Here is a 57671-nt window from a genome sequence, read left to right on the forward strand (position 1 = left end):
CGACGAAGGGGCGGAGCAATCCCCGGCCCGGCGGACGACGCCCCTCCGCAGACGCAAGCCCAACACGCAACAGCAACGGCTAGCCCCGCGCCAGCGCCCGTCGCGCGAACAGCACGCACACCACGCCGAACACCATGTGCGCGATCACACTGGCAATGATCCAGTCCAGGTGCTCGAACGACGGCGACCGCCCGACCCGCGACAGTGGCATCACCACGAAGTTCATCACCACGTACAGCACGACACCGTACATCGCGCCCAGCGCGAACGGCCTGCGCAACAGCGCCGGCACCCGCCGCGCCACCAGCGTGTAGATCACCACGAAGGAGGTGGCCATCAACACGTGCAGCCCTGCCCCGAGAAGCGCCGACTGCATGCCGCCTTCGTAGCTGGCCTTGCCCAGCACCCCGACCGCGATCGTCTGGAAAACCTTTTCGATCCCGGCTGCATCCCATGAGAACCAGACAGTGGTCGCAAAGGCGATGTCGCCGATGGCGACGATCAGGCCGCCGATCACTACCTGCAGCCATTCAACGGGGCGTTGCATATGCAAGGACATCGCAGGACTCCCTGGTGCGTGAAGGTTTCGGCCCCGCAGATCCTAGGCCCAATCCGGGGCGCCATGGCCACACCGGGACGTCCAGCACCATGACTTATGACCTAGATAAAACTGTCTAGACAAACCGGTCTAGTTGGTCTACGTTCTTTTCCAGCCACAACTCCGCGAACACCCAGATGACACGCAAGCCCGTCAAACCGCCCAAGCCCACCGCCGCCGAACTCGACCTGTTGCGCTCGATCTGGCGCCTGGGTCCGTCGACGGTAAAGGATGTCCATCAGGAGCGGATCGCCGAACGCCCCGACCTCACCTACGCGACCGTGCTGCGGCTGATGCAGATCATGCACGGCAAGGGCCTGCTGACCCGCGACGAAAGCCAGCGCTCGCATGTCTACGCCGCCGCCCATGCCCGCGACGCATTGCAGACCAACCTGCTCAGGGACCTGATCCAGAAAGCCTTCGCCGGCTCCGGCAAGGACCTGGTGCTGGCCGCGCTGAGCGACCACGTCACCGACAAGGAACGCGAGGAGATCAAGCGCTTCCTCAAGGAGAACCCCGATGCCTGATCCGTCCGCACTGGTTCCGCTGCTCGGGCGCGCACTGCTGCACTTCGTCTGGCAGGGCGCGTTGATCGGCCTGATCGCTGCGCTGGCGCTGCAGCTGATGCAGGGCGCGCGACCGCAAGCACGTTACGCGCTGGCCTGCGTGGCGTTGCTGGCCTGCGTGCTGGTGCCGGCGATGCACCTGGCAATGATGATTGCAGCCGCAGGCGAACCGGCCACGCCACTCGCGATGGCCGCTGCGTCCATGCATCTGGCGGCGAGCGATGTTGAGTTCGTGCCCGCACTGTCGGCATGGCCGGCGCGCATCGACGCGGCGATGCCCTGGATCGTGGTGATCTGGTCGGCCGGCGCCTGCACGCTGTCGCTGCGGATGGCGACGGGACTGGTCTGGATCGAACGCCTGCGCGGGCAGCCGCAAGGCACCGGGCATGCCGCCTGGCAGGCACGCCTGGATGCCCTCGCCGTCCGCTTTGGCATGCGCCCGCGTGTTGCCTTGCGCCTGGTCGATTCGCTCGACTCTCCTGCCTCCGCCGGCTGGCTGCGCCCGGTGGTGCTGCTGCCCTCGGCCCTGCTGACGCGCATGCCGGTCGACCTGATCGAAGCACTGCTGGCGCACGAGCTGGCCCACATCCGCCGCCACGATTACCTGGTCAACCTGCTGCAGGGCGTGGTCGAGGCGCTGCTGTTCTACCACCCGGTCACCTGGTGGCTGTCGCGCCGGATCCGCATCGAGCGCGAGCACATCGCCGACCAGCTGGCCGCCCAGGTGACCGGCGAGCCGCGCCGCCTTGCCCTGGCCCTGTCCGAACTGTCGGAATTCCACCACCTGCAGCGCCACCTCGACCGTGCGCACCGCGCACATCCCTACCTTGCCCAAGCCGCCCATGGAGGCCACCTGATGTCCCGCATCGAACAACTCGTCCGTCCCGGCCGTCGCGCCGCCAGCGGCCGCGTCGCCTTCCCCTTGATCGGCCTCGCCGCCGCGTGCATGGCGTTCTACGCCCACGCCCAGATCAACAAGAGTGATGCCCCCGCCAAGGCCACCTCATCGCAACCCGCAGCGACGTCCGCGCCGGCATCGAAACCTGCGCCGACACTCTCCGGCGGCGGCCACACCCTGCAACTGCACATCGGCAAGACCCGCGACGCCTATGCCCTGGTCAGCAAGGACCGCGACGGCGTGACCATGTCCGGTTCGACCGACGACCTTCCGCAGATCGAAGCAGCCAGGCATAGCCTGCAGGGCGACTTCGTCTGGTTCCGTCGCGGGGGCAAGTCCTACGTCATCGTCGATGCGGCCACCGTGGCCAAGGCGAACGAGGCGTGGCGCGACAGCGCCAAGCTGGGCAAGCAGATGGAAGTGCTGGGCGACCAGATGGAAGTGCACGGCGACAAGATGAGCGCGCTCGGCGAGCAGATGGAGAAGCTGAGCGAGCAGCACCGTGCGACCCCGGCGATGGACGCGGCGACGCGGAAGATGGAAGCCCTTGGCAAGCAGCAGGCCGACCTGGGCGAGCGCCAGGCCAGGCTCGCCGACGACATGGTCGGTGCCGGCGAGGCGGAAATGGACAAGCTGTCGGCCCAGATGGACGCCCTATCGGACCAGCAGGATGCATTGGCGCAGCAGATGGATGACCAGTCCGAGCTGATCGACGCCGAGGCCCGCCGCCTGGATGCCAACACCGGACCGATGGAGGCCCTGGGCCGGCAGATGGAGGAAGCGGGCAAGCCGATGGAAGCGCTGGGTGCGCAGATGGAAGTGCTCGGCGCGCAGCACGAAAAGGTCGTCGCCAAGGCCGAAGCCGAGACGCGCAAGCTGATCACCGAAGCCATCGACAAGGGCCTGGCCCTGCCGGCACCCGGGTACAGCGCGCAGTAACCGGCAGCACCTCGGGGTCGGGCAACGCCTGCCCGACCCCGCTGCTGCAGGACATGACGTTTCGGCATGAGCGGAACGGCCGCCAGCGCCGCGCGCACTGTCCCCTCCCCGCCCCGCGCTGCGTTGTCTAGCTACAGCAGGCTGGGGGCAAGCGAGTCGTCTTGTGCCCGCGCCAATTCGCACAAGGGGCTCCACTTTGATCTTCGATTACAGGAAGGCTTCGTCGCCCGCCGACGTTGAGGCGGACATCTGCATCGTCGGCGCCGGTGCCGCCGGTCTGGCCATTGCCTGGGCCTTCCTCGGCACCCGTGTGAGCGTGTGCGTGGTCGAAGGCGGCGGGCTCGATGCGGACGAGCGCAACCAGGCGCTGTTCGAAGGCTCGTCGATTGGCGTACCCGAGTTCGACCCCGGCGCGTCGCGCCTGCGCGCGTTTGGCGGCACCTGCAACTTCTGGGGGCGGGGCTGCATTCCGCTGGCCAACCTGGAAGCCCGCGACTGGGTGCCGCACAGCGGCTGGCCGATCGGTTTTTCAGACCTGGAACCGCACTACCTCAAGGCCCGCACCTTCTGCGGCCTGGAGTCCCATGACTTCGGCGAAGACACCTTCCTGACGCCGTCCTCACGGCAAACGCTGGCCTTCGACGCCGATGCACTGGTGCACAAGACCTTCGCCAGCAGTCCGATGATCTTCGGCGAGGCCTATCGCACCGAGTTCGAACGCGCCCGCAACATCACCGTGCTGCTCCACGCCAACCTGCTCGAGCTCGAGGCGCTGCCGTCGGGCGCGGCGGTCCGGCAGGCGCGCATCGGCACGCTCGACGGCCACCGCGGCGTGGTTCGCGCCCGCCACTTCGTGCTGGCCTGCGGCGGCATCGAGAACGCACGCCTGCTGCTGTCGTCCAATTCGGTCAAACCCGATGGCCTGGGCAACGACCACGATCTGGTCGGCCGCTATTTCATGGACCACCCCAGCGGCAAGCTCGGCGCGCTCTTCACCCGCGATCCGGATTCGGTGATCCGCCCCTACGACCGCAACGTCCCCAAGGGCAAACCGCAGGCGCACCCGGAAATCTGTCTCTCCGACGAGGCGCAGCGCCAGCACCGCATCCTCAGCGGCCGGGTTCGGCCGTACGCATTCGAGGAACCGGTGCCCGAGGGGCTGCAGGCATTGCGCGACCTGCGCGCGATCATGCGTGCGCGCCGGCGCCACGAGAACTGGGCGATCAAGGCCCGCGTCTGCGGTCGCAAGAATGGCGAGCCCGACTACATCGCAAAATCGCGGCCCAGCGACGACGACATCGCCTCGCTGACGTTGCGCGCCGGCCTCGGTGTGGCCGACATCGCCAAGGCCTTCGGCCGCAAGCTCACCCGCAAGCCGACGGTGAAAACCGAACGCGTCGACCTGGTCGGCTACTTCGAACAGGTGCCCAACCGCGACAGCCGGATCACCCTGGGCGAGGAACGCGACGCGCTCGGACTGCGCAAGGTCAGCGTCGACTGGCGCCTGACCGAACTGGACCGCCATACCTACCGCACCGCTGCCCGGCTGTTCGGTGCCGAACTGGCGCGGGTGAGCAACGGCGAGTTCCGGCCCGAACCGTGGCTGGACGAAGACAATGGCGTGCCGCAGGTGTTCGGCACCTCGCACCACATGGGCACCACGCGCATGGCCGATGCACCGGAGCTGGGCGTGGTCGATCGCAACTGCCAGGTGCACGGCATCGGCAACCTGCACATCGCCGGAAGCTCGGTGTTCCCGACCGGCAGCTGGGCGTTCCCGACCTTCACCATCATCGCCCTGAGCCTGCGCCTGGCCGAACAGCTGCGACAACGCCTGGAACAGGCTGCGCCCCTGCTGGGCTGAGCCAATCAACGGGTTCTTGTCGGGCTTGCGGCGCGGGTGTCAGCGTCGCGTCGGACGGTGGTCGACCACGCGACGAACGCGGTTCTATTCGTGCAATCTCGCCGACGCCTGACGACACGTCACCCTCGATGCGGGTTCACGCCGCCCTACGCGCGCTCCGACAAAATCGCCGCACTTCCGTGGAGACCACAGCATGAACAACCCCGTCGGCTGGTTTGAAATCTACGTGCAGGACATGCCCCGCGCCCGCGCGTTCTACGAAACGGTTCTGGCGAGAAAGCTGGAACGGCTGGAAAGCCCCGGCATCGAGATGTGGGCATTCGCGATGGCACCCGACCAGCCGGGCGCCGCCGGTTCGCTGGTGCACATGGAGGGCTATCCTTCCGGCGGCAACAGCACGCTGGTGTATTTCATCAGCGAGGACTGCGCGGTCGAAGCCGCGCGCGTGGTCGCCGCCGGCGGCAAGATCTTCAAGGAGAAGTTCTCGATCGGCCAGTACGGCTTCATCGCCCTTGCCATCGACACCGAAGGCAACATGTTCGGACTGCACTCGATGAAGTGACGCGGCGTGGCTCCCAGGCGACTGGCCCTCAGCGCAACTGGCTGTCCTTGCTGCCGCGACGGTTGTAACCGCTGTGCGCGGACTGGTCCTCGTCGTGCGCCTGCTGGCAGTCGATGCACAGGCGCACACCGGGCACGGCCTTGCGCCGTGCTTCCGGGATCTTCTTCCCGCACTCCTCGCAATGCACCAATCCGGGACCTTGCGGGAGCTGGCTGCGGGCGCGCTCGATGGCGTCCTTGATGGTGGCGTCGATCTGGTCCTGAACGGCACCGTCGCCTGCCCAACCAGTGGCCATGGGATCGTCTCCTGTGGATCGAGGAGCGAGCATAGCGCCGGCGACCTGAATTCCCGAAAACGGGTGCGGAGATGCCATGACGATCGACCAAATCGGCGACCTCGACCTGCTGGCGACGCGGCTGCTTGGCGGCGCGCCATGCCTGCCCACGGTGGCGGACGCGGTAGTCGGCACCAGCGCCATCCACGGCCACGGCCTGTTCTCGACCCGCGCGCGTGGCGCCGGCGAAGTGCTGTGTGTGCTCGACGGCCAGGTCGTCGATGTGGCGGCATTCCCTCGCGTCGTGGATGCGCTGGAATGGAACGCACTCGACCCGTCCCGGCTGCTCGTGCGCGGCATCCGCACCAGCTATGGCTACATCAACCATAGCGCCAGACCCAACGTCGCCATCGACGCCGACGGGCGCACGATGCGCACCTGCGAGGCGGTGGCGGCCGGGGGCGAGTTCACGATGGATTACCTGGCGCAGCCGGTGCCGGCGGGGTACCGCGAGAGCGACGAGGGGCGGCGGCTGCGGTGAACGGTGCCCGACCCCGCCAATGTGCCCAAACGGGCATGACGTTGTGCACTCACGCCACCCCACCACGGCAGGTCTAAACTGCCCCCAGCCCATCCTGCGCCGCATGGCGCGAAGGGTCTGGCCATGTTCACCTGGGTCATCGCCGCGACGCTGGCGCTTGCCGCACCGGCGCCCACCGTCGCCGACGCCACGCCGCCGGCGCAGATCATGGCGCTGCCCGCGGAACTGCAATCGCGCTACCAGGCGGAAGTCCTGAGCGGCCATCCCTCGCAGCACGCGCGACTGGAACGCACCGTCGAATTCCTGTTCGGCGAGCAGGGCCTGGGCATGACCTACCGGGAAAGTGCGACCTCGACTGTCGCCGAGGCCTATGCCACGCGAGAGGCGAACTGCCTGACCTTCACCCTGTTGTTCCTCGCCTTGGCCCGCGAAGCCGGCCTCGATGCGACTCCGCAGGAGATGGTGCAGACACTCGCCTGGCGCCAGGCGGAAGGCACGCTCTATAGAAGCAACCACGTGAACGCAGTCGTCCGGATTGCCGGACGCCAATACAGCGTCGACGTAGCCCGCGACGCAGTGATGGCCCGCTTTCCGCCCCAGCCAATAAGCCAGGCCCGCCTGTACGGTCACTTCTACAACAACCTTGGCATCGCCGCGATGGAGCGGATGGACCTGGTCGCCGCCAAGCGCGACATTGACCAGGCCATAGCACTCGACCCCGGCTACGCCAACCACTGGAGCAACGCCGGCGTGATCGCGGTGCGCAATGGTGAAACCGAGGCGGCCGAACGCGACTACGTGAAGGCCCTGTCGCTCGACCCCGACAACACCAACGCGCTGTTCAACATGGCCGGACTGGCGCACCGCCGCGGCGATGCCAAGCGTGAAGCGGAGTATCGCCGACGACTCGCCCGTATCCAGGAGAAGGACCCGTTTCACCACTTCCTGCTGGCGGTGAACCATGAGCGTGCCGGCGAGTACGCGCTGGCGATCCGCCATTACCGCAAGGCGATTCGGCTGTACGGCGACGAGCCCCGCTTCTACTCGGCGTTGGCGCGCGCCTATCTGGGCGCCGGCGATACCCGGCGTGCCGCCAAGGCCCTGGCCCGCGCGCAGGCCCTTGGTGGCGGCGACACCCGTGCCGCCAACCGGAGCAAGCTCGACGACCTGCGGCAGCTCGACAGCCTGCGGCAATAACCGCGCCCACTGCTGGCCGGGCACGCGTCCCCTTCTCCACGTCCTTTGCGTTTGCCTTGTCTAACGGGGACTCAGCGGGGAAGACAATGGTGCACGACCTTGCATGGATGAAGGACAAGCTTCTCCGCATCGCCACGGAGAGCGCGGAGCTACCCGGTCTGCGCACCCTGGCCAAGCCCCTCTACCGGCGCATGTTCAGCCGCCCCTATCGTGACGGCAACGCCTACTTCGGTGTGTTCGACTCCCGCGACCAGGCCCTGGCCGCCGCGCCCGCGCTGCCGACCACCTACGACCAGCCCTCGGCGGGCGGGATGTACCTCGACCGTCACAACACCATCCGCGTCAGCGACTACCCGGTGGTGCACTGGTTGTCGCGGCTGCTGGCCGAAGGTCGGCACCGCATCTTCGACCTGGGTGGCCACATCGGCGTCAGCTACTACGGCTTCCGCCGCTATCTGACCTATCCGCAGACGCTGCAGTGGTGCGTCCACGACGTACCGGCCGTGGTCGACGCCGGCCGCGCCTGGGCAGAACAGTACGATCCCGAACGCCTGCTCCGTTTTGCCGATGAGCCCGACGCCGCCAACGGCCACGACGTGCTGATCAGCAGTGGCGCGCTGCAGTACCTGGACTACACGCTGCCCGAACTGCTCTCGCGACTGGAGAGCCCGCCGCCGCACGTGCTGGTGAACCTGACCCCGATCCACCCCAAGCACGGCTATGTCACCTTGCAGAACATCGGCAAGGCGGTGTTGCCGTACCGGGTGATGGCCAAGGGCGAACTGGTCGACGAGATGGCCAAGCTGGGCTATGTCGTCGCCGACCAGTGGCAATCGCGCGAGCGCCACCTGAAGGTGCCGTTCGAACCCGAATGCACGCTCGATCACTACAGCGGGTTCTATTTCCGGCGGGCGTGAGACGTCGAGCGTCGCTCGCTCGTGCGGTCAGTCGAGGATCCAGGTGAATCCCAGCCGCACACCCCACTCGGGCTCCTCGGTCGGACCGTCGATCCAATAGCGGAAACCTGCATCGAAGGCGAACGCGTTGCCAGCCCGGCGCGCGTACAGCGTCAGTGGCCCTTTGATGCGATCGCGCTGCCAATCGTAGGCCGCATCGACCTGCACCCCTGCGCTCCAGCCGCCTGACAGGTCACGCGTGGCGAAGGGCGAAAGCCGGGTGACGTCATCAAGCGTGTAGTCGTCATCGGAACCGTCATCGGAATTGTCACCGAACGCCTGCAGATGCTGCACCTGGGCACCCCAGCTCCAGCGCCTGCCGACCCAGGTCGCGGCCAATGCCGGCCCCAGCGCCCATGTGTCTTCACCCAAGGCGTTGTCGCTGGCGGTCGGCGCGCGCAGGGTGGCACCCACGCCCCAATGGAAGCCGTCATCCCGGGCCACCGACGCAGGCACGTAGTAAAGCGTCTGCAGCAGATCGCCGATACCGGACTGGATGCGATCCTGCGGGTCGACGCCTTCCAGGCGGACCAGCGGCAGCAAGGTACGCGACACCCAGCGCCCGCCGCCTTCGCCGAAGGAGAACACCGGCTCGATGGCGAGCGTGTGCTGTTTGCCCTCGTCGAATCCGCCAATCTGCGTGTCCCAGTCCAGCCGCAACGGCAGGTGATCGCGCGTGGTCAGCGGATCGATGAGCTGGCGACCCGGCGGCGTGTCGGCATCGTTGGCATGCGCAGGCGTGCCCGGGTACAGCACCGCGCCAGCGAGCAGAAACCCAAGGAGTCGGCACATGGCGATGCCCTCGTCGGATGGCTTGCGCGTGCATAGTGCGCCCACGACGTCGGCACTGTCGATTTGCGCTGTCGAATCCGACCCCGCTCATTCGTCGCACAATCAACACCCTGCCCCAGGAGCCCGTTCGATGCCCCTCCAGCTCTATGCCCACCCGTTCTCGTCGTATTGCCAGAAGGTCCTGACCGCGCTCTACGAAAACGGCACACCCTTCGAGTTCCGCCTGCTCGACGATCCCGAAGGCCCGGCGATGCGCGAGCTCACCCGGATCTGGCCGATGCGCCGCTTCCCCGTGCTGGTCGACGACGACCACACCGTCATCGAAGCCAGCTGCATCATCGAGCACCTGGCCCTCCACCATCCCGGACCGGTGCAACTTGTCCCCGAAGATCCGCGCGAGGCGCTGGAAGTGCGCCTGATGGACCGGTTCTTCGACAACTACGTCTCCACGCCGCAGCAGAAGGTCGTCTTCGACGCGATCCGCCAGCCGCAGGACCGCGATCCCTACGGCGTTGCCGAAGCGCGCGCCATGCTCGAAACCTCCTACGCGTGGCTGGAGAAGAAACTGCAAGGCCGGCAATGGGCCGCGGGCGAGCATTTCAGCCTGGCCGATTGCGGTGCGGCGCCGTTCCTGTTCTATGCCGACTGGACCCATGCGATCGGCGATGGGTTTCCCACCGTGCATGCCTACCGCCGGCGCCTGCTGGCGCGGCCGTCGTTCGCGCGTGCGGTCGACGAAGCCCGTCCCTATCGCCCCTTCTTTCCACTGGGTGCGCCCGATCGCGACTGAAGTCACGCTGATGGCGGCGACGCCATGCTGCAATGGTCGGCGGCATTCACGGAACCGGGAAGGACATGGCAGTCATCGTCATCGCAGTCGCAATCGTTCTCCTGGCCGGCCCGCTGGTGCTTGCACTGACGGGCCTGTTTCGATCGTCGCGTGAGCAGGCTCCATCGGCACCGGTTCGCAACTGGGACCGGTCGCTGACCATCACCTCGACGCTGCTCTACACCCTTGCCTTCAACCTCACCTTCTTCATCCAGGAACTGTTCCTGGTGCTGCCCAAGGCGCTGACACCGGGCCTGCAGCCGACGCTGTTCCACAACAACCACAAGTGGGCGGGCGTGCATCCACTGGCGAGCCTGTTCCAGGGGACCGGCGCGCTGGCGACCGTGCTGGCCGCGCTGGCCTGCATCGCCCTGCTGCGGCAGGCACGCGGCACGACGCTGCGCTTGTTCCTGATCTGGATGGCCTACTGCGGCTTGTTCATGGCGCTGCCGCAGGTCGTCATCGGCGCGCTCAGCTCCGGCAGCGATGTCGGCATGGCGATGGACTATCTGCAGATGGGCCCGTTGGCGAAGACTGCATCCGCGCTGGTTGCGCTGATCGTGATGCCGCTGGCGGCCATGTGGCTCGCGCGTCCGCTGCTCGGCCTTGCGGTTCAACCGGCGCGAATCGCCACTCCGCGGTCACGCACGCGCTTCATGTTCCAGGTGGCCACGCTGCCGGTGATCGTCGGCACGGCACTGGTGATCCCGTTCCGGGTGCCGCGCGAAGCACTCGAGGTCGTGCTGCTGCCGGTGCTGGTGGCGTGGATCGGCGTGGTCTGGATGCAGGCCGGTGCATGGCGTCTGCGCGGGCTCGAGGCTCGCGGCACCGGACCGGGATCGACGGGCTGGCTGCTGCTGGCCGTCGTCGCGCTGCTGCTCGTGTTCCAGCTGTTGCTGCGGCCCGGCATCGAGTTCTTTTGAGGCCTCGGGCAACGACGTGAACCCCCGCCTGACGTCTTAGTCCCTACACTACGCACCCGTCCCGCCTGGCAGTCCCGTGTCCGAACCCGTCCGCCTCTCCCGCCGCGTCGCCGAACTGGCCGGCTGCTCGCGCGCCGACGCCGAAAGCTACATCGAGGGCGGCTGGGTGCTGGTCAACGGCGTGGTGATCGAGGCGCCGCAGCACATGGTGTCGGACGAGCGCGTGGAACTGGACCCCGATGCGGTCCTCGAGCCGCCGCAACCGGCCACGATCCTGTTTCACAAGCCCGTCGGCGTGGACGCGATCAGCGGTCGCACGGAAGCCGCGGGGCTGGTCACGCCGGCCACGCGCTGGGCCGACGACGCGACCGGCATGCGCCTTTTGCAGCGGCACTTCATCCGGCTGACGCCGCTGGTCCCGCTCGACCGCGACTCCAGTGGCCTGATGGTGCTGACCCAGGACGGCCGCGTGTGGCGACGCCTGACCGAGGATGCCGACCAGATCGAACACGAGTACGTCGTCGAGGTATCCGGCGACATGGCGCCGTATGGGCTCAACCGCCTCAACAATGGCGGCCTGCGTTTCCAGGGCCGCGAACTGGCACCGTGCAAGGTCAGCTGGCAGAACGAGATCCGCCTGCGCTTCGCGATCAAGGCCGCGCGTCCCGGGCAGTTGCAGGACATGTGCGCGCAGGTGGGGCTCGACGTAGTGGCGATCCGCCGCATCCGCATCGGCAAGATCCCGCTGGCGAAGATGCCGGTAGGCGCGTGGCGCTACCTGCCGGTCGGCGAGCGGTTCTAAGTGCCCGTCATCCCGGCGAACGCCGGGATCCAGGCCCGTACCCCGTCCAACCCATCACCGTCATCCCGGCGAACGCCGGGATCCAGGCCCTACCCTTTCCAACCCAACACCGTCATCCCGGCGAACGCCGGGATCCATTTTGATGTTGCCGTTAGGCGACAAGTCAAAAGCAACGTCCCTGGGTTCCCGCCTTCGCGGGAATGACGTGATGATGTAGGTTCCCGCCTTCGCGGGAATGACGTGATGATGTAGGTTCCCGCCTTCGCGGGAATGACGTGATGGAGTGTCAGCCGCCGCGCACCCGCAGCGTCAACCCCTTGAGGAAGTTGCGCAGCATCTGGTCGCCGCACAGGCGAAAGTTCTTGTGCGTGCTCTGCCGGAACAGCGCCGTCAGCTCCGGCTTCGACACCGGAAAACCAGCCGCCGCGAACGTCTCATGCATGTCGGTATCCTTCATCTCGAAGGCCACGCGCAGCTTCTTGAGCACCACGTTGTTGGTCACCCGCTTCTCGACCGGGCGCGGCGGAAGGCTCTCGTCACGCCCGCGCAGGTAAATCACCAGGCCGTCGAGGAAATGCGCCAGCACGCGACTGCTGCACTCCACGTACTCCGGATCGTCCTCGCGGCGCAGGAACGCCAGCACGTCGGCCTTCTCGATCGGGAATTCCGGATCGGCCAGCCTGGTGATCTCCACGACCTTGATGTCGCTCAGGTCGAGCATGTAACGGATGCTGCGCAGCACATCGTTGTTGATCATTCTCGTGCCCTCAGTCGGCCAGCGCCGCTGCCTCGCGGCCCTGCTGGCGGATCAGCGCCTCGTCGCGGGCCTCGTTGATCGCGTCGCGGACGCTGTCGAGGTCGACGCGGCGCTCGTCATGCTTGAACTTGCCGGTCAGCTCGCTGTCGGTCTGCAAGTCACCGGCCTCGAACAGAGCCCACATTTCCTCGCCATACCAGGTGTCGAACAGTTCCGGCGCCCAGCGCCCCAGGTAAGCGGTGAGGTTGTTGACGTCGCGCAGCAGCATCTGCCGGGCGGCATTGTTGCCTGCGGCACTGACCACTTGCGGGAAGTCGATCACCACCGGGCCGTCCGGGCCGACCAGCACGTTGTAGGGCGACAGGTCGCCGTGGATCAGGCCGCAGCACAGCATCAGCACGACCTGGCGCACCAGCACCGCGTGGAATTCGCGCGCCTGCTCCGCACTCAGCTCGACCTCGCCCAGGCGTGGTGCCGAAAACCCTTCCGCATCGGTCACCAGTTCCATCACCAGCACGCCATGGAAGTAGCCGTGCGGCTCGGGCACGCGCATGCCGGCCTCACGCAGCTGGTACAGCGCGTCGACCTCGGTGTTCTTCCAGGCGGTTTCCTGCTGCTTGCGGCCGTACTTGCTGGCCTTGCCGATCGCACGCGCCTCACGGCTGCCGCGCACCTTGCGGCCTTCCTGGTACTGCACGCGCTGCTGGAAGCTGCGCTGCGCCATGTCCTTGTAGACCTTCGCGCAGCGCACGTCATCGCCACTGCGGACCACGAACACCGCCGCTTCCTTGCCGCTCTTGAGCGGACGCAGCACCTCGTCGATAACGCCGTCGTCAATCAGCGCCTGCAGCGCGGTGGGGGTCTTCATGGAATCCGTGGAGTGGCCGCAGGTGGGGGCGCGGCGCGGTGGGGCGGCATTCTCGCATGGGCGGGGGTCCGGGGCGCCCTCCGGCCCTCCGTGCAGTGCCCCCGTTCATCCGCCATCACCGTCCCGCTGTCGTTCCGAGCGCAGCGAGGGACCTGCTTGCCCCCGCCGCCCCCTCCCAGCCCCTCCCAAGGCCCGGTCACCTACTCCGGCAGCATCACCCCCGAGCCGCCCAGCTCGGAAGGAAAGTCCTTCAGCTTCGGCAGCCCGTCCTTGATCGGCAGTACGGTCTCGCCGTAGTTCACATGCACCGCCGGCACGAAGGCCAGGGTCGGGATGGTCGCGGCGTAGACGTCGGTCAGGTCGAACGGGGGGTGGTGGGTCATCAGGTGGCCGCCGCAGCGGCTGCAGTACTGGCGATCGCTGACCGGCGTCTTGGCGTAATGGCCGATCAATTCGGCGCCGCGGGTGACTCTGACGCTGGCCGGTTTCCACAGGGTGAAGGCGTTGACCGGGCCGGCCGACCAGCTGCGGCAGGACGCGCAGTGGCAGTACCCCATCGCCTCCGGCGCCCCGCTCACCTCGATGCCAACCGCTCCGCAAAAGCAGGTTCCGCTGTATGTGTCGCCCATGTGCTCCTCCGGCGGGTCCTTGTACTCCCTCGGCCAACGTGCTGCGTTCGCCCGCACGGACAGCCGGGGCCCGGCACCTGTCCGACCGCACAGGCCGGCCGCGTTCAGCCTCATGCGATCGACGGCCTGGCCGGCGGTCACGCCGTGCGGGCGTCCGCACGGCCATGCATCACTGAGGAGGTCTTATGAAGCGTTTCAACCTGTGGCTGGCTTGCCTGCTGATGGCACTGTTCGCGGTGTCGGCGCAAGCACAGCAGCGCCCCTACGCGGACGGACCCGTCACCATCGTCTCGTCGATCAAGGTGGTCGACGGCCAGTTCGAGAACTACATGAGCTACCTCAACGCCACCTGGCGCCGGGCCATGGAGGAAGGCAAGAAGTCGGGCCTGGTCAGCGACTTCCACGTGTACAGCGCCCAGGCCCACAACCCGAGCGAACCGGACCTGTACCTGGTGGTGACGTATCCGAACATGGCCGCGTTCGACGGCATCGACGAGAAGATGGACGCGATCCAGACCAAGGTCACCAAGTTGAACTACAAGGAAGCCGATGAAGCATCCGGCAAGCGCACGGTGATGCGCGAACTGCTCGGCCAGATGATGGTTCGCGAGCTGGTGTTCAAGTGATGGAGTGCGGGGCTGGGTCCACGACCCAGCCCACGCAACGCGACCTCACAGGCCTGGCTTGCTCCCATCGCGCCTCAGAGCATCCGCATCGCGAACGCAAGCCCGTTGTTGAGCGCGTGCAACGCGATTGCCAGGCCCAGTGACCGCGACTTGCGCACCAGCCAACCCGCCAGCAGGCCGAGGGCGAAATAGAACGGCAGGCGCGGCGGGTCGTCATGCATCATGGCGAACATCGCGGCCTGCAGCGTATTGGCCCAGCCGAAGCTGATATGGCGCGAGAGGCCACCCAGGATCAGCCCGCGGAACGTGAGCTCCTCCAGCACCGGCCCGAGCACGGCGACCAGCAGCAACGTGACCGCCGGGCCGTATGCCTCGCGTCCGCCGATGGCCAGCGCGGCCATGGCACGGGTGTGCACGGTGTCACCGGAACTGGCGGTTCCGTTCCAGGCGGCATTGAGCGCGCCCACACCGAACAGGGCGCCCCATGCCACCAGCACCCAACCCGCGGAACGCAGCGCAGCGCGATCGCCCAGGAGCTGCCGCATGCCCATCCCGCGCATCATCGGGATTACGCACACCAGGCCTGCCACCGTTCCCCACAGCATCATGCGGAACAACGCGACCGGCTCCGACACCGGGGTGCCTTCGAGCATCTGCGCCATCGCGCGCGGCTCCAGCACCAGCCCTGCGATCATCGGCACGCAGATCGCGACGAAGCCGCCGAACCAGGCATGGCGCAGGCCGATCGAATCGAACAAGGGCACGGTCGTCTTGCCGCGGGCGCGACGCACCAGGCCGCGGTAATGCGCCGGCACCAGCAGCAGGCCCGGCGTCAGCGCCAGTGCGAGCAGCGCCAGCACCATCACCAGCGAGCCCATCAGCATCGGGCCGGACCACAGCGTGGAAGGCGAGCGCATGGCCAGCGTGCCGTAGCGCTCGATGTTCGCGTACAGGTCGTCGGTGTCCGTCAGGTCGACCAGCGCGGACGCGGCGCTGAAGTCCCTCGCCGCGATGGCCGCCTCGAAGCGAAGCTTCTGCAGCGACGCGGACTTGTGCGCCTTGCCCGCGAGCAGCTTGCGCGCGGCGGCGACGTCGCCCGCGCGCAGGTGGGCACGAGCAGCGACAGCACTGTCGATCTCGAACTGCGCATCGGCATAGCGGCGCAGTTCATGGAGGCCGGCCTTCGGATCGGGCAGCTCCAGTGCCGCCTCGATCCGCGCCTTCGCCAGCCAGGACAGTTCGGCCGGCGGCGTTGACTGCAACAACCGGGCGGCTTCGCCGGCGCGCCCATGCGTCGCGAGGTACGTCACCGCGGCAGCGACGCGCGAGTGCTCGCCAAGATTGACCGCCAACACCGCCAACTCGCCGGCACGCTCGTCGTTGGACTCGTTTTCGTGCGCCTCGGACAACCTGGTCAGCAGTTCCCTGCGCAGCGGCAACGGCCAGCCGTCGATGGCCTTGACCAGCGCTTCGCCCTGCTCGACGGCCTCTTCCCCCCACACTTGCCCGAGCTCGAACATCTGGGCGACAGGTTCGTTGGGCCAACGCGTCTCGATGGTCTTGCGGCACTCTTCAAACTGTGCCGGCGCCGAATCCACCCATTCGCCGTATTCGTCGTCGACGAAGTTGCCGATGAACCGGCAGCGTGCGACCGCTATGGCAGCATCACCCGGCGCGGCACGCATCGACGCGTCGAACTGCGCCAACACGCCCGCATACGCCGCGTCTTTCCGTTCGCGGACCTGTTTGAGCGCAACGTCCGGATCGGGCGTTGCGGCCACGTCGGGCGCGCCTGCCAAAGCGGTCCCTGCCAATAGCGACGCGGCCAGGAAAAACGGCCGCAACCAGAAACGCATCCCCATGCGTGATCCCCTTGCCTGTGTAGGCCAATAGTAGACGCTTGCAGTAGCCGCTCGACGGCCCTTGCCATCGAGCGTCGTCGAACGGTCCGGCCTACTTGCCGCCGCCCTGCCCTGACGCTGCGGCCGCAGGCGCGGCCACGACCGGCGCCGCCTTGGCTTTCGCCTCGGCTTCGGCAATCGCCGGCGTGCTGCCCAGGTGCTGCTGCAGGAAACCGGCGACGCCCGTCCAGGCAAGGTCGGCTTCGGCAGCGTCGGAGAAGCCGTGTCCCATGTCCGGTATCACCAGCAGCACCGGCGGCTGGCCCTGCAGGTTGAGCATGCGTACCAGGCGTCGCGTGTGCTCGAAATCGACGCGAACGTCTTCGCGACCATGCACCAGCATCACCGGCAACTTGAGCGAGTCGACGTGATACAGCGGCGAGGTGGCCTGCATCTCGGCCATGTCGGTACGCGGATTGCCCATGATGCGCTCCATCAGCGGTCGCACCTGCGCCGAGCGCGCAGCGTCGCTGGCGGTAAAGAACAGCGTGCGGTCGCTCAGGCCCGACAGCGACACCGCGCAGCGGAAGCGGCCCGGCCAGCGCACCGCCGACACCAGCGCCGAATAGCCGCCATAACTGGCGCCCAGCGTGCACATGCGCGATTCGTCGAGGGGATAGGCGACCAGCGCGGCCCGCAGTGCGGCATCGATGTCGTCTTCGATCAGGCGTCCATAGTTGCGGTGGCCGGCCTCGCGGAAGGCCTTGCCGTACCCGTCCGAGCCGCGGAAGTTCACCTGCAGCACGGCATAGCCCTGCGCGGCGAGGAACTGCACATCGCGATCGAAGGTGAGCTGGTCGCTCACGCCGATCGGGCCGCCGTGTGGAAACACCACCAAGGGGCGCTTGCCGGTACCCGGCGGCAACGTCAGGAACGCTTCGATCGCCAGGCCATCGCTGCTCTTCACGTTCAGCACGTATGCCGGCGAGAACGTCATGTCGGACAACCACGGCGCAACGGCCTGCAGCAGCGAGGCCCGCTTTTGCACCATGTCCAGGTGATACAGCTCCGGAGGATGATCGCTGGCGCTCACCCACAGGATCAGTTGCTTGTCGTCGCGGCTGCGGTCGAGTACTGCGACCATGCGCCCGGGAAACGCAGCCTGCAGGGTCCGGTCGAGATTGCGGTTGGTTGCGTCGAAGTACTCCGTGACCAGCCGGCCGGACTGGTAGTAACGCGCGGCCACGGGCTCGCGGCGCTCATTGAAGACCACGCCTGCCAGGTCCACGCCGGGCTTGCTGAAAACCGTACGGGCGACCTTGCGGCCGACCGGATCGAACGCAACCAGATCGCGCTGGCCACGGTCGTCATCGGTATAGCCATAGATGGTGCTGCCATCGAAGGACAGTCCAACCGGGTGGAAGCCGCCTTCGCCCTCCCAACGAAGCACTTCCTCGTAGACGCCATCTCGCCCGTACACCATCGTGGCAACCTCGTCGCGGACAACCACCGCAGCGCGCAGCTGCCCGCGGCCGTCGGTGAACCACGACACATCCTTGCTGACGCCGACGTTGAGGCGGTCGCGGCTCTTTGCGCTGCGGAAGCCCGAGATCTCCCTGTTGCCCACCAGTTCGACCCGGTGCACGACCAGGTCACCACGGCTGTCGAAGCCCTCGAACAGGATCTGGTCGGTCACGTCCGGCAGCAGGTCGACAATGCGGCCGGTGCCGGAGATGGGCAGGCGCGTGACGCTGCGCTTGCCGTTGCTCGCAGGGCCGATGCGGAACACCGTATAGGACTTCTCGTCATCGCCAGTTGCGGCGATGAGCGTGCTGCTGTCCTTCCACATCAGCTCGTCGAGCGAATCATCTGCAGTCACCAGCCGCTGGACGTCGCTTGCGACCAGGTCGATCAGGTCGATGCTCCACTTGCCGTTGCCGTCGAGCACGGTCTCGGCCATCAGGTTGCCGGCGCCGTTGATGGCAACGGCCTCGATGCGGTCGGGCCGCCACATCACCTCGGCCGGAAGCGGAACCGCGACGGGTTTGGGCGCCTCGCGACCGTCGTTGAGCTTGGCGGCCGGCGTGGCGTTCGACGCACGCGCCTTGCGATAGAACTCCGGGAAGGGATCCGGGTACCGGCCGGTGTATTCGAAAGGCAGGCTCGCGTACAGCTTCGGATGCTCGGTTTCGAGCCAGTCGATCACCGGCAGCGAACGGTTTGCGGCGTGGAACCGCATCGACGTCCAGCTGGTCGGCCGCAGGATCAGGTCGCCGGGATAGACGATTTTCCCGGCCGTGACCTTGAAGCGGTAATCCTCGGACGTGAGCGTGTAGCGCAGGCGGCCGCGCAGGGAATTCATGTCGACTTCCGACCAGCGGTACTCGCCGGCCTTGGTCGCATACAGGCCGACGTTGCGACCGACGTTGACGTAGTTGATCACCTGCACGGTGCTGTCGGCGTCGGCCACGCGCACGGCGGTGATGATCCTGGCGCTGGCATCGACCGACAGCACCACCATGCCTTCATCGGCCGCCAGCCTGGGATCCTCGCCGGGATCGATCCTTCGCATGGCGGCGCAGTCCAGTGCCAGCAGCAACAGTGCCAGGGCGAGCAACGCCCGCCATTTCCCGATCAGCCCACGGCGGTTCCCGCCGTACATGCTCTGCTGCATGCGACATCCCCTGTTGGTACTGCTCCGGGCCATGGGCCCGTCCCCGGCCCGAGGATAGCGCGGGGCACGGCCTGCCGACAGCGGGTTCGGGCACAGGTCTGCCGGGCGGCGACGTTTACACCGCCGGGTGCGCCAGCGCGTAATCGATCGCCGCACACACCGCTGCCGCCTGCGCGGCATTGCACTGCGCGGGCGTGGCGCGGGGGCTGTCGGGGTAGACCTCGGTGGTGGTCTTGTAGCGCGCGTCGGTGACGCCCGCGCACAGGCCGAGCTTGCGCAGCGGGTATTCGATGACACCGTGCGCGACCACGGTCGAGCCGATGATCTCGCCCTTGTCGTCGGCCGGCGCGATGTGGGTGACCTTCTCCACCGCCGCGATCACCGCCTGCTGGAAGCCCGGCTGCGGGTGCTCGCTGTCGTCGACCAGGTAGAAGCCATCGGGGATCTCGCCCGGCTCGAGCGGCTTGCCGTCGCGCGCGGCCAGCGCCGGACGGAACTCGGATTCATCGCTATCGGTGGTTTCGTGCAGGTCGATATGCACCAGCACGCTGTCGCGCACGGGGGCAACCAGTTGCATCAGCGCGGCCGATTCGTGGGCCGGGCTGTCGTCGCGGAACGAACGGTTCGGGTCGATCGCATGCGCGTTCCAGCGGTGGATGCGCTCATAGGCCCAGGGGCTGACGCAGGGCGCGACCAGCAGATTGACCTTGCCCGCGTAGCCGGCGGCATGGCGGTCGACAAACTCCAGCGCACCGTGCACGCCGCTGGTTTCGTAGCCGTGGACGCCACCGGTGACCAGCGCCGTGGGCAGCTGATCGTTCCAGTCGCGGCTTCTGATCGCGAGCAGCGGGTAGCTGTCGGCGCCGTAGTTCAGCTCGCCGTACTGCACCACGTCGAAGCGCGAGCCCAGGCCTTCGATCTTGCCGCGCACGTCCGCATCGAAGCTGCGATGGCGCACCTGACGCGACAACCATTCGCCCCGCTCCGCCTCGCCCCAGGGTTGCCCGGGAATACCGATGGGATAGAAGGCCTGGACAGTCATGCGCGGCTCGCTGAAGTGATCACAAATGGGCCCACAACTTTAACACCGCTCCGACATTTACCCTTCCGGTAACTCCCTCTCCCCTTGTGGGAGAGGGACAGGCGCCAAAGGCGCCAGGGAGAGGGGAAGCCGCCGGCAAAACCCCTCCCAACGCCTCACACCCCCTTTATCCCCCAAGGGAGTTAATGACGCGCCGCCCCCGAATGCGGCCCTTCCGGGCCCAGGACAATCGGCCGATCGGGCTCCCGACGCGAGCCCTGCGGAACCGGCGGCATACAAGGCAAGGACGGTGGTTTGGCGTCAGACGCAATCCAACTCAAAGGGAATGTCCATGAATACCAGCAAGCCACAAAAACACCTGATGCTCGCCACCGCCCTGGTGACCATCCTTGCCGCCACCTCGGCGTTCGCCGCCGACGGCGACAAGAGCAAGATCAAGGGCCTGATCACCGCCGTCGACGGCAACACCCTCACCGTCAAGGATGAGAACAACGCGGTGCAGACGATCAATGTTTCCGCCGACACCAAGCTGAAGAAGACCAAGGGTTTGACCGGCGTCATCCACTCCAAGGTCGAGCCCGGCGCCCTGATCCCCGGCCTGCCGATCAACGCCGACGTCGTCGCCGCCGGCAGCGGCTTCAACGCCACCGAGATCTCGTTCAAGTCCGAAGACTTCAAGACCGCGCAGCAGGTGCAGGCCGGCCTGGCGCCGACTACCGCGCGCATGGACGACTTCGGCACCTATGAAGCACTGGCCACCGCCGAGGTGCTGTTCGCCTCGGGCAGCACGACGATCTCGGCGCAGGGCAAGTCCGACCTCGACGCCCTGGCCGCCAAGGCCAAGGAGACCAAGAACTACCAGGTCGTCCTGCAGGGCTTCACCGACTCCACCGGCAACGCCGCAGCGAATCAGCGCCTGAGCACGATGCGCGCCGCGGCGGTATCGAACTACCTGCAGCAGCAGGCCGGCCTGATGCCGGGCCGCGTGCGCGCCCCGGACGGAATGGGCGTCGCGGCTGATGCGGGTTCAGGCAGCAATGCCAACGCCCGCAAGGTCGTGGCCAAGCTGGTGGTGGACAAGGGGCAGCAGGAAGGCGCGAAGTAGTCGCGATCCGCGCTTCCAGCGTTACATGAACTGGAGAACCGCCCGCCGCATGGCGGGCGGTTTGCTTTTGGCGGAACGGTGTCGCAGTTCTCGATGGCACGAGCACGCGTTTAGATTTCTGCAACCGAACTTATGCGCCGGGTTTACGGTCTTCGCGGCCTAATGATGCGCGATGCGTGTTCGTGCATCGTCATACCCAGGAGCATGAGAGATGGCAACCAACAACCCCACTCCGCCCGGCTACCACAGCATCACGCCTTCAGTAGTGGTGAACGACGCCGCCAAGGCCCTCGAGTTCTACCACGACGCCTTCGGTGCCAAGGAAACCTATCGTCTTCCCATGAACGGGAAAATCGGCCACGCCGAGTTGCAGATTGGCGACTCGCGCCTGATGCTCTCGGACGAAATGCCTGAATGGGATGCGCTCGGCCCGAAGACGCGCGGCGGCGCGACAGGCAGCTTCATGATCTATGTGCCGGACGCTGACGCCGCCGTCGAGCAGGCCGTCAAGGCCGGCGCCAAGGTGATCCAGCCGGTCGAGAACCAGTTCTGGGGCGACCGCATGGGCACGGTCGAAGACCCGTTCGGCCACAAGTGGATGCTCGGCACCCACATCGAGGACATCAGCGACGACGAGATGAAGCGTCGCGGCGAGGAATGGGTACAGCAGCACACGAAGCAGTAACCCCCCTCAACGCAAAGCCCCTCTCCCGCCAGCGGGAGAGGGGTTGGGGTGAGGGCAATCGAAGCGGACCACCTCAAAGCTCCGGCGTGCTATCTGCAATCACGTTCATCGCTTCTTCCGCCTTGCGCTGCGTTTCCCGATGCTGCGCAGCCGACAGCGGCTCCGGCGTCTTACCACTGAAGCAATGATCGATGTACGTACCGGACGGCTTGTCGACCACCTCCTGACAGGAATCGGCAATGGCCTGTGTCGCCGGGACTTTTGCCTGAGCTGGGCTGCTCGTCTCCAGGGCTGACGCTCGGCTAGCAGCCATCGTCGACGGCAGCGAACGAATGACGCCCTGGATGTACTGAAACATCAATACAACAACTAGCAAAAGCAACCCTGCCGCGACCACCTTCCCCACGATGGCCGTGCCCAGTTCGGACGCGGCCCTGCGCGCAGCCCCTGTCGCTGGCCCACGCAATCGCGCCAGCGAGTCCAGCGCTGAATCCGGCACCGGCCCGAGCATGACCCGAAGCTCATGCCCATCGATCAACTTGAAATTCCGCTGGCGGGATGCAGCCTCGATGGCAGCCTTCGTGAACTCGCCACAGGTGATCAGAATGGCGCCGGTCGCACCCTGATTGACCATGATCCCCAGCAACTCGTGCACCGCGTTATGCGGCACCTTCATCGCAGTCCAGCGTTTGCACTGGACCAGGACGCAGCTGCCATCGCGCCTGAGTTTCAGGTCGACTCCACCATCGGTGTCGCGGCCGGTCTCACCCGTTCCTACGTGCTCAACCTGGTACCCCTGACTGCGGTAGTAACCAGCAACGAGCAATTCGAACTGTTCCCAACCGACGCGCGAAAGTGCGTCGCCATGGCGGCGACTTACAGGCTTGAGTCCTTTCATTCCAACCCCCGGTCGCGGCCGTACCCTACGCGACTGTTCATGTGCGATGTTCCGGAAAGAGAAGAAGGCCCGCTTTCGCGGGCCTTCTGTCAATCACATGTTGCGGCGATACTCGCCACCCACGTCATACAACGCATGACTGATCTGCCCCAAGCTATGCGTCTTGACCGCCTCCATCAGGCTGGCAAACACATTCCGCCGCTCACGGGCCGTAGCCTGTAGCGACTTCAGCCCCTCAGCCGCGTAGCCGTTTCGGTTGCCCTGATACCCGGCCACATTCTCAATCTGCTGCCCCTTCTCCCCCTCCGTGCTCCGGATCAGCTCGATCTCGGTAACGATGTCACCGCCGTGATCCTTCGGCAGGAAGGTGTTCACGCCGATCAGCGGCAGTGAACCGTCGTGCTTCTTGTGCTCGTAGTACAGGCTCTCTTCCTGGATCTTGCCGCGCTGGTACATGGTGTCCATCGCGCCGAGCACGCCGCCGCGCTCGCTGATCGCCTCGAACTCCTTGTAGACGGCTTCCTCGACGATGTCGGTGAGCTTGTCGACGATGAAGCTGCCTTGCCAGGGGTTCTCGTTGAAGTTGAGGCCCAGTTCCTTGTTGATGATCATCTGGATCGCCACCGCACGGCGCACGCTTTCCTCGGTTGGCGTGGTGATTGCTTCGTCGTAGGCGTTGGTGTGCAGGCTGTTGCAGTTGTCGAACAGCGCATACAGCGCCTGCAGCGTGGTGCGGATGTCGTTGAACTGGATCTCCTGCGCGTGCAGGGAGCGGCCGCTGGTCTGGATGTGGTACTTCATCATCTGGCTGCGGGGGCTGGCGCCGTAGCGTTCGCGCATCGCGCGCGCCCAGATGCGACGGGCGACGCGGCCGATGACGGTGTATTCCGGGTCCATGCCGTTGGAGAAGAAGAACGACAGGTTCGGCGCGAAGTCGTCGATCTTCATGCCGCGCGCGAGGTAGTACTCGACGATCGTGAAGCCGTTGCTCAGGGTGAAGGCGAGCTGGCTGATCGGGTTCGCGCCGGCCTCGGCAATGTGATACCCGGAGATCGACACCGAGTAGAAGTTGCGGACGCTGCGGTCGACGAAGAACTGCTGGATGTCGCCCATCATGCGCAGGGCGAACTCGGTGCTGAAGATGCAGGTGTTCTGCGCCTGGTCTTCCTTGAGGATGTCGGCCTGCACGGTGCCGCGCACGGTCGCCAGCGTGTGTGCCTTGATCTTCTCGTAGGTCTCGGCGTCGACGACCTGGTCGCCGGTGACGCCCAGCAGGCCCAGGCCGAGACCGTCATTGGTCTCCGGCAGCATGCCGCTGTAGGTCGGGCGCTGGCGGCCTTCGAACATCGCCTCGATCTTGTCGTGCGCCACGTCCCAGCGGGCCTGGTCGGCGCGCAGGTACTTCTCGACCTGCTGGTCGATGGCGGTGTTCATGAACATCGCCAGGATGATTGGCGCCGGGCCGTTGATCGTCATCGACACCGAGGTGCTGGGCGCGCACAGGTCGAAGCCGGAGTACAGCTTCTTCATGTCGTCGAGCGTGGCGATGTTGACGCCGGAGTTGCCGATCTTGCCGTAGATGTCCGGGCGCACGGCCGGGTCTTCGCCGTACAGCGTGACGCTGTCGAAGGCGGTGGACAGGCGCGCGGCCGGTTGGCCGACCGACAGGTAATGGAAGCGGCGGTTGGTGCGCTCGGGCGTGCCCTCGCCCGCGAACATGCGAATCGGGTCCTCGCCGGTGCGGCGGTACGGGTAGACGCCGCCGGTGTACGGGTAGTAGCCCGGCAGGTTCTCCTTCTGCAGGAAAGTCAGCAGCTCGCCCCAGCTCTTGTAGGTCGGCGCGGCGATCTTCGGGATCTTCTGGTGGCTGAGCGACTCGCGGTAGTTCTCGACGCGGATGGTCTTGTCGCGAACCTGGTATTCGTTGACCTCGTCGGTGATCGACTTCAGGCGCGCCGGCCAGCCGCGCAGCAGCTTGAGCGCGTCGGAGCTGAGCGACTGGATGGCGTCGTTGTAGCGCTGGCGGAGGGTCAACAGGGTGCGATCTACGGCAAGACCGCCCTCATCCGCCCTTCGGGCACCTTCTCCCGCAGGCGGGAGAAGGGATTGTGCAGCGTAGAGGTCCAGTGCCTTCGGTAGCGCCGAATCCCCCAGGTCATGCAGCGACTGCCAATAGCTCTGCGCGCGATCGGCCACTTCTGCCTGCGTTTCGATCTGCGCGTTGATGCCGCGGCCCTGTTCGGCGATCTCGGCCAGATAGCGCACGCGCGCACCCGGGATCAGCACGGTCGCGCGCGGCTCCTTGAGCGAGGTGTCGATCTGCGGCGTCCACTTTTCGGCCGAGAGCGACAGCTTCTCGCGCAGCAGGCGGCACAGGTTGGCGAACATCCAGCTGATGCCGGGGTCGTTGAACTGGCTGGCGATGGTCGGGTAGACCGGGACGTCCTCGTCCTTGGTCTGGAAGGCAACACGATTGCGCTTCCACTGCTTGCGCACGTCGCGCAGCGCATCCTCGGCGCCGCGCTTGTCGAACTTGTTGAGCACGACGAGCTCGGCGAAGTCGAGCATGTCGATCTTCTCCAGCTGGCTCGGCGCGCCGAAGTCGCTGGTCATCACGTACATCGGGAAGTCGACCAGATCGACGATCTCCGAATCCGACTGGCCGATGCCGGCGGTCTCGACGATCACCAGGTCGTAGCCCAGCCCCTTGAGGAAGCCGATGCAGTCCTTGAGCACGGTGTTGGTCGCCGCGTGCTGGCGGCGCGTGGCCATCGAGCGCATGTACACGCGCTTGGAGCGCAGCGAGTTCATGCGGATGCGGTCGCCCAGCAGCGCGCCGCCGGTGCGACGACGGGTCGGGTCGACCGAGATGACGGCGATGCGCATCTCCGGGAAGCTGGCGAGGAAGCGGTTGAGCAGTTCGTCGGTCACCGACGACTTGCCGGCGCCGCCGGTGCCGGTGATGCCGATCACTGGCGTCTTGCCGCCGGCCAGCTGCCACTGCTTGCGCAGGTGCGAGAGCTGCGATTCGTCGAGCAGGCCTTCCTCGATCGCCGAGAGCATGTGGCCGATGCTGATTTCATCGTCCTTGTCGGGCGCGTGCTCGGGCGTCTTTGCGCCCTTGCGGGCATCGTTGGCGCGACGGATCACGTCCTCGATCATCGCCACCAGGCCCATGTGCATGCCGTCGTTGGGGTGGTAGATGCGCTCGACGCCATAGCCCTGCAGTTCGCGGATTTCCTCCGGCGTGATCGTGCCGCCACCGCCGCCGAACACGCGGATGTGCGAGGCGCTGCGCTCGGCGAGCATGTCAACCATGTACTTGAAGTATTCGACGTGGCCGCCCTGGTAGGACGACAGGGCGATGCCGTCGGCGTCTTCCTGCAGTGCGGCGCGGACCACGTCCTCGACGGAGCGGTTATGGCCGAGGTGGATGACCTCGGCGCCCTGCCCCTGGATCAGCCTGCGCATGATGTTGATGGCGGCGTCGTGGCCGTCGAACAGGCTGGCGGCGGTGACGAAACGCAGCGGGCTGGTCTCGACGGCGGTTTCGGGGAGGGGGCTGACAGGAGTGCTCATGACGCGCTCAGTACGGAAACGATCGAATGCGGATTGTAGCGCGTCGGACAATAAGCCCCCCTCACCCCGTCATTCCCGCGAAGCACGCCCCCCGTCATTCCCGCGAAGGCGGGAACCCAGTGACGTTGGCTTTTGCTGCCGTCATTCCCGCGCAGGCGGGAATCCATGGACGTAGCTTCAGGAGGCAACGACGCTGGGTTCCCGCCTTCGCGGGAATGACAGGGTGAGGGACGGGGGATTCCCATCCATGAGAGCGCAACGTCCTTGGGTTCCCGCCTGCGCGGGAATGACAGGGAGCAAGGGGAATGGCGGACTGAGGGAGACGGCGACTGGCCGTCCCTCCACGCATCCCCCGTGATCCCCCAGACCACCCCTGCGTGTCCCCACCGGTTATGGCTACACTCAACCCCCAAGCCATCGCCACCATGTCAGCCGACACCGCCCTCCTGGAACTGCGCCGCCAGGCCCACCACGGTTCGCCGCAGGCGCTGTACCAGCTTGCGACAGCGCTGGTGATCCGGCATGAGCTCGAAGAGGCGTTCGCCCTGCACCGCCGCGCCGCCGAAGCCGGCCTGGCCAATGCCCAGATCGAATGCGCGCGCATGCTGCTGTACGGCGTCGGCTGCGAGGCCGATGCCGAACTGGCCAGCGCCTGGCTGCTTCGCGCCGAACACGCCGGCAGCCCGATCGCGAGTTACTTCCTTGCGCTGGTGGCGCTGGGCGGTTTCGCCCTGCCGCGCGACGGTCGCATCAACGAACGCCTGCTGCGGGCGGTTCGCGCCAACTACCCACCGGCGCTGCGCGCGGTCGCGATCCACTTCGGCCGCAAGCCCGGCGAAGCCGACCAGTCCCGTTGCATACAGATGCTTGAGCTGGCCGCAGGCCATGGCGACGCGGTGTCGGCACGACTGCTGGCCGAACGCCTGGCGCGCGGCGAAGGCTGCACCCGCCAGCCACTGGCGGCGCGCGACATCTGGGCGCAGCTGTCTGCCATCGGCATCGGCGCGTTGCCCGAGATCACCGTGCCCGAGTACGCCGCGGAAAGAACCACAACCGGAACGCTGTCGCTGGAAGAAGTGCTCGCTCCGGTCGCGCCGAAGCGACAGTCGCTGCGGCCGCGGGTGATGACCCTGGACGGCCTGCTCAGCGCCGACGAATGCCGTCTGCTGGTCGCCAACGCCGAATCGCGCCTGCAGCGCTCACAGACGTTGGATCCCGAGACCGGCCTGCCGCTGGCCATGCAGATCCGCACCAGCAGCGACGCGGCCCTCGATCCGATCCTGGAAGACGTGGCGCTGCGCAGCGTGCAACTGCGCATGGCCAGTGCCGCCGGCGTGCCGCTGTCGCACGCCGAGCACCTGACCGTGCTGCGCTACGAACCCGGCCAGGAATATCGTCCGCACCGCGACTATCGTCCGCCCGGCTCGATCGAGCGCGACTGCCCGCAGGCCGGCAATCGCCTGCGCACCATCTGCGTCTACCTCAACGAGGTCGAGGCCGGCGGCGAAACGCACTTCCCGGTGTCCGGCCTCAAGGTGGCCCCGCGCTCGGGTCGCGCGGTCATCTTCGACAACCTGCAGTCCGACGGCACACCCGACGTCGATTCGCTGCACGCCGGCTTGCCGGTGGAGCGCGGCGTGAAGTGGCTGGCCACGCTGTGGCTGCGGCAGGCGCCCTACCGCAATTTCTGAACAGGCATCCGGACGACGCCGCCATTTTGCCGGTCCTGTCGCGTACGTATGCGTATCCGTCGATTGCATTAGACTGTCGCGCCTGTGGCGAGGGGTTGCCCCCTGCTACGGAGGCGAATCCTTTTCGATTCAACTACTTACACATCACAGTTGGCGTATAGCGCGACGCGCGAATCCTGACGCCAGCAGCGGAGCACCCGATGATTTTCGAAACTCTGGACACTTTCGGCCACGAGCAGGTCGTGTTTTGCCACAACAAGGACGCGGGCCTGAAGGCCATCATCGCGATCCACAACACCGTGCTCGGTCCGGCCCTGGGTGGCACCCGCATGTGGCCGTACAAGACCGAGCAGGACGCGCTCAATGACGTGCTGCGCCTGTCGCGCGGCATGACCTACAAGAACGCGGTCGCCGGCCTGAACATCGGCGGCGGCAAGGCCGTGATCATCGGCGACCCGGCTGCCGACAAGTCCGAAGCGCTGTTCCGCGCCTTCGGCCAGTTCGTCGAGGCGCTGGGCGGTCGTTACATCACCGCCGAGGACGTCGGCATCGACGTCAACGACATGGAATACGTCTACCGCGAGACCGAGTACGTCACCGGCGTGCACCAGGTCCACGGCGGTTCGGGCGACCCGTCGCCGTTCACCGCCTACGGCACCCTGCAGGGCCTGATGGCCACGCTGCAAAAGCGCTTCGGCGACGAGGAAGTGGGCAAGTACTCCTACGCCGTGCAGGGCCTGGGCCATGTCGGCATGGAGTTCGTGAAGCTGCTCAAGGAGCGCGGCGCGAAGATCTTCGTCACCGACATCAACAAGGGCCTGGTCGACAAGGCCGTGTCCGAGTACGGCGCCGAAGCCGTCGGCCTGGACGAGATCTACGACGTGCCGGCCGATGTCTACTCGCCGTGCGCGCTGGGTGGCACCGTCAACGAGAACACCCTGCCGCGCCTGAAGATGAAGGTCATCTGCGGCGCCGCCAACAACCAGCTGGCCAACAACGCCATCGGCGACGAAGTGGCCAAGCGCGGCATCCTGTACGCACCGGACTACGCGGTGAACGCGGGCGGCGTGATGAACGTGGCACTGGAACTCGACGGCTACAACCGCGAGCGTGCCATGCGCATGATGCGCACCATCTATCACAACCTCGCGCGCATCTTCGAGATCGCCGAGCGTGACGCGATCCCGACCTACCGCGCCGCCGACCGCCTGGCCGAAGAGCGCATCAACGCCATCGGCAAGCTGAAGCTGCCGCTGGGCCGTAGCGCTCCGCGCTTCCAGGGTCGCATCCGCGGCGGTCACTAAGACGCACACACTTCGACGGGGCCGCTGGCCCCGTCGTCGTATTCGGGTTTCAGACGACTCCTAGAGCATTGGCGGGTGCACCGGCTCAAGCTACCTGCCCTTCTCCCGGAGTCCTCGTCATGCGCGCCACACTTGCTCTCCTCGCCCTCGCCCTCACGTGCGCCATCGCCGCCCACGCCGGTGACGGCAAGATCGACTACGACCACCAGGAACAATGGCAGGCCGCGCACGACATGGCGCAGTCGCCGATCGACATCGTCACTCGCGATGCCGTCCCCGCCGCCGGCAACGAGCCGGGCGCGCTGACGTTCACCCATACCCGCGCACCGGTCGAGGCGGTCGTCGACAACGGCCACGCCGTGGAAGTGGAGGCGCATGCCACGCAGGCAACCATCCGCGGCCGCCACTTCATGCTCGCGCAGTTCCACTTCCACGCGCAGAGCGAACACACCATCGATGGCCGCCACTACCCGCTGGAGGGCCATTTCGTGTTCAAGGCCCAGGACGGCCGCCTGGCCGTGGTCGGCGTGATGTACCAGGCCGGCGCGGCCAATGCGCAGGTGCAGACCCTGCTGGATGACCTTTCGCACAAGACGCCGGCGCCTTCGCAGCATGAAATCGATATCGCCGGGCTGCTGCCCCGCCAGCGCGGCTATTACCACTACCTGGGTTCGCTGACCACGCCGCCGCTGACCGAGAATGTGGAGTGGTATGTGCTGCCGGCTCCGGTGACAATGTCGCAGCAGCAGATCGACGCGTTCCTGGCGCACTACCGCCACAACAACCGCAACATCCAGCCGCTCAATGGGCGGCCGCTGGTCCATTTCCAATGATCCATTCGCCGTAAACCGACAACGAGGCCCGCATGCGCAGTTTTTCACTAGGTGACGATATCGATGCACTGCGCGATGCGGTCCGCCGCTTCGCCGACGCGGAGATCGCACCGCGGGCAGCGAGCATCGACGAGGAGAACTGGTTCCCGCAGGACCTGTGGCCCAAGCTGGGCGAACTGGGCCTGCTGGGCATCACCGTTCCCGGCGAGTACGGCGGCAGCGAGATGGGCTACCTCGCCCATCTGGTGGCGATGGAGGAAATCTCCCGCGCCTCCGGTTCGGTCGGCCTGAGCTACGGCGCGCACTCCAACCTGTGCGTCAGCAACCTGTACGCCAACGGCAACGAAGACCAGCGCAGCAAGTACCTGCCCAGGCTGTGCAGCGGCGAATGGAAGGGCGCGCTGGCGATGAGCGAACCGGGCGCCGGTTCCGACGTGGTCGGCTCGATGAGCTGCCGCGCCGAGCGCAAGGGCGATGTCTGGGTCGCCAACGGCAACAAGATGTGGATCACCAACGGCCCCGAGGCCGACGTGCTGATCGTCTACATGCGCACCGCCGGCAAGGACGCGGGCAGCCAGTGCATGACCGCCTTCCTCGTCGAGAAGGGCATGAAGGGGTTCTCCACCGCGCAGAAGCTCGACAAGCTGGGCATGCGCGGCTCCAACACCTGCGAGCTGGTGTTCGAGGACTGCGAGATCCCGGCCGAGAACGTGCTGGGTGAAGTGCACAAGGGCGTCAAGGTGCTCATGCGCGGCCTCAACACCGAGCGCCTGGTCCTGACCGGCGGCCCGATCGGCCTGATGCAGGCCGCCCTCGACATCGCCCTGCCCTACGTGCGCGAGCGCAAGCAGTTCAACGCCGCCATCGGCACGTTCGGCCTGATGCAGGGCAAGATCGCCGACATGTACACCTCGCTGCAATCGAGCCGCGCCTTCGCCTACCAGGTCGCGCGCGACTTCGACAGCGGCCACAGCAGCCGCGTCGATGCGGCCTCCTGCCTGCTGCACGCCTCCGAAGCGGCGGTGCAGGTCGCGCTGGAAGGCATCCAGGCCCTGGGCGGCAACGGCTACATCAACGAGTTCGCGACCGGCCGGATCCTGCGCGACGCCAAGCTCTATGCGATCGGCGCCGGCACCAACGAGATCCGCCGCATGCTGATCGGGCGCGAACTGTTCAACGACAAGCACTGACCACCCTGCCTCCCCGCGATGCGGGGAGGCAGGTTGCTGCACTCACCAGCCCATCGACCACGTCGCCATGGCGCGTGTCCAGGTCTGGTCCTGCATGTGCTGGGCGTCGATGTCGAAGGACAAACGACCGGCGCGGCGCAACTGCGTACCGAGGCTGAAGCCGACCACGCCGACGTCGCGGTCGAGCGCGTCGCCGACGATCGGCGTCCACACGTCCAGCGCCGTGAAGCGCGCATCGATGTCGCCGCCGGACTGCGACAGCAGTCGCTGCCATTCGGCCCGGCCCTGCAGGCTCCACAGCGACGCCCCGGCAGACCAGTCATAGGCGAAGCGCGCGCCGAGCAATGCCTGGCTCAGGGTCATCGTCGATGCGGCGGTGCTCAGGCCGAAGCCTGCGGCACCAGCCTCGCTGAAGCCGTCGCGGTCGAGCTGCAACGACTGCACGCCGGCATAGGGCGTGATGCGTCCCCTGCCGACGGCGACCGGCAATCCGGCCTGGAGGCCGAGCGTTGCATAGCGATGGGCGTAGTCGGCGTCGACGCGGAACGAGTCGGCGCCCAGCAGGATGCCGCGTTGCGTCCAGCGTTGCATGCGACCCAACGCAAGACTGCCAAGCAGGTAACCGCGGCCGAGGTCGTAGGCGCCATACAGCTGCGCCTCCGCCTGACGGTTGTGCTCGCGATCGGCGCGCAGGTCGTGGTGGGCGTAACCCTCGGTCTCCGACAACGCCATGCCGACGGTCAGGCGATCACCAAAACGGTGGTCCTGGCCCAGCATCCAGCCATCGGCATCGATGTCGAATCGCGACATCGCCCGTTGCGACTTCAGGTCATCGGCCCACGCGCCCGCCACCGGGGCCGTCTGCAACGCATCCACGCGTGATTCCAGGGCGCGCCGATTGCCTTCGATCGCCATCAGCGCGAAGGCGGTATCGGCGCCATGCAGTTCACCCGACAGACTCGACAGCGTCCGCTCGGCGGCCGCTGCGCTGGCCGAGCGTTGGATCGATCCGGCGCCGGAGATGAAATCCGTACCCGACGGATCGTCGCCCATCTGCCCTGTGTCGATCGCGTCGAACGCCCCGTCCACGCGCTGCGCGCTGCCGACGGAAGCGGCGGTGAGACCCATCGACTGCGCGGTCGCAGTGATCGACAAGCGGGTGATGTCCAGCCACGCCGACAAGGCGTCGTAGCCGAGGGTGGCTTCGAGGAATACGCCGGGCCCGGCGCTCAGGCTGGCAAAAGTACCGGTCAATCCGGTCTGGGTCACCAGCACCTTCTCGCGGGCCTGGTTCACATAGCCCGTACGCAGGCCCAGCACCTGCAGGTCGCCGCCTTGCAACGTTGCCGCGTTCGCCCCAAGCGTGTTTCCGACGTACACCGCGAGCCGTCCGCCGGCGCTCTGGACGTAGGTGCCCTGCACGCCGATGTCGCCGTCCGGCGACAGTTTCACCGTCCCGGAGTTCGTCAGGTCACCACCGACCATCAGGCGCGCCCCGACCCCCTTCTCGAGCGTTGCTCCAGCGCCCACTTCGACCGAAGTGCGGAACAGGTCGCGGGCATTCAACGTGCCGCCCAGGACCCGGGTCGGCCCGGTGTAGGAATTGGTCTGGCCGGTAAGCACCAGCGTGCCGGTGCCGAGCTTGGTCAGCCCGCCAGTGCCGCTGATGTCGTTCTGCCAGGTCGAAGTGATGCCGTCGAACGACACCGTCACGTCGCCCCAGTCGAACTTCGCCGGCCCCAGCACGGCCTGGTTCACGCTGAGCCGGCCGTAACCGAAGATGGCATCGACGCCGGTCGGTCCCATGTCGATGGCGTTGCCGAGCAGCGTCTGCCGCACCAGGTCGTTGTTGAAATACGGAAACGCTTGCCATACCAGCGCGGCGGCGCCAGCGACCTGCGGCGCCGCCAGTGAGGTTCCGCTCCACTGCCAGTACGTGGGTGACGTCGGGCCGTCGTTGGTGCCGGTGACCACGACAGTGCCCGGCGCGGTCAGGCAGTAACGCAGCGCCACGCCGCAGGCATTGGAATAGCTGGCCAGGGCCAGGGTATCGGGATCGAACGCCGCCACCGCGAGCCAGCCACGCTCCAGGTCCGCTGCGGGCAGGCTGCCGCCCGGTCCGGGTTGGCTGGGCAGCGCCGCCATGCTCGACGGACTGGGCTTGCTTTCGTTGCCTGTGGCAAACACCACCAGGCCATCGTTGCTCTGGACGAAGGGTCGGTACTCGTCGGCGATCGGCGCGGTCGCAGCCGGATCGGTCCAGTACAGGCCGCCCCAGGAATTGTTCATGATGCGCACGCCGCGGTTGATCAGATCCTGGTGGATCGGTTTCAGTCCCAGCGCGCCGCTGACCTGGTTACCGTTGCCGGTGCCGTCGTCGGTCGGCTCCTCGTCCTCGATGATGCGCGCCGAGACGATCTCCGCCCCCGGCGCGATGCCGCCCGGCCAGGCGCCGAACGGCGTGCCCGCCATGATCTGCGACACGGCGGTGCCGTGCCCGACGACATCGTCGACCTGCAGATTGTTCGGCGGCGAGCCGACGTAGTTGAGATTGGCCACCACGCGCGGCGACAGCGCGGGATGGGCGCGCATCACGCCACTGTCGACCACGCCGATGCGGACGCCCGTGCCGGTGATTCCCTGGTTGTGGGCGAACGATGCGCCCGAGAAAAACAGATGCTTTCCGAATTGCGGGTCCGGCGTGGAGACAACCGGCGGCGGCGGCGGCGGCGGTGCGGGCGGCGGAACCATCGCCGGCGGCGGACTCGGGCGGACGTTGTCGCCACCGCCACCACCACCTCCACCGCAAGCAGCCAGGCCGAACAGCATCGACCACAGCGCAGTGCGCATGGCAACAACAAGTCCCTTTTCGCGGCAGTGCATGGCGTCCTCGATGGATGGCACCTTCGCTCCCCGGCGAACCCAGCGCATCCGGTGACCGTTTTAGTCGAAGCGGCGGCGAACGACAATCAGAACAAATCGCTTCCGCGCCCTGGGACCGCGGTCGTCGGACAGCGCCCCGGCCCGGATCGAGCCGGGCGTTTTCGTTGCCTCGTTGGGACCGAGCGGGCCCCGCCCCGGCATCCGCAGCCGCTGGATCCGAGCCCGCCGCCGCTGAACAGCGCCGCCATCCCGGCAGTTTGCGGCAGTGCAGCACGACGTCGCATAATCCGGGGGTTCCGGCCTCGCGCTGGCCCGATTTTGTCCTGGAGTTCCCCATGAGTGACGTCGTCATCGTCGGTGCCAAGCGCACCGCCATCGGTTCCTTCCTCGGTCAGTTCACCGGCGTACCGACGCCAGTGCTGGGCACGGCCGCCATCACCGGCGCGCTCGAACACGCCAACGTCGCCGCCGACCAGGTCGACGAAGTGATCATGGGCTGCGTCCTGCCGGCCGGCCTGGGCCAGGCACCGGCACGCCAGGCCGCGCTCGGCGCGGGCCTGCCGGCGTCGGCCGGCTGCACCACGATCAACAAGGTCTGCGGTTCGGGCATGAAGGCGATCATGCTGGCCACCGACCTGATCAAGGCCGGCTCGGCCAATGTCGTCGTCGCCGGCGGCATGGAGTCGATGACCAACGCACCGCACCTGCTTAACAACTCGCGCACCGGCATCCGCTACGGCAGCGCCGAGTTCCTCGACCACATGGCGTGGGACGGTTTGACCAATCCGTACGACGGCAAGGCGATGGGCGTGTTCGGCGACATGGCATGCGAGACGTACCAGTTCGACCGCGCGTCGCTCGATGCGTACTCGACCGAGAGCGCGCGTCGCGCACAGGCCGCCGTGACCGGCGGCGCGTTCAAGGGCGAGATCGTCCCGGTGACCGTCAAGGGCCGCAAGGGCGAAGTCGTCGTCGACGGTGACGAGGAGCCGGGCAAGATCGACCTGGCCAAGATCCCGACCCTGCGCGCGGCCTTCGGCAAGGAAGGCGTGCTGACCGCCGCATCGTCGTCGAAGATTTCCGATGGCGCCGCCGCCACCGTGCTGATGAGCGCCGAGGAAGCCGGCAAGCGCGGCCTCAAGCCGCTGGCCCGCATCGTCGCCCACGCCGGCCATGCGCAGGCGCCGGAATGGTTCACCACCGCACCGGTGAAAGCGATTTCAAACGTGCTGGCCAAGGCCGGCTGGCAGGTCGGCGACGTCGACCTGTTCGAGGTCAACGAGGCGTTTGCCTGTGTGGCCATGGCGCCGATGAAGGACCTGGGGATCCCCCACGAAAAGCTGAACGTCAACGGTGGCGCGGTCGCCCTTGGCCACCCGATCGGTGCCAGCGGTGCCCGCCTGGTCGTGACCCTGGTGCATGCCCTGCGTGCACGCGGCGTCAAGCGCGGCGTCGCTTCCCTTTGCATTGGCGGTGGCGAAGCCACGGCGATTGCTGTAGAAGTGCTATAAGACGTTAAAAACGTATTACTTAAAAAAAACCGGACAAGCCGCTTGACACGCGTCACCGGCTTGTCATCATGTTATAGACGCGCAACTGCGCGTTGCCTAACTAAACGACGAGGATATAAACCATGACTTTCAACAAGGCGCTGATCGCCCTGGCTCTGGGCTTCGCCCTGGCTGCCTGCTCGAACCAGAAGCAGGCTGACGAGGCTGCCACGGACGCCGCCGCTGCTTCGACCGAAGCCGCTGCCGCTGCTGACACCGCTGCTGCTACCGGCGACGCCGCTGCTGCTGACGCTGCTCAGGCCGCTGCCGACACCGCTGCCCAGGCTGCTGACGCTGCCGCTGCTTCGGCTGACGCCACCGCCGCCGCTGCTGCTCCGGCCGCTGCCGACGCAGCTGCTGACGCCGCTGGCCAGGCTGCTGACGCCGCCACCCAGGCTGCCGACGCTGCCACCCAGGCTGCTGACGCTGCCAAGGAAGAAGTGAAGAAGTAATCACTTCGGGCAGGCAACTGCCCGGGTGTTGCTCTCACAGGAAAGGCCGCCGGGATTCCCGGCGGCTTTTTCCGTAGTAGGACCACGGACGCCACGCGCGACGTGGTTCGCAGTAAGCTCCACACCCGATCAGTGAACGATCGGACTGGCCCGGCCGGATCGCAGTGAGCGCCGGCGTTGCCTGATCTTGTTGATGGTGATTTTTTTACCTGGCACTTCTCGGACAACCCAACGGAGAGACTCATGAACACCAAGCTTTATGTAGCCCTGGCCGCCGCCGTCCTGGCACTGTCGGCCTGCCAGAAGACCGAAACCGCGCAGACCGAAGCTGCCGAAGCCGCCAACGCCGCTTCGCAGGCTGCCGATGCCGCATCCACTGCCGCGACCGAAAGCGCGGAAGCCGCTGCCGCCGCCACTGACGCCGCCGCCGCCCAGGCCGGTGCCGCCGTGGAGCAGGCTGCCGACACCACCGCCGCCGCTGCATCCGACGCCGCCGCCGGCGCCGCCGCTGCAACCGCCGATGCGGCCCAGGCCACGGCCGACGCTGCGGCGAAGGTTGCCGACAAGGCCGACAAGGCCGCGGAAGAAGTGAAGAAGTAAGCGCAATCTGTTTGCAGCGTCGATTTCGAGAGGCCCGCGCAAGCGGGCCTTTCTTTTTCCTGTGCCCGTCATCCTTCTGCTCGTCATTCCCGCGAAGGCGGGAACCCAGGGACGTTGCTCTGGCCCGTGTTCGCCGGCCGCAAGGCAAGAGCAAGATGGATCCCGGCATCCGCCGGGATGACGGGATGGTGCTGACGCGGTGCGAGCCTGGATCCCGGCGTTCGCCGGGATGACGTGATGACGTGATGACGTGATGGTGCTGATGCGGTGCGGGCCTGGATCCCGGCGTTCGCCGGGATGACGGAATTGCGGCCCGGATGGTGCGGATGCGGCAGCGATTTGGCCGTACGCCGGCCTTTGTGGTCTCATGCCGCATCCTTCGCACCCCTTGCATCGATGCCCGCACTGACTTCCCACATCGATCCGCGCTCCCAGGATTTCCAGGACAACGTCGCCTACCACCGCGCCCTGGTCGATGAGCTCGATGCCCGACTTGCCCGCGCCGCCGAGGGTGGTGGCGACAAGGCACGTGCCCGCCATACCGAGCGCGGCAAACTGCTGGCCCGCGATCGCATCACTGCCCTGCTCGATCCCGGTTCGCCGTTCCTGGAGATCGCCCCGCTCGCGGCCGAAGGCATGTACGACGACGCCGCACCGGCGGCCGGCATGGTCTGCGGCATCGGCCGGGTGATGGGACAGGAAGTGGTGATCGTCGCCAACGACGCCACCGTCAAGGGCGGCACCTACTTCCCGATGACGGTGAAGAAGCATCTGCGCGCGCAGGAAATCGCGCGCGAGAACCACCTGCCCTGCGTCTACCTGGTCGATTCCGGCGGCGCGTTCTTGCCGCTGCAGGACGAGGTGTTCCCGGACAAGGAACACTTCGGCCGCATCTTCTACAACCAGGCACGGCTGAGCGCACAGAACATCCCGCAGGTCGCCGTCGTCATGGGTTCGTGCACCGCCGGCGGCGCCTACGTGCCGGCCATGTGCGACGAGTCGATCATCGTGCGCGAGCAGGGCACGATCTTCCTCGGCGGTCCGCCGCTGGTGAAGGCCGCCACCGGCGAGATCGTCGACGCCGAAACGCTCGGCGGCGCCGACGTGCACACCAGCGTCTCCGGCGTGGCCGATCACTTCGCCGAGGACGACCGCCACGCGCTGCAGATCGCCCGCGACATCGTCGCCACGTTCAACCGCCGCAAGACGCTGCCGGTCGCGGTGCAGGCCGCGCGCGAACCGCTGTATCCGTCCAGCGAGCTTTACGGCATCGTGCCCAAGGACACGCGTCGCCCGTTCGACATCCGCGAGGTCATCGCCCGCGTCGTCGACGGCAGCGACTTCCAGGAGTTCAAGGCGCGCTACGGCAAGACCCTGGTCACCGGTTTCGCCCACTTGCACGGTTATCCGGTCGGCATCGTCGCCAACAACGGCATCCTGTTCGCCGAGAGCGCGCTCAAGGGCGCGCACTTCATCGAGCTGTGCAACCAGCGCGGCATCCCGCTGGTGTTCCTGCAGAACATCACCGGCTTCATGGTCGGCCGCAAGTACGAGAACGCCGGCATCGCCAAGGACGGGGCGAAGATGGTGACGGCGGTGGCGTGCTCGCACGTGCCCAAGTTCACCGTCGTCATCGGCGGCAGCTTCGGCGCCGGCAACTACGCCATGTGCGGCCGTGCCTACGGCGCACGCTTCCTGTGGATGTGGCCCAACGCGCGCATCTCGGTCATGGGCGGCGAGCAGGCGGCGAGCGTGCTGGCGACGGTCAAGCGCGACGGCATCGAGGCCGCCGGCAAGGTCTGGACGGCCGAAGAGGAAGAAGCGTTCAAGTCTCCGATCCGCGACCAGTACGAAAGCCAGGGCAACCCCTACTACGCCACCGCCCGACTCTGGGACGACGGCATCATCGATCCGGCCGACACCCGCCGCGTGCTCGGCCTGGGCCTGTCGGCCAGCCTCAACGCGCCGATCGAGGAACGCACGCGCTTCGGCGTGTTCCGCATGTAGCCGACAAGCCTCCGTCTTCCGCCTCCCCCTTCCGTCCCTCCCGGCCCGGATGCGATAGTTCGACCGCTGCGCGCGGGGGCGCGCAGTGGCAGTCCTGGCCGCGAGCCGGGATGGCGAACAGGGGAACAACGGGGAACTGTCAGACCATGATCCTGGGAATCGACCTGGGGACGACCCACTCGCTGGTGGGTGTCTTCAGCGAGGAAGGCGCGCGCCTCATTCCAAACGCGCTGGGCGAACTGCTGACGCCGTCGGTGGTGAGCGTCGACGACGAAGGCCGCATCATCGTCGGCCGCGCCGCCCAGGAGCGGCTGGTCACGCACCCGGCCCAGACCGTGGCCGCATTCAAGCGCTGGATGGGCACCGAGCGCACCACGCGTCTGGGGCCGCATTCGTTCCGCCCGGAAGAGCTCTCGGCGCTGGTGCTCAAGTCGCTGGTCGCCGATGCCGAAGCGGCGCTGTGCGGCAAGATCAGCGAAGCGGTCATCAGCGTCCCCGCCTATTTCTCCGATTCCCAGCGCAAGGCCACGCGCATCGCCGGAGAACTGGCCGGCCTCAAGGTCGAGCGGCTGATCAACGAACCCACCGCCGCCGCGCTCGCCTACGGCCTGCAGCAGCGCGAAGACAGTGGCCGTTACCTCGTCTTCGACCTGGGCGGCGGCACCTTCGACGTGTCGATCCTGGAGATGTTCGATGGCGTGATGGAAGTCCATGCCAGCGCCGGCGACAACTATCTCGGCGGCGAGGACTTCACCCGCGCGATGCGCGAAGCCTTCGTCCGCGACAACCGCATCAGCGGCAACGTCGATGCCAAGGACGTCGCGCTGCTGACCCGGCGCCTGGAACTGGCCAAGCGCGAACTGGGCCAGTCCGGCTCGGCCGCGTTCGAGATCACGCTGGGCGGCAAACCCTTCTCCTGGCAGATCGACGAGGCGGCGTTTGCCGATCATTGCGACGATCTGCTGCAGCGCATGCGCACGCCGCTAGAGCGCGCCATGCGCGACGCGCGACTCAGCCCGAACCAGCTCGACGAGATCGTGCTGGTCGGCGGCGCATCGCGCATGCCGCTGTGCGCGCGGCTGGTGTCGCGCATGTTCGGCCGTCTGCCGCTGCGCCATGTCAATCCCGACGAGGCCATCGCCATCGGCGCCTGCGTCGCCGCCGGCATGAAAGCCCGCGACGAGAAGCTCGAGGAGATCGTGCTGACCGACATCTGCCCGCACACGCTCGGAGTGGAGGTCGCCGACAACACCGAAGCCGGGCTGTTCTCGCCGATCATCCAGCGCAACAGCACGGTGCCGGTCAGCCGGATCGAGACTTACTACCCGCATCGCGACGGCCAGACGGTCGTCGACCTGCGCATCTACCAGGGCGAGAGTCCGCGCGTGGCCAACAACGTGCGCCTGGGCGAACTGCGCGTCGACCTGCCGGCGAAAAGCCGCGACGAGAACCCGGTCGACGTGCGATTCACCTACGACATCAACGGCCTGCTGCAGGTCGAAGCGACAGTGCGCTCCACCGGCGTACTGCGCGAGGTGGTGCTCGAACGCAATCCGGGCGTGCTCAGTGCGCAGGAGATCCAGGTGCGGCTGAGGACACTGGCGCAGCTGAAGACGCACCCACGCGAACAGCAGGAGAACATCGCCCTGCTCGCCCGGGCCGAGCGCCTGTACGAGGAACTGCTGTGGGCGCGCGCAGACCTGCAGACGGCACTGGGCCAGTTCCGCGGCGTCCTCGACCGCCAGGACCCGCGCGAGATCGCCGAACACCGCAAGCAGTTCGCCGGCTTCCTCGACCGTGTCGAAACCTCGCAGCCGGCCTGACCCATGGGCCCTTTCGAAGTCCTCGGCGTGGCCAGGACCGCCGACGAAGCGACGATCAAGCGCGCGTATGCCAAGGCGCTGAAAGCCAACCGCCCGGAAGACAACCCGGTCGCATTCCAGGCGGTCAACGAGGCCTACCAGGCCGCGCTCCAGGTTGCGCGCCAGCGCCAGGCGCGGTGGCAGGCAGCAGATGACACCGGCGACGAGGTCGCAGTGCTGGAGTGCGAGCCTGCGCCTCGCCTGCAACCCTTCGCGGCACAAGCGCCGCCTCCGGCGCCCGCACAAGACGACCGCCCGGCGCCGGTGACGACCGTCGTTGCGGCCGCCGTCGATGCCGAGCCGGCGTTCGACTACGCCACGTTCGTGCAGCAGTTGCATGATCTGTGCGACAAGGACAGCCCTCGCAAGCTTGAGCAGTGGCTCAACTCGGTAGCGGCGCTGTACCACATCGACCGCAAGGCGGCGGTCGGCGACGCGCTGTTCCGGCAATGGCTGCAGGCAGCGACCTCCAGGCCGCTGTTGGTGGGACACTCGCGCGTGCTTTCAAGCTTCTTCGACCTCGACTTCCAGCGCGTTCTGGCGATCGCCGAACATTCGCGCGCGCAGGAGGAAGTCGAGGACGCCATCGCGCGCGAGCGCATGCACACGATGGGCGAGAACGATTCGGGCAGGAAGGTCCTGCGGCAACTCAAGCGCCGTCCGTTCCGGCGCTGGCGGGCCATGCTGGCGACAATAGATGCCGGATTCGCCGTGCGCGCCGCGCGACTGGCACGACACCTTGCACAGCGCAACGGCGGTGCACTGCCGGCGTCGATCAACCCCGAGCAGGTGCAGTTCATGGAGATGCTGGCCAATCCCTACTACGAGGGATGCTGGCGCTGGCTGTCGCTGCTGCTGCGCAGCTCCGCCATCGCCGGTGCCATGGGCGGCGCCATCCTCGGGCTGCTGGCCGGGTTCTTCCATCTGCTAGGCCAGGACATGCCCGGGGGCGCGTCCCTGGTGATCGGGATGATGGTTGCCCTGGTCCTGGCCGTGCTGTGGATTCGCGAAGGCCTGGGCTGGCTGCGCCTGCACGAGGACGACAAGAGCACCCGCGCCGGCCCCATCAGCCGCTGGCTGCCGGTGGCGTTGGCGGTCATGGCGATAGTCATCGCGCTGCTTCCGATGCTGCCCGCGTTCTTTGGCTACCTGATGGTCGGGCTGGCGACGGCCGCCGTGATCCGCAGCAGGTTCACCTTCGGCGAATACGCGGCCATGTCGGTCGCCTTCGGCTTGATGCTGGCGCCGCGACTGGCCCAGGACATCGCCGGCGAGCGGCTGTTCCTGATACTGCCCGCGCTGGCGCTGGTGGTGCGCCGTTGCACGGAGATTGCGATCGCCCGTCATCGCGGCGTGCCGCTGGCACTTGGCGGTGACAACAGGATTACCGCGGGCATCGCCGCAGTCATCTTCATCGCGGCAGTCATGCTGCTTCCCGAAGGCACTTGAGGCGCGAGGACACCCTGCACCAATTCAGGCAGGTGATCGTCAGATAAACGGTCGGCCCAACGTGATGATTGGGTGAGGCGCGTCACACCGATGATGGGGAACGGCCAGTAGCCTCGACTGGTTGCACTCCATCTCTGCTCAATGTGTCCTGCCCACCATTAGGAAGTCCGTGCCATGGCGATCTTCAATTCCCCCCCGTCGTCCACCCCGAAGCGCGAAAACCTGCCGCCGACCCAGCCGGCGCAACCAGAATCGGCACTGGGCAAGGAGCCTGACGTGCGCAATGAAATTTCGTTCGGCTCCAGCGTTGCACCCAAGCCCGCTGTCGCGCCGGCGCCGCGTCCGGTCGAGCGCGAGGGCAAGGAGTCGCTGATCGCGGCCGACCTGTCGATCGAAGGCAAGATCCAGGGCGCGGGCCATATCCGCATCGCCGGACGCTTCAAGGGCGACGTGCAGGTCGAAGGCGACCTGACGGTCGAAGTCGGCGCCAAGGTCACCGGCGGCGTGCGTGCGCGCAAGGTCGTCATCGCTGGCGAGCTCGAAGGCAACATCGAATCGGCCACCCGCGTCGAACTGCTCGAAGGCGGCGTGGTCGTCGGCGACGTCAAGGCCGGCACGGTCACGGTCGCGGCCGGTGCGCGCATGCGCGGCCAGGTCGAGTTCGGCTGGGACGAAAAGGAATCGGCCAAGGCGGCGAATGGTAAAGCTGACAAGACCGACAAGGCCGACTTCAGCAAGGCGGAGGCGAGCACCGCCGCATGAGTGCCGTTCGCCCCGGTACACCCGGTGCGACGCGCATCTGTCCGCACTGCAAGACGAAGATCCTCGACAGCGCTACCGTCTGTCCGTCTTGCCGGCACCACCTGCGCTTCGACCCCGATGCCGTGGAGTCCGCCAAGCAGCGGTCGGTGCCGCTGCGCGTGGAAGGAACGATCAAGCCACCACCGGGCGACAACGCCCTGGAGTATTCGGTGGTGCTGACCATCCGCAACGACGAGGGCGTCGAGATCGATCGCCAGGTCATGGGGGTCGGGGCGCTCTTCGCTGGCGAAGAGCGCTCCTTCACCCTGGAAGTCGAAGCGGTGGAAGTGAAGGGCTATCGGGCCGGACGGGGACGCGGACGCCATTAGGCGGCCGCGTTCTCCGCACTCGCAGCCCCCGTCCCCTCTGCCACGTCATCCCGGCGAACGCCGGGATCAAGGCCCACCACTCTTCCGTCCCATCACGTAATCCCGGCGAACGCCGGGACCCAGGCCCACCACCCTTCCGCCCCATCACGTCATCCCGGCGAACGCCGGGATCCATTTTGCTGTTGCTCTTCGTGTGCGAAACCAACGTCCATGGATCCCCGCCTACGCGGGGATGACGGTGCGGGTATCGGCAATGGTCAGGCTAAGGCGCTGGGTCCCCGCTTTCGCGGGGATGACGATCTGGAGCGGGGACGCTCGGTCCCCGCCTTCGCGGGGGTGACGATCTGGAGCGGAGGCGCTGGGTCCCCGCCTTCGCGGGGGGGATGACGGTTATTGATGCTTGCGCGGTGGCGTCGGCCCGCAGTTGTCGCAGCCGCCACAACTGGCGTCGCCCAGGCTCGCCGGCGGCGCGATGCGACGTCCCAGCGTGCGCAACCAGGCGGGCTGCCCGTCGCGCACCATCGGTACCGCGAGCGCGATGCGCAACCGGCGAACCGCGTTGGGAAACTGCCGCCGCGCCACAAAGCCCGCACTGATCACCACCGCCACGACGATGACCAGGTACTGCGCGAGCAGGCCGGCGTCCATGCTCACCCTGCCCCCAGCGCCACGGCGATCTGGTAGGTCAGCATCGAGGCCAGGTAGGCCAGCACGAACAGGTAGCCGGCGCTGATGCCCACCTGCTTCCACGAGTTGGTCTCGCGCTTGATCGTGGCCAGCGTCGAAATGCACTGCGGCGCATAGATGAACCACACCAGCAGCGACAGCGCCGTGGCCAGCGACCAGCCGTCGCTGATCAGCGGCGTCAGCGCCTGCGTGGCGGCATCGTCATTGGCGGCCGACAGCGCATAGACCGTGGCCAGCGACGACACCACCACTTCGCGCGCGGCCATGCCCGGAATCAGCGCGATGCAGATCTGCCAGTTGAAGCCCAGCGGCGCGAACACCGCCGTCATCGCGTGGCCAATGCGGCCGGCGAAGCTGTAGTCGATGGCGGGGCCGGTGGCGCCCGCCGGCGCACCCGGGAACGACAGCAGGAACCACAGCAGGATGGTCAGCGCCAGGATGATGCCGCCGACGCGACGCAGGAAGATCCAGGCGCGTTCCCACAGGCCGATCAGCAGATCGCGCGGGTGCGGAATGCGGTACGACGGCAGCTCCAGCAGCAGCGCGTGCTCGCTCTTGTCGCGGCGCCACTTCTTCATCACCCACGACACCGCCAGCGCACTGAGGATGCCGGCCGCATACAGGCCGAACAGCACCAGGCCCTGCTGGTTGAGGACACCCAGCACCTGCTTCTGCGGAATGAAGGCGCCGATCAGCAATGCGTACACCGGCAGCCGCGCCGAGCAGGTCATCAGCGGCGACACCAGGATCGTCGCAAGCCGGTCGCGCGGGTCCTGGATCGAACGCGTGGCCATGATGCCGGGCACCGCGCAGGCGAAGCTCGACAGCAGCGGAATGAACGAACGGCCCGACAGACCCGCCGATGCCATCATCCGGTCGAGCAGGAATGCCGCACGCGGCAGGTAGCCCGACTCCTCCAGTGCGAGGATGAAGGCGAACAGGATCAGGATCTGCGGCAGGAACACGATCACGCTGCCCAAGCCGGCGATGATGCCGTCGACCAGCAGGCTGCGCAGTGGACCGTCGGGCAGCATCGCGCCGACGAAGTCGCCAGTCGCGCCGGTGCCGGCCTCGATCAGGTCCATCAGCGGCGTCGCCCAGGCGTAGACCGCCTGGAAGATCAGGAACATCACCACCGCCAGCGACAGCAGGCCGAGCACCGGGTGCAGCAGCCAGCGATCGAGTGCGTCGTCGATCTCGGCGGTGCGGCGCGGCATGGCCACGGCCAGTTCGAGCAGACGCCGGGTTTCGGCGTGCAGCGCGTCGGCGTCATTGGCGAGGTTGACGGGCAGGTGCACACGCGGCTCGTGCAGCTTGTCGGCCACGCTGTCGAGCATCGCCACCAGTTCGCGCGCGCCGCCGCTGCGCACGGCCACGGTCGGCACCACCGGCACGCCGAGCTCGCGCTCGAGTACGGCCAGGTCGATGTCGATGCCGCGACGCTTGGCCGCGTCCATCATGTTGACTGCCACCACCATCGGCCGACCCAGTTCGCGCACTTCCAGGGCGAAGCGCAGGTGCAGGCGCAGGTTGGTCGCATCGACCACGCACACCAGCACGTCCGGCGCGGGCTCGCCCGGGTAGAAACCGCGGCACAGGTCGCGCGTCACCGCCTCGTCGAGGCTGGCGGCGTGCAGGCTGTAGGCGCCGGGCAGGTCGAGCACGGCGTAGTGGCGTCCGGACGGCGCATGGAAGCGACCCTCCTTTCGCTCGACAGTCACGCCGGCATAGTTCGCGACCTTCTGCCGGCTGCCGGTCAGCTGGTTGAACAGCGCGGTCTTGCCGCAGTTCGGATTGCCGACCAGTGCGACACGGATGGCGTCGGCAGTGCTCATGCCTGGCCCTCTTCCGGGTCGAAGCCGTTGATGCGCTTGCCGTCGCCGGCGGACTGCACGCGCACGCGCGCGGCCTCGCTGCGGCGCAATGCAAAGCGGGTGAAGCCGATCTGCACCAGCAGCGGCTCGGCCGACACCGGGCCGGCCGCCATCACCTCCACGCGCTCGCCATGGACGAAACCGAGCTCGCGCAGGCGACGCGCGATCGAATCGTTCGGCGAGTGGTCCTCGACGCTTTCAACAGTGGCGACGGTACGACGGGGCAATTCGGACAGCTTCAAGGTTCACCTGCAAGCCGGCCCGGGAGGCGAAATCGGGCCAAGGCGCCAAATGGGAATTGTTCTCAATTCTACACCACCGCCCGCGAACGCACGGGTCCAGCGGGCCAGCGGCTATGATTCGCCACAGTCCAACAAGCCCAGGCCGATGACCCATCCCCTGCTGAACCTGCGCGAAGGGGCCGTCGCCCGCCTGCGCCTGAACCGACCGGACCTGCACAACGCCTTCGACGCGATGGTGATCGCGGCATTGACCGGGGCGCTGGAGGCGGTGGCCGCCGACGACAGCGTACGGGTGGTCGTGCTGGAGGGTGAAGGCGCCTCTTTCTCGGCCGGCGCCGACCTCAACTGGATGCGCGGCATGGCCGCGGCCAGCGAGACGGCGAATCGCGACGACTCCCTCGCCCTTGCCCGCCTGATGCGCACCCTGGACGAGTTGCCCAAGCCGACCATCGCCCGCGTGCACGGTGCCGCGTTCGGCGGTGGCGTCGGCCTGGTCGCCTGCTGCGATATCGCCATCGCCGCTGCCGAGGCGAAGTTCGGCCTGACCGAGAGCAAGCTTGGCCTGCTGCCGGCGGTGATCTCGCCCTATGTGATCGAGGCGCTCGGACCGCGCCAGGCACGGCGCTGGTTCGCTACCGCAGAGATCTTCGACGCGGACACTGCGCTGCAGATCGGCCTTGTCCACCAGGTCGTCCCGGCCGGCGAGCTCGACCAGGCGGTGCAGCGCCAGATCGACCTGCTGCTGAAGGCCGGCCCCGTGGCCTCGGCAACCGCCAAGACCCTGATCCGCAGAGTCGCCGGCGAACGCGACCGCGATCGCCTCGACACCGACAATGCCGCGCTCATCGCCGGTCTGCGAGTATCGGCCGAAGGCCAGGAAGGCCTTGGCGCGTTCCTGGAAAAGCGCAAACCCCGCTGGGCCGTGTAAGCCGATTTCGCGTGCCTGGAGCGGAAGCCGGTCATCGAACTCGATGGCGGCCAGCACGCCGATGAGGTGGCTTACGACCGGGCGCGGACACAGCTGCTGCAACACGCGGGATTCATGGTACTGAGGTTCTGCAACAACGAAGTATTCGAGAATGTCGAGGGTGTGGTCGAGGTGATTCTGGATGCGCTGCGGCAGCTGGAACCCATCCCCTCCCAACCCTCCCCTTGAAGGGGAGGGCTTAAACCAGGAGCAAGCGCTAGTCCATGTTCGACAAGATCCTGATTGCCAACCGTGGCGAGATCGCCTGTCGCGTGATCCGCACCTGCCGCCGTCTCGGTATCGCCACCGTCGCGGTGTACTCGCAGGCCGATGCCGACGCGCAGCACGTGCGCCTGGCCGACGAGGCGTGGCCGATCGGTGGGCCGCGCCCGGCCGAGAGCTACCTGCGTGGCAATGCGATCCTTGAAGTCGCGCTCAAGTCCGGCGCACAGGCGATCCATCCCGGCTACGGTTTTCTCAGCGAGAACGCCGACTTCGCCGATGCGGTCGAAGCGGCCGGCGTCGTCTTCATCGGGCCCAAGGCAGCCTCGATGCGCAAGATGGGCAGCAAGGCCGGTGCCAAGGAATTGATGCAGGCCGCCGGCGTGCCGGTGGTTCCCGGCTATACCGGCGAGGACCAGTCGCCCGACGTGCTCCAGCGCGAAGCCGACGCGATCGGTTACCCGCTGATGATCAAGGCCGCGCATGGTGGCGGAGGCAAGGGCATGCGCATCGTCCGCGACAGCGGCGAGTTCGCCGCCAACCTGGAAAGCTGCCAGCGCGAGGCGCGCAATGCCTTCGGTCGCGATCGCGTGCTGCTGGAGCGCTATGTCGAGCGCCCGCGCCACATCGAGATCCAGGTGTTCGGCGACAGCCACGGCCACACCCTCCATCTGAACGAGCGCGAATGCTCGGCGCAGCGCCGCTACCAGAAGGTGCTGGAGGAATCGCCCTCGCCGTTCCTATCGGCGCAGTTGCGCGATGCGATGGGCTCGGCCGCGGTGCTGGCCGCGCGCGCGATCGACTACGTCAACGCCGGCACCGTCGAGTTCATCGTCGGCCAAGATGCTGATGGAAAGCCGGGTGGCTTCTACTTCATGGAGATCAACACCCGCCTGCAGGTCGAGCACCCGGTTACCGAGTTCGTCACCGGCCTGGACCTGGTCGAATGGCAACTGCGCGTCGCCGCCGGCGAAGCGCTGCCGCTGGCGCAGGACCAGATCGCACAGCAAGGCCACGCCATCGAAGTGCGGCTGTACGCCGAAGACCCCGATGCCGGCTTCCTGCCCGGTTCAGGACGCCTGGAACGGCTGCGGTTGCCGGCGACCGATCCGCACGTGCGCATCGACTCGGGCGTGATCGAGGGCGATACCGTCACGATCTTCTACGACCCGATGATCGCCAAGCTCATCGTCCATGACGCCGACCGTCCGCGCGCCCTCGCCCGCCTGCGTGCGGCACTGGCGCAGTGCGACATTGCCGGGCCCAAGTCCAACATCGAGTTCCTCGAACGCCTGGTCCGCCATCCGGCGGTCGTAGAAGGCCGCATCGACACCGGCTACCTGGACCGCCACCTTGACGAGTTCATCCAGGCCGGCGACGCCGCCAGTGATGACACAGGGCAGGACCTGCTGCTGGCGGCCGCCACGGCGCAACTGCTGGTCCAGGAGCGCCAGTCCCTGGAGCGCGCCGGCGCATCGACCGACCCGTCCTCGCCGTGGGCCATCGCCGATGGCTGGCGCCTGGGGCACGGCAGCCGCCGCAGCCTGGCCTTCCTGCAGGGCGAACGGCGCCTGGAGCTGCATGCGCAGGGCAGCAACGGCAGCTACCGCATCGAGCACGCGGACCGGATCCACACTGTCGAAGGCGCCCGCAACGAGGCCGGCGACGCCCTCAGCCTGCGCATTGACGGACGCGGCCGCCGCTTTACGTTGGCTATGGATGCGCCCCCCGCCAACAGCGCGGGAGACGGCGGGACCATGCACGACGGGCGCATCGTCGTGCATGACGGCGGTCGTCGACTCCGTCTTCAGGCGGTGCCGATGTATCGTCCGGAGCGAAGCAGCGCGGTCGGCACCGGCAACCGGTTGCTCGCGCCGATGCCCGGGCGGGTGGTGCTGGTGAAGGCGGCGCCGGGCGATGAGGTCGAGGCAGGACAGGAGCTGATGGTGATCGAGGCGATGAAGATGGAGTTGAGCCTGAAGGCGCCGCGCGCGGGCACGGTCGCCGAAGTGCGTGCGGCCGCCGGCGACTTCGTCGAGGCCGACGCCGTGCTGGTGGCGCTGGCGTCATGAAGCGCTCGGTCCGGATCGTCGAAGTAGGCCCGCGCGACGGCCTGCAGAACGAGAAAACCAACGTCGCCACCGCCGACAAGATCGAACTGATCGATCGCCTGTCGGCGACCGGCCTGCGCAGCATCGAGGCCACCAGTTTCGTCAGCCCCAAGTGGGTGCCGCAGCTTGCCGATGCCGCCGAAGTGCTGGCCGGCATCCATCGCCGGCCCGGCGTGCGCTATCCGGTGCTGGTGCCCAACGAACAGGGCTATGCACGCGCCCGCAGCGCCGGCGTCGACGAGATCGCGGTGTTCACCGCCGCCTCCGAGGAATTCAACCGCCGCAACATCAACGCCGGCATCGACGAATCGCTGCAGCGATTCATCCCGGTGATGGAGCGCGCACGCGCCGACGGCGTGGCGGTGCGCGGCTATGTCTCCACCGTACTCGGCTGCCCGTACCAGGGCGAAGTGCCGCTGGCCGACGTGGTACGCGTTGCGCGTGCGTTGCATGACATGGGCTGCTACGAAGTGTCGCTTGGCGACACGATCGGCGTCGGCACCCCCGGCAAGGCACGCGCGATGTTGCTGGCGGTGGCACAGGAAGTGCCGATCGGCGCGCTCGCCGTGCACTTCCACGACACCTACGGCCAGGCGCTGGCCAACATCCTCGCGTGCCTGGAGGAAGGCATCGCGGTGGTCGACGCAGCCGTCTCCGGCACCGGTGGCTGCCCGTACGCCAAGGGCGCCAGCGGCAACGTCGCCAGCGAGGACGTCGTCTACATGCTGCACGGGCTCGGCATCGAGACCGGCATCGACCTGCCCGCGCTGGCGGAAACCGGCCGCTGGCTCGCCGCCCTGCTCGGGCGCGAAACCGGCAGCCGGGTCGGCAAGGCGCTCGCGGCCTCATGACGCCGAAGGCGCCAGCGGCCATGCCCTCGTCATCGCCGGCCACGGCCGATGCGGCGGCCACGCTGGCAGCCATCGACCAGGCGCTCGCGCACGATGGTGCGCTTTCCGAAGCTACACGCGCGCTCCTGCAACAGGCACGCCAGGCGTTGCAGGAGTCCAGCGCCGAAGCGGATGCGGAACGCCAGCGCTATCGCGACCTGTTCGACGCCCTGCCCGACCCGGTCAGCATCATTGCCTACGACGGCACCGTGCTCGACCTCAATCGCTCCGGGCTGGAATCCTATCGGCGCCCGCGCGAGGACCTGGTCGGCCAACCGATCGAAACCATCAACCCCGACCTGCCGCAGGACCACATGGTCCCGGTGCTGGAGACGCTCAACCGCGGCGGCAGCTACATGGTCGAGGTCACCAACATGCGCGCCGACGGCACGCGCTTTCCGGTCGAGGTCCACACCGGGCCGCTGCTGTACGACGGTCGCAAGGCGATGGTCGCGGTCGCGCGCGATCTCAGCAGCCGGCTCACCGGGCAACTGCGCTACCGCGAACTGATGGAAGCGATGGACCGCGGCATCCTGATCCAGGACGCCGATCTGCAGATCGTCTACACCAACGTGGCGGCAATGAAGATCCTCGGCGTCGGCGAGGGCGAGTCGGTCAACGATGCGCTGCGCGAGGACAACTGGATGGTCGTCGACGAGCGCGGCAGGCAGCTGCCTCCCGAAATGTACCCTTCGCATCGCGCCTTGAAGACAGGACGAATCAGCGAGAGCACCGTGCTCGGCCTGTACCACCGCGCCAGGCAGCAGCTGATGTGGATGTCGGTGACCGCGGTGCCGCAGTTCCCCCCGGGTGGCGACAAGCCGCACCAGGTGCTGTCGCTGTTCTCCGACATCACCACGCTCAAGCGCGACAGCACCCTGTTCGATCGCGCCCAGGCGATGGCGCACATCGGCGGCTGGGAATGGGAAGTCGGCCCGGACCGGCTGTACCTGACCGACGAGGCGCAACGCATCCTCGGCCATCGCCCGGCCCCGTCGACCATCGAAAACATGCTCGCCTGCCTGCGCACGCAGGATCGCGAGCGCCTGCGCGCGGCATTGGGCCAGGCGATCTCCTTCGGGCGCAAGCTCGAACTCGAAGTCCAGGGCCACCGCGCCGACGGCCGCGGCTTCTGGCTGCGCGTGATCGGCGAGGCCGATGCCGCCGATCCGCTCAACTCGCGTTTGACCGGCACGATGCAGGACATCACCGAGCGCAAGCACGACGAGGAAACGCTGCGCGTGCAGGCGCGCAGCGATCCGCTCACCGGCCTGCTCAACCGCGATGCGGTGCTGGCCGAACTGGAAAGCCGCCTCGACGATCCACTGCGCGACACCCTGGCCGTGCTCTATGTCGACCTGGATCGCTTCAAGGTCGTCAACGATGTGCTCGGCCACGCCGCCGGCGATCGCCTGCTGGCTTCGGCCGGTCGCCGCATCCAGCGCGCGATCGGCAACGAAGGACTGATCGCGCGATTCGGCGGCGACGAGTTCCTGATCATCTGCGAAACCGGCAGCGATCCCTCGCGCCCGGAACGGCTGGCCGATGCGATCCTGGAGATATTCGGCGACAGCTTCCGCCTCGACGGCGAGGAGTTCAGCATCACCGCCAGCATCGGCATCGCCCAGGCACCGCTCGACGGCGTGCGCTCGCAGCAGCTGATCCAGAGCGCCGACGTGGCGATGTACGACAGCAAGCGCCGCGGCCGCAACGGCTGGCAGGCGTTCACGCCGGAGCTGGCCGAGCAGCAACTGCATCGGCTGCAGCTGGAGACGCACCTGCGCCGGGCGGTCAACAACGAAGAGTTCCACCTCGTCTACCAGCCGCAGGTCGACCTCACCACCGGTGCGATGGTCGCGGCGGAAGCCTTGATCCGCTGGCGCAACCATTCGCTGGGCGAGATCCGCCCGGACAAATTCATCGACCACGCCGAAACCACCGGCGACATCGTCGGCATCGGCGACTGGGTGCTGCAGGAAGCCTGCCGGCAACTGCGCGAATGGCAGGAAGGCGGACTGGCCGTGCCGCGCGTGGCGGTGAACGTGTCGTACCGGCAGTTCCTCGGCGAAGACCTGGCCAGCAGCGTCAGCTCGGCCCTGGCCGAGTACGGCCTGCCTGGCAGCGCGCTGGAACTGGAGTTCACCGAGCGCGTGCTGATCGAGGACGCACCCGACACCCTGCGCACCTTCGCCGCACTGCGCGAGATGGGCGTGATGCTGACGATCGACGATTTCGGCGAGGGCTACAGCGCGCTCAACTACCTGCGCCGGCTGCCCATCCACGGCCTCAAGCTGAGCCAGCTGTTTGTCCAGGGCGTACCGGGCAACCAGTCCGACGTGGCGGTCTGCCAGGCCGTCGCCGGCATCGCCCGCAGCCTCGGCCTGACCCTGGTCGCCGAAGGCGTTGAGACCGAGGAGCATCGGGCGTTCCTGCTGCAACTGGGGGTGAGCATCGGCCAGGGCTTCCTGTTCGCACCGGGGTTGCTGCCTGAGGAGTTGAAACTGGTTTATCGGACGGCAGCGATGGGGAAGGGCTGAGAGAAGACTTCATGCGCGTGCCTCACGGTGCTGCTTGCGCTTTCGAACGCTGGATGCCGTGATGACCAAGGGAAACGCGATCTGGCCTGCACGAGTGGCGTTTTACTTGGCTCTGATCGTGGGGGGCATCTTAGGGCTGTCGTTCGCTTGGGGTGGTATTGGTCCTGCGTTTGGTCAAGTTGCCCTTGCTTACATCCCCATATCGCTGCTGTTCTTGCCGGTGGAGTTGGCAATCGGCGTGCCGGGCCAATCTCGGCTGTTTGGCGCGTTGCTCCCCTTGGCGGCCTCGGGCTTGGCAGCGTGTGGCGTCGTCCTGACGACAATCGGTCTGATATCTGGGAAGAGCGCGATCGCACAGCTCGGGATCTTCTGCATCTTGTGCTCGTTGGAGACGCTCCTTCGCCATCGGGAGCTTCGTACCGGGTAGGAACCACCGGCGGGGATGACCTCCACTGTTGATAGGAAGGAGCAAACGCCCCCTCTCCCGCCCCTTCGGGGCACCCTCTCCCACAAGGGGAGAGGGGATTTGCCCTCCCCCCTTGTGGGGGAGGGACGGCCGCCGCAGGCGGCCAGGGAGAGGGGGATCCGCCGCAGATGGGCCGGTCCGGTAAAATCCCTTCTTTCCGCGTCCCTGGACCAGCCCCATGCAACTCGATACTGTCCGCGCCATCGTCACCGGCGGCGTCTCCGGCCTTGGCCTCGCCGTCGCCCAGCACCTGGTCGCCAATGGCGCCAAGGTGGCCCTGTTCGATGTCAACGACGACAAGGGTGCCGCCGCCGTGTCCGCGCTAGGCGCCAACAAGGCCCGCTACTTCAAGACCGACGTCACCAGCGAAACCGACGTCGCTGCCAATGTCGCCGCCGCCAGCGATTTCCTTGGTGGCCTCAACGCCACCATCAACTGCGCCGGCATCCTCGGCGCCGGTCGTGTGCTGGGCAAGGACGGCGCGATGCCGCTGGCGCAGTTCCAGGGCACGGTGATGGTCAACCTGGTCGGCAGCTTCAACGTCGCCAAGGCCGCTGCCGCGCTGATGCAGCACAACGAGGCCGGTATCGACGGCGAGCGTGGCGTGATCGTCAACACCGCATCGGTCGCCGCCTATGAAGGCCAGATCGGCCAGGCCGCCTACTCCGCGTCGAAGGGTGGCGTGGTCGGCATGACCCTGCCGATGGCGCGCGAACTGTCGCGCTTCGGCATCCGCGTGATGACGGTGGCGCCGGGCATCTTCTGGACGCCGATGGTCGACGGCATGCCCGACTCGGTGCAGCAGTCGCTGGCGGCGTCGATTCCGTTCCCGTCGCGGCTGGGCAAGCCGGAGGAGTTCGCCGACCTGGTCGCCTACATCCTGCGCAACACCTACCTCAACGGCGAGACCATCCGGCTCGACGGTGCGACGCGCCTGGCGCCGAAGTAACCCACCGCTGTCGTCCCGAGCGCAGCGAGGGACCTGCTTCACTGCCTCACGAGCGTCAACAGCAGATTCCTCGCTGAGCTCGGAATGACACAGACCAGATGACACAGAGCAAAGGTCACAAATGAAAGCCTACGACGTAAAGAAGGGCAACGTTGTCGAGTACAACAACGCGGTCTACCAGATCCGCGACATCGAGCGCAGCTCACCGCAAGGCCGTGGCGGCAACGTCAAGTTCCGCTTCACCATGTACAGCGTGCCGGGCGGCAGCAAGCTCGACGTCAGCATGGGCGGCGACGATGAGGTGAAGGAAGTCGAGCTCAGCCGCCGCCAGGCGACGTTCTCGTACAAGGACGGCGACGCGTTCGTGTTCCTCGACGATGAGGACTACACCCCGTACACGCTCGACGCCGATGTCGTCGGCGACCTTGCCGGCTATATCGTGGCCGACCTGAGCGGCTGCTACGTGCAGATCATCGACGACGCACCGGTCGCGCTGCAGCTGCCGCAGAGCGTGGCGATCGAAGTGATCGAGACGCCTCCGGAACTCAAGGGCGGCACCGCGACCAAGCGTCCGAAGCCGGCCAAGCTGTCGACCGGTATCGAGATCATGGTTCCGGAATACATCGGCAACGGCGAACGCGTGCTGGTCAATACCACCACCGGCGAGTTTGCCGGTCGCGCGGACTGACGCCGACACATCCGGCGCCAACCACTCCTACTCGCCCCCTCACCGTCATCCCGGCGTTCGCCGGGATGACGGGTGTTACGGTGACGGGTGACGGGTGACGGGTGACGGGTGACGGGTGACGGGTGACGGGTGACGGGTGACGGGTGACGGGTGACGGGTGACCCGCGTCAAGGCAACTGCACGCCACCCTCGGCTGCGTGCAGCGCGCGCAACCGCCGTCCCAGCAGGTCGCTGTTGACGGCAATCCCATCGAGCAGCGCCCGTTGCGACGGCGACATCAACTGACGCGCGCCCTCCTCCACGTCCGCACGCAACTGCTTGAGTTGGGTGCGCCGCCGCTCGCTCTCGATCGCCAGCGTCGCGCGTTCGTGCGCTTGCGGCAGGCCGTAACCGGGGCCTTCGAGCAACTGCGCCGGACGCCCCAGGTAGGCGCCTTCCTGCAGCAGGCGCCGCAGCACGGCCACCTCCGCCGGATGCGCGTTGGTTCCCAGGTACTTGCGCTTCAGCGCCTCCTGCACCTGCAGGCGCTGGCGGCGCTGCGCCGCCTGCTCCAGCAGCAGCAGCGCCGCACCGCTGCGAAGGTCGGTGCGTTCGAGCCACGGCCGCCGCTGCGCCGGATCGAGCGCCATCCAGTCCTCGACTTTTGACTGCCGCAGGTCCAGTTGCGCCTGCGCCACCGCGTACAACTGCTGGAAATGCGGACGCAGCGATTCGAAGTGGTAGCCCAGCCGCAACGCTTCGGCTGGATCGTCGAACACCGTCGAATCGGCAACGCCGGCCTGCTCGAGCCGATGCAGCACTCCGGTCGGGGTGATGCTGCCGATGTCGGCAGATGCCAGCCTTGGTACGCCGTCGTGCAGCAGCTTGTAGGTTTCCACCGCGCAGTTGTTGCTGACGAAGTAGTAGCGGCCGTCGTAGCTCCAGTGCAGCTGCGCGGCGCGCTCCAGGAGCCCGGCGATCTCGTCGCGCTGCAGCCGCAGGGGCGTCGAGCGCAGGCCGCGCAGTTCGACCTTGGTGTACTCGTCGACGACCTGGGTCAGCGGCAGCACGAACAGTCGCGAGGGGTAGCGGCCAGTCAGTCCGCGCCAGCTCGACAGCTGGACGTCGTCGACGAACGCGCGGAACGACAGCACCAGGTGATACTGCAGATCGAGGCGGCAGTCCGGCCCCGGTTCCCGCCCGGGCGCGCACACCACCAGCCGGAGCATGCTGTGGCCCCAACGACTCATCACCTGGTCGTTGCTGTCGGCCAGCAGATAGTCGACTTCGTACACGCGTTGCGGATCGAGCGCCGCCAGCGCGTCGTTGCCACCGTCACCGGCGTCGACGTAAACGAAGTCGGACGCGCATTGCGTGGAGCCCTCCTTCGAACCCATCCGCTCGGAGAAATACCGATGCAGCGCCGGGCGCCGGCAGGCATAGCCCGGATCGAGCAGGAAGTATTCGAGATTGACCGCGACAAACTCCGCCGGCGCTGTCAGCTCGTAGCGGTCGGGGCTGCGGTCGACGAAGCGGTTCTCGCGTCGGCCCGCGAGTTTTGTGCCCATGCGCGTCGCGCGGACCTGCCAGCCGGCCAGGTCGAGCAGGCGCGGGTCGCGCGACATCGGGCCGCCCGGCGCGACGCGGTCGTACATGTGCGCCAGCTCGTGCAGCAGCGTCGCCACGGCACGGTGCCGCGCGTCCGGATCGTCGCCGCCAGCGATGGCCGACAGCAGCGCGCGATCAAGCAGGATTTCATTGCGGCCCGCATGCCCGACGACACCGGCGTCCAGGGCATCGCTCCAGCGGACTTCGATCGGTCTATCCAGTGCCGCCTGCATCGCCGGCGGCAGGCGCGACTGCGCCTGCTCCAGCAGTTGCCCGGTAGCCACGATTTCGGGCGAGCTCAGGCCACGCTCGTCCGCCTGCAGCCGCAGCGTTGCCTGGGCCGGTCCGACCCACAGGCCCAATACCAGCAGGGGCCAGGCCGCGAACCGGACCAGCCGGTTGCGGCCGCGGCCGATGTTCACAGCGCCAGGATGGCCTTAGCCAGCTCGATATCGCTGGCCTGGCGCGCCTGCGGCAGGTTCTCGCGCAGGTGGCGCAGTGCTGCCTCGAGCTGGGCGCCACGGATCGCACCGTCGCTGGCGACGAAGCTGGCGGCGTCGTCACGTGCGGCCAGGACCACCTTGTCGTTGCCCGACGAGGAGTCCGAACTGGCGCTGGAGGCGGAGCTGCCGCCTGCGGAGGTTCCGGCGAAGCTGGAGGCAAGCGCGGCGGCGGGCGCGGCGCCCAGGAGCGCAATGGAGAGCAGGACAACGGGGGATTTCATCGGGGCTCCGAAGGGGATGTTGGACCGGCAAAGATTACCGGGTGCCGCGCGGTTTGAAGCACGGGCGGCCACGCCGCGATAACGGATATTCACGAATCCGCCGGCGGGCCGTGATCGCGGGCCGTGATCGCTGTTACGGATCGAACAGTTTGCCCGGATTGAGCACGCCGTTCGGGTCCAGCACGCGGCGGATTCCCCTCATCACTTCCACCTCCGCCTCGCTGCGCGTGCCCAGCAGGTAGGGCTTCTTGACCAGGCCGATGCCGTGCTCGGCGGAGATGCTGCCGCCATGGCGCTCCAGCGCCTGTGCCAGCAGCTTGGTGACCTGCTC

Annotated in this window: 51 protein-coding genes (1 of these 51 running past the window's edge); 32 read left to right on the top strand and 19 right to left on the bottom strand. The window is 67.1% G+C overall.

Annotated features, from left to right (window positions below):
- Positions 1-79: 79 nt before the first annotated feature.
- Complete coding sequence (locus AC3A3X_RS11605; RefSeq protein WP_487583183.1) at positions 80-547, bottom strand: hypothetical protein; 468 nt, start codon at positions 545-547, stop codon at positions 80-82.
- Between the two features lie 188 nt (positions 548-735).
- Between AC3A3X_RS11605 and AC3A3X_RS11610 the strand changes: the two genes are divergently transcribed.
- The 4 genes from AC3A3X_RS11610 to AC3A3X_RS11625 all read left to right on the top strand — a co-directional run bounded on the left by AC3A3X_RS11610 (position 736) and on the right by AC3A3X_RS11625 (position 5427).
- Positions 736-1125 carry a BlaI/MecI/CopY family transcriptional regulator gene (locus tag AC3A3X_RS11610; protein WP_487583184.1) on the top strand — a complete coding sequence of 130 codons (390 nt, stop codon included), beginning with the start codon at positions 736-738 and terminating at the stop codon, positions 1123-1125.
- Complete coding sequence (locus AC3A3X_RS11615; RefSeq protein ID WP_487583185.1) at positions 1118-3001, top strand: M56 family metallopeptidase; 1884 nt, start codon at positions 1118-1120, stop codon at positions 2999-3001. The genes AC3A3X_RS11610 and AC3A3X_RS11615 overlap by 8 nt, the downstream gene beginning before the upstream one ends.
- Positions 3002-3197: 196 nt before the next feature.
- On the top strand, positions 3198-4865 hold the full coding sequence (locus tag AC3A3X_RS11620) for a GMC oxidoreductase (RefSeq protein WP_487583186.1): 1668 nt from the start codon (positions 3198-3200) through the stop codon (positions 4863-4865).
- 193 nt (positions 4866-5058) lie between these two features.
- Positions 5059-5427: a VOC family protein gene (locus AC3A3X_RS11625; protein WP_487583187.1), complete on the top strand. Its 369-nt coding sequence runs from the start codon at positions 5059-5061 to the stop codon at positions 5425-5427.
- Positions 5428-5455: 28 nt separating this feature from the next.
- On the opposite strand, the gene AC3A3X_RS11630 is transcribed toward AC3A3X_RS11625, so the two are convergent.
- Positions 5456-5722, bottom strand: a complete 267-nt coding sequence (locus AC3A3X_RS11630) for a DksA/TraR family C4-type zinc finger protein (protein ID WP_487583188.1) — start codon at positions 5720-5722, stop codon at positions 5456-5458.
- A gap of 76 nt (positions 5723-5798) precedes the next feature.
- On the opposite strand from AC3A3X_RS11630, the gene AC3A3X_RS11635 reads away from it, so the two are divergent.
- The 3 genes from AC3A3X_RS11635 to AC3A3X_RS11645 all read left to right on the top strand — a co-directional run bounded on the left by AC3A3X_RS11635 (position 5799) and on the right by AC3A3X_RS11645 (position 8356).
- Entirely contained in the window at positions 5799-6242 is a 444-nt protein-coding gene (locus AC3A3X_RS11635; RefSeq protein ID WP_487583189.1) for an SET domain-containing protein, read from the top strand.
- 123 nt (positions 6243-6365) lie between these two features.
- Positions 6366-7439, top strand: coding sequence for a tetratricopeptide repeat protein (locus tag AC3A3X_RS11640; RefSeq protein ID WP_487583190.1), 1074 nt, complete (start codon positions 6366-6368; stop codon positions 7437-7439).
- A gap of 107 nt (positions 7440-7546) precedes the next feature.
- On the top strand, positions 7547-8356 hold the full coding sequence (locus tag AC3A3X_RS11645; RefSeq protein WP_487583191.1) for a TIGR04325 family methyltransferase: 810 nt from the start codon (positions 7547-7549) through the stop codon (positions 8354-8356).
- A 27-nt stretch (positions 8357-8383) separates the two neighbouring features.
- Here AC3A3X_RS11645 and AC3A3X_RS11650 read toward each other — a convergent pair whose 3' ends face one another.
- On the bottom strand, positions 8384-9187 hold the full coding sequence (locus AC3A3X_RS11650) for a hypothetical protein (RefSeq protein WP_487583192.1): 804 nt from the start codon (positions 9185-9187) through the stop codon (positions 8384-8386).
- 130 nt (positions 9188-9317) lie between these two features.
- Here AC3A3X_RS11650 and AC3A3X_RS11655 point away from each other — a divergent pair, with 130 nt between their 5' ends.
- The 3 genes from AC3A3X_RS11655 (at position 9318) to AC3A3X_RS11665 (ending at position 11741) form a co-directional block, all read left to right on the top strand.
- Complete coding sequence (locus AC3A3X_RS11655; RefSeq protein ID WP_487583193.1) at positions 9318-9977, top strand: glutathione S-transferase family protein; 660 nt, start codon at positions 9318-9320, stop codon at positions 9975-9977.
- A 65-nt stretch (positions 9978-10042) separates the two neighbouring features.
- The gene (locus AC3A3X_RS11660) at positions 10043-10939 is read left to right on the top strand and encodes a hypothetical protein (protein WP_487583194.1); all 897 of its coding nucleotides are present in this window, start codon (positions 10043-10045) and stop codon (positions 10937-10939) included.
- A 76-nt stretch (positions 10940-11015) separates the two neighbouring features.
- A complete protein-coding gene (locus tag AC3A3X_RS11665) occupies positions 11016-11741 on the top strand; it encodes an rRNA pseudouridine synthase (RefSeq protein ID WP_487583195.1) in 726 nt (241 codons plus the stop codon).
- A 286-nt stretch (positions 11742-12027) separates the two neighbouring features.
- Here the strand turns inward: AC3A3X_RS11665 and AC3A3X_RS11670 are convergent, their stop codons facing one another.
- From AC3A3X_RS11670 to AC3A3X_RS11680, 3 genes are all read right to left on the bottom strand, one after another.
- Positions 12028-12498 (bottom strand): YehS family protein, encoded by a 471-nt coding sequence (locus AC3A3X_RS11670; RefSeq protein ID WP_487583196.1) that lies wholly within the window; start codon positions 12496-12498, stop codon positions 12028-12030.
- Between the two features lie 10 nt (positions 12499-12508).
- On the bottom strand, positions 12509-13366 hold the full coding sequence (locus AC3A3X_RS11675) for a PA4780 family RIO1-like protein kinase (RefSeq protein WP_487583197.1): 858 nt from the start codon (positions 13364-13366) through the stop codon (positions 12509-12511).
- A 200-nt stretch (positions 13367-13566) separates the two neighbouring features.
- A complete protein-coding gene (locus tag AC3A3X_RS11680; RefSeq protein WP_487583198.1) occupies positions 13567-13995 on the bottom strand; it encodes a GFA family protein in 429 nt (142 codons plus the stop codon).
- A gap of 185 nt (positions 13996-14180) precedes the next feature.
- Between AC3A3X_RS11680 and AC3A3X_RS11685 the strand changes: the two genes are divergently transcribed.
- On the top strand, positions 14181-14621 hold the full coding sequence (locus AC3A3X_RS11685) for a hypothetical protein (protein WP_487583199.1): 441 nt from the start codon (positions 14181-14183) through the stop codon (positions 14619-14621).
- A 74-nt stretch (positions 14622-14695) separates the two neighbouring features.
- On the opposite strand, the gene AC3A3X_RS11690 is transcribed toward AC3A3X_RS11685, so the two are convergent.
- From AC3A3X_RS11690 to AC3A3X_RS11700, 3 genes are all read right to left on the bottom strand, one after another.
- Entirely contained in the window at positions 14696-16402 is a 1707-nt protein-coding gene (locus AC3A3X_RS11690; protein WP_487583200.1) for a CPBP family intramembrane glutamic endopeptidase, read from the bottom strand.
- A gap of 172 nt (positions 16403-16574) precedes the next feature.
- A complete protein-coding gene (locus tag AC3A3X_RS11695; protein WP_487583201.1) occupies positions 16575-19136 on the bottom strand; it encodes an alpha/beta hydrolase family protein in 2562 nt (853 codons plus the stop codon).
- Between the two features lie 115 nt (positions 19137-19251).
- Entirely contained in the window at positions 19252-20178 is a 927-nt protein-coding gene (locus AC3A3X_RS11700; protein ID WP_487583202.1) for a M14 family metallopeptidase, read from the bottom strand.
- Between the two features lie 331 nt (positions 20179-20509).
- Between AC3A3X_RS11700 and AC3A3X_RS11705 the strand changes: the two genes are divergently transcribed.
- Both AC3A3X_RS11705 and AC3A3X_RS11710 read left to right on the top strand, forming a co-directional pair.
- Positions 20510-21283, top strand: a complete 774-nt coding sequence (locus AC3A3X_RS11705; RefSeq protein WP_487583203.1) for an OmpA family protein — start codon at positions 20510-20512, stop codon at positions 21281-21283.
- Between the two features lie 211 nt (positions 21284-21494).
- The gene (locus AC3A3X_RS11710) at positions 21495-21968 is read left to right on the top strand and encodes a VOC family protein (RefSeq protein WP_487583204.1); all 474 of its coding nucleotides are present in this window, start codon (positions 21495-21497) and stop codon (positions 21966-21968) included.
- 73 nt (positions 21969-22041) lie between these two features.
- Here AC3A3X_RS11710 and AC3A3X_RS11715 read toward each other — a convergent pair whose 3' ends face one another.
- Both AC3A3X_RS11715 and AC3A3X_RS11720 read right to left on the bottom strand, forming a co-directional pair.
- Positions 22042-22866: a restriction endonuclease gene (locus AC3A3X_RS11715; RefSeq protein WP_487583205.1), complete on the bottom strand. Its 825-nt coding sequence runs from the start codon at positions 22864-22866 to the stop codon at positions 22042-22044.
- Positions 22867-22959: 93 nt separating this feature from the next.
- A complete protein-coding gene (locus AC3A3X_RS11720; RefSeq protein ID WP_487583206.1) occupies positions 22960-26445 on the bottom strand; it encodes a methylmalonyl-CoA mutase family protein in 3486 nt (1161 codons plus the stop codon).
- A 425-nt stretch (positions 26446-26870) separates the two neighbouring features.
- Between AC3A3X_RS11720 and AC3A3X_RS11725 the strand changes: the two genes are divergently transcribed.
- The 4 genes from AC3A3X_RS11725 (at position 26871) to AC3A3X_RS11740 (ending at position 31463) form a co-directional block, all read left to right on the top strand.
- Positions 26871-28136 (top strand): 2OG-Fe(II) oxygenase, encoded by a 1266-nt coding sequence (locus AC3A3X_RS11725; RefSeq protein ID WP_487583207.1) that lies wholly within the window; start codon positions 26871-26873, stop codon positions 28134-28136.
- 200 nt (positions 28137-28336) lie between these two features.
- Positions 28337-29440: a Glu/Leu/Phe/Val dehydrogenase dimerization domain-containing protein gene (locus AC3A3X_RS11730; RefSeq protein WP_487583208.1), complete on the top strand. Its 1104-nt coding sequence runs from the start codon at positions 28337-28339 to the stop codon at positions 29438-29440.
- Positions 29441-29559: 119 nt separating this feature from the next.
- Positions 29560-30273, top strand: a complete 714-nt coding sequence (locus AC3A3X_RS11735) for a carbonic anhydrase (protein ID WP_487583209.1) — start codon at positions 29560-29562, stop codon at positions 30271-30273.
- A 32-nt stretch (positions 30274-30305) separates the two neighbouring features.
- Complete coding sequence (locus tag AC3A3X_RS11740; protein ID WP_487583210.1) at positions 30306-31463, top strand: isovaleryl-CoA dehydrogenase; 1158 nt, start codon at positions 30306-30308, stop codon at positions 31461-31463.
- Between the two features lie 42 nt (positions 31464-31505).
- Here the strand turns inward: AC3A3X_RS11740 and AC3A3X_RS11745 are convergent, their stop codons facing one another.
- Positions 31506-34313 (bottom strand): S8 family serine peptidase, encoded by a 2808-nt coding sequence (locus AC3A3X_RS11745; RefSeq protein ID WP_487583211.1) that lies wholly within the window; start codon positions 34311-34313, stop codon positions 31506-31508.
- Between the two features lie 368 nt (positions 34314-34681).
- Between AC3A3X_RS11745 and AC3A3X_RS11750 the strand changes: the two genes are divergently transcribed.
- The 8 genes from AC3A3X_RS11750 (at position 34682) to AC3A3X_RS11785 (ending at position 43396) form a co-directional block, all read left to right on the top strand.
- Positions 34682-35857, top strand: coding sequence for a thiolase family protein (locus tag AC3A3X_RS11750; protein WP_487583212.1), 1176 nt, complete (start codon positions 34682-34684; stop codon positions 35855-35857).
- 122 nt (positions 35858-35979) lie between these two features.
- Complete coding sequence (locus tag AC3A3X_RS11755) at positions 35980-36348, top strand: hypothetical protein (RefSeq protein WP_487583213.1); 369 nt, start codon at positions 35980-35982, stop codon at positions 36346-36348.
- A gap of 243 nt (positions 36349-36591) precedes the next feature.
- Complete coding sequence (locus AC3A3X_RS11760) at positions 36592-36948, top strand: hypothetical protein (protein ID WP_487583214.1); 357 nt, start codon at positions 36592-36594, stop codon at positions 36946-36948.
- A 396-nt stretch (positions 36949-37344) separates the two neighbouring features.
- Entirely contained in the window at positions 37345-38955 is a 1611-nt protein-coding gene (locus AC3A3X_RS11765; RefSeq protein WP_487583215.1) for a carboxyl transferase domain-containing protein, read from the top strand.
- A gap of 146 nt (positions 38956-39101) precedes the next feature.
- Positions 39102-40778: an Hsp70 family protein gene (locus AC3A3X_RS11770; protein ID WP_487583216.1), complete on the top strand. Its 1677-nt coding sequence runs from the start codon at positions 39102-39104 to the stop codon at positions 40776-40778.
- A gap of 3 nt (positions 40779-40781) precedes the next feature.
- Positions 40782-42266, top strand: coding sequence for a J domain-containing protein (locus tag AC3A3X_RS11775; RefSeq protein ID WP_487583217.1), 1485 nt, complete (start codon positions 40782-40784; stop codon positions 42264-42266).
- A 174-nt stretch (positions 42267-42440) separates the two neighbouring features.
- Complete coding sequence (locus tag AC3A3X_RS11780) at positions 42441-43028, top strand: bactofilin family protein (protein ID WP_487583218.1); 588 nt, start codon at positions 42441-42443, stop codon at positions 43026-43028.
- Positions 43025-43396, top strand: a complete 372-nt coding sequence (locus tag AC3A3X_RS11785; protein ID WP_200605677.1) for an FYVE zinc finger domain-containing protein — start codon at positions 43025-43027, stop codon at positions 43394-43396. The genes AC3A3X_RS11780 and AC3A3X_RS11785 overlap by 4 nt, the downstream gene beginning before the upstream one ends.
- Positions 43397-43786: 390 nt before the next feature.
- On the opposite strand, the gene AC3A3X_RS11790 is transcribed toward AC3A3X_RS11785, so the two are convergent.
- The 3 genes from AC3A3X_RS11790 to AC3A3X_RS11800 are packed head-to-tail and all read right to left on the bottom strand — an operon-like array spanning position 43787 to position 46199.
- Entirely contained in the window at positions 43787-44044 is a 258-nt protein-coding gene (locus AC3A3X_RS11790; RefSeq protein ID WP_487583219.1) for a DUF6587 family protein, read from the bottom strand.
- A gap of 2 nt (positions 44045-44046) precedes the next feature.
- The gene (gene feoB, locus AC3A3X_RS11795) at positions 44047-45918 is read right to left on the bottom strand and encodes a ferrous iron transport protein B (RefSeq protein ID WP_487583220.1); all 1872 of its coding nucleotides are present in this window, start codon (positions 45916-45918) and stop codon (positions 44047-44049) included.
- Complete coding sequence (locus AC3A3X_RS11800; protein WP_487583221.1) at positions 45915-46199, bottom strand: FeoA family protein; 285 nt, start codon at positions 46197-46199, stop codon at positions 45915-45917. The genes feoB and AC3A3X_RS11800 overlap by 4 nt, the downstream gene beginning before the upstream one ends.
- 145 nt (positions 46200-46344) lie before the next feature.
- Here AC3A3X_RS11800 and AC3A3X_RS11805 point away from each other — a divergent pair, with 145 nt between their 5' ends.
- From AC3A3X_RS11805 to AC3A3X_RS11825, 5 genes are read left to right on the top strand one after another with little or no spacing between them, the layout of a single operon-like run.
- Positions 46345-47127: an enoyl-CoA hydratase-related protein gene (locus tag AC3A3X_RS11805; RefSeq protein ID WP_487583222.1), complete on the top strand. Its 783-nt coding sequence runs from the start codon at positions 46345-46347 to the stop codon at positions 47125-47127.
- Between the two features lie 15 nt (positions 47128-47142).
- On the top strand, positions 47143-47355 hold the full coding sequence (locus AC3A3X_RS11810; RefSeq protein WP_487583281.1) for an endonuclease domain-containing protein: 213 nt from the start codon (positions 47143-47145) through the stop codon (positions 47353-47355).
- Positions 47356-47390: 35 nt separating this feature from the next.
- Entirely contained in the window at positions 47391-49460 is a 2070-nt protein-coding gene (locus AC3A3X_RS11815; protein WP_487583223.1) for an acetyl/propionyl/methylcrotonyl-CoA carboxylase subunit alpha, read from the top strand.
- Positions 49457-50350, top strand: coding sequence for a hydroxymethylglutaryl-CoA lyase (locus tag AC3A3X_RS11820; RefSeq protein ID WP_487583224.1), 894 nt, complete (start codon positions 49457-49459; stop codon positions 50348-50350). Before AC3A3X_RS11815 ends, AC3A3X_RS11820 begins: the two co-directional genes overlap by 4 nt.
- Positions 50351-50370: 20 nt before the next feature.
- Positions 50371-52926 (top strand): sensor domain-containing protein, encoded by a 2556-nt coding sequence (locus AC3A3X_RS11825; RefSeq protein WP_487583225.1) that lies wholly within the window; start codon positions 50371-50373, stop codon positions 52924-52926.
- Positions 52927-53115: 189 nt separating this feature from the next.
- Here AC3A3X_RS11825 and AC3A3X_RS11830 read toward each other — a convergent pair whose 3' ends face one another.
- The gene (locus AC3A3X_RS11830) at positions 53116-53301 is read right to left on the bottom strand and encodes a hypothetical protein (RefSeq protein WP_487583226.1); all 186 of its coding nucleotides are present in this window, start codon (positions 53299-53301) and stop codon (positions 53116-53118) included.
- A gap of 269 nt (positions 53302-53570) precedes the next feature.
- Between AC3A3X_RS11830 and AC3A3X_RS11835 the strand changes: the two genes are divergently transcribed.
- Both AC3A3X_RS11835 and yeiP read left to right on the top strand, forming a co-directional pair.
- A complete protein-coding gene (locus AC3A3X_RS11835) occupies positions 53571-54341 on the top strand; it encodes an SDR family NAD(P)-dependent oxidoreductase (RefSeq protein WP_487583227.1) in 771 nt (256 codons plus the stop codon).
- A gap of 121 nt (positions 54342-54462) precedes the next feature.
- Entirely contained in the window at positions 54463-55029 is a 567-nt protein-coding gene (gene yeiP / locus AC3A3X_RS11840; RefSeq protein WP_487583228.1) for an elongation factor P-like protein YeiP, read from the top strand.
- Between the two features lie 167 nt (positions 55030-55196).
- On the opposite strand, the gene AC3A3X_RS11845 is transcribed toward yeiP, so the two are convergent.
- From AC3A3X_RS11845 to AC3A3X_RS11855, 3 genes are all read right to left on the bottom strand, one after another.
- Entirely contained in the window at positions 55197-57038 is a 1842-nt protein-coding gene (locus tag AC3A3X_RS11845; protein ID WP_487583229.1) for a DUF7844 domain-containing protein, read from the bottom strand.
- Complete coding sequence (locus tag AC3A3X_RS11850) at positions 57035-57340, bottom strand: DUF2388 domain-containing protein (protein ID WP_487583230.1); 306 nt, start codon at positions 57338-57340, stop codon at positions 57035-57037. Before AC3A3X_RS11850 ends, AC3A3X_RS11845 begins: the two co-directional genes overlap by 4 nt.
- Before the next feature lie 133 nt (positions 57341-57473).
- Positions 57474-57671: the final stretch of an FAD-binding oxidoreductase gene (locus tag AC3A3X_RS11855; protein ID WP_487583231.1), read on the bottom strand. 1188 nt of this gene lie beyond the right edge of the window; the window shows 198 of its 1386 coding nt (coding positions 1189-1386); the start codon falls outside the window, past its right edge; its stop codon occupies positions 57474-57476.

It is taken from the genome of Lysobacter sp. Soil_N_23, assembly GCF_057656135.1.

Coding starts and splice junctions, on each gene's coding strand:
- AC3A3X_RS11695 (WP_487583201.1), bottom strand. CDS start 19,136: ATGCAGCAGAGCATGTACGGCGGGAACCGCCGTGGGCTGATCGGGAAA.
- AC3A3X_RS11660 (WP_487583194.1), top strand. CDS start 10,043: ATGGCAGTCATCGTCATCGCAGTCGCAATCGTTCTCCTGGCCGGCCCG.
- AC3A3X_RS11730 (WP_487583208.1), top strand. CDS start 28,337: ATGATTTTCGAAACTCTGGACACTTTCGGCCACGAGCAGGTCGTGTTT.
- AC3A3X_RS11850 (WP_487583230.1), bottom strand. CDS start 57,340: ATGAAATCCCCCGTTGTCCTGCTCTCCATTGCGCTCCTGGGCGCCGCG.
- AC3A3X_RS11625 (WP_487583187.1), top strand. CDS start 5,059: ATGAACAACCCCGTCGGCTGGTTTGAAATCTACGTGCAGGACATGCCC.
- AC3A3X_RS11765 (WP_487583215.1), top strand. CDS start 37,345: ATGCCCGCACTGACTTCCCACATCGATCCGCGCTCCCAGGATTTCCAG.
- AC3A3X_RS11745 (WP_487583211.1), bottom strand. CDS start 34,313: ATGCGCACTGCGCTGTGGTCGATGCTGTTCGGCCTGGCTGCTTGCGGT.
- AC3A3X_RS11830 (WP_487583226.1), bottom strand. CDS start 53,301: ATGCAGAAGATCCCGAGCTGTGCGATCGCGCTCTTCCCAGATATCAGA.
- AC3A3X_RS11720 (WP_487583206.1), bottom strand. CDS start 26,445: ATGAGCACTCCTGTCAGCCCCCTCCCCGAAACCGCCGTCGAGACCAGC.
- AC3A3X_RS11655 (WP_487583193.1), top strand. CDS start 9,318: ATGCCCCTCCAGCTCTATGCCCACCCGTTCTCGTCGTATTGCCAGAAG.
- AC3A3X_RS11670 (WP_487583196.1), bottom strand. CDS start 12,498: ATGATCAACAACGATGTGCTGCGCAGCATCCGTTACATGCTCGACCTG.
- AC3A3X_RS11780 (WP_487583218.1), top strand. CDS start 42,441: ATGGCGATCTTCAATTCCCCCCCGTCGTCCACCCCGAAGCGCGAAAAC.
- AC3A3X_RS11635 (WP_487583189.1), top strand. CDS start 5,799: ATGACGATCGACCAAATCGGCGACCTCGACCTGCTGGCGACGCGGCTG.
- AC3A3X_RS11640 (WP_487583190.1), top strand. CDS start 6,366: ATGTTCACCTGGGTCATCGCCGCGACGCTGGCGCTTGCCGCACCGGCG.
- AC3A3X_RS11760 (WP_487583214.1), top strand. CDS start 36,592: ATGAACACCAAGCTTTATGTAGCCCTGGCCGCCGCCGTCCTGGCACTG.
- AC3A3X_RS11610 (WP_487583184.1), top strand. CDS start 736: ATGACACGCAAGCCCGTCAAACCGCCCAAGCCCACCGCCGCCGAACTC.
- AC3A3X_RS11735 (WP_487583209.1), top strand. CDS start 29,560: ATGCGCGCCACACTTGCTCTCCTCGCCCTCGCCCTCACGTGCGCCATC.
- AC3A3X_RS11605 (WP_487583183.1), bottom strand. CDS start 547: ATGCAACGCCCCGTTGAATGGCTGCAGGTAGTGATCGGCGGCCTGATC.
- AC3A3X_RS11680 (WP_487583198.1), bottom strand. CDS start 13,995: ATGGGCGACACATACAGCGGAACCTGCTTTTGCGGAGCGGTTGGCATC.
- yeiP (WP_487583228.1), top strand. CDS start 54,463: ATGAAAGCCTACGACGTAAAGAAGGGCAACGTTGTCGAGTACAACAAC.
- AC3A3X_RS11805 (WP_487583222.1), top strand. CDS start 46,345: ATGACCCATCCCCTGCTGAACCTGCGCGAAGGGGCCGTCGCCCGCCTG.
- AC3A3X_RS11725 (WP_487583207.1), top strand. CDS start 26,871: ATGTCAGCCGACACCGCCCTCCTGGAACTGCGCCGCCAGGCCCACCAC.
- AC3A3X_RS11820 (WP_487583224.1), top strand. CDS start 49,457: ATGAAGCGCTCGGTCCGGATCGTCGAAGTAGGCCCGCGCGACGGCCTG.
- AC3A3X_RS11835 (WP_487583227.1), top strand. CDS start 53,571: ATGCAACTCGATACTGTCCGCGCCATCGTCACCGGCGGCGTCTCCGGC.
- AC3A3X_RS11770 (WP_487583216.1), top strand. CDS start 39,102: ATGATCCTGGGAATCGACCTGGGGACGACCCACTCGCTGGTGGGTGTC.
- AC3A3X_RS11705 (WP_487583203.1), top strand. CDS start 20,510: ATGAATACCAGCAAGCCACAAAAACACCTGATGCTCGCCACCGCCCTG.
- AC3A3X_RS11775 (WP_487583217.1), top strand. CDS start 40,782: ATGGGCCCTTTCGAAGTCCTCGGCGTGGCCAGGACCGCCGACGAAGCG.
- AC3A3X_RS11645 (WP_487583191.1), top strand. CDS start 7,547: ATGAAGGACAAGCTTCTCCGCATCGCCACGGAGAGCGCGGAGCTACCC.
- AC3A3X_RS11740 (WP_487583210.1), top strand. CDS start 30,306: ATGCGCAGTTTTTCACTAGGTGACGATATCGATGCACTGCGCGATGCG.
- AC3A3X_RS11750 (WP_487583212.1), top strand. CDS start 34,682: ATGAGTGACGTCGTCATCGTCGGTGCCAAGCGCACCGCCATCGGTTCC.
- feoB (WP_487583220.1), bottom strand. CDS start 45,918: ATGAGCACTGCCGACGCCATCCGTGTCGCACTGGTCGGCAATCCGAAC.
- AC3A3X_RS11710 (WP_487583204.1), top strand. CDS start 21,495: ATGGCAACCAACAACCCCACTCCGCCCGGCTACCACAGCATCACGCCT.
- AC3A3X_RS11675 (WP_487583197.1), bottom strand. CDS start 13,366: ATGAAGACCCCCACCGCGCTGCAGGCGCTGATTGACGACGGCGTTATC.
- AC3A3X_RS11825 (WP_487583225.1), top strand. CDS start 50,371: ATGCCCTCGTCATCGCCGGCCACGGCCGATGCGGCGGCCACGCTGGCA.
- AC3A3X_RS11685 (WP_487583199.1), top strand. CDS start 14,181: ATGAAGCGTTTCAACCTGTGGCTGGCTTGCCTGCTGATGGCACTGTTC.
- AC3A3X_RS11615 (WP_487583185.1), top strand. CDS start 1,118: ATGCCTGATCCGTCCGCACTGGTTCCGCTGCTCGGGCGCGCACTGCTG.
- AC3A3X_RS11785 (WP_200605677.1), top strand. CDS start 43,025: ATGAGTGCCGTTCGCCCCGGTACACCCGGTGCGACGCGCATCTGTCCG.
- AC3A3X_RS11700 (WP_487583202.1), bottom strand. CDS start 20,178: ATGACTGTCCAGGCCTTCTATCCCATCGGTATTCCCGGGCAACCCTGG.
- AC3A3X_RS11715 (WP_487583205.1), bottom strand. CDS start 22,866: ATGAAAGGACTCAAGCCTGTAAGTCGCCGCCATGGCGACGCACTTTCG.
- AC3A3X_RS11630 (WP_487583188.1), bottom strand. CDS start 5,722: ATGGCCACTGGTTGGGCAGGCGACGGTGCCGTTCAGGACCAGATCGAC.
- AC3A3X_RS11650 (WP_487583192.1), bottom strand. CDS start 9,187: ATGTGCCGACTCCTTGGGTTTCTGCTCGCTGGCGCGGTGCTGTACCCG.
- AC3A3X_RS11790 (WP_487583219.1), bottom strand. CDS start 44,044: ATGGACGCCGGCCTGCTCGCGCAGTACCTGGTCATCGTCGTGGCGGTG.
- AC3A3X_RS11755 (WP_487583213.1), top strand. CDS start 35,980: ATGACTTTCAACAAGGCGCTGATCGCCCTGGCTCTGGGCTTCGCCCTG.
- AC3A3X_RS11815 (WP_487583223.1), top strand. CDS start 47,391: ATGTTCGACAAGATCCTGATTGCCAACCGTGGCGAGATCGCCTGTCGC.